Source organism: Mesorhizobium sp. CNPSo 4671 (assembly GCF_057784245.1).
The window spans coordinates 504,761-560,732 of sequence record NZ_JBWLUW010000003.1; the positions used below are offsets into that span (position 1 = coordinate 504,761).

52 protein-coding genes, 2 pseudogenes and 1 riboswitch (2 of these 55 cut by a window edge) are annotated in these 55,972 nt (G+C 63.5%); of the genes and pseudogenes, 30 read left to right on the forward strand and 24 right to left on the reverse strand.

Going from position 1 to position 55,972, the window contains the following annotated elements; all coding sequences use genetic code 11:
• Both AC04SF_RS10620 and AC04SF_RS10625 read left to right on the forward strand, forming a co-directional pair.
• Positions 1 to 17, forward strand: the final stretch of a protein-coding gene (locus tag AC04SF_RS10620) for a DUF302 domain-containing protein (RefSeq protein WP_488477744.1). Its footprint begins 478 nt before the window's first position; 17 of the gene's 495 nt are visible here — the last part of the coding sequence; its start codon lies off the left edge, out of view; the stop codon is at positions 15 to 17.
• Between the two features lie 51 nt (positions 18 to 68).
• A complete protein-coding gene (locus tag AC04SF_RS10625) occupies positions 69 to 278 on the forward strand; it encodes a hypothetical protein (protein WP_488477745.1) in 210 nt (69 codons plus the stop codon).
• A 36-nt stretch (positions 279 to 314) separates the two neighbouring features.
• On the opposite strand, the gene AC04SF_RS10630 is transcribed toward AC04SF_RS10625, so the two are convergent.
• The 6 genes from AC04SF_RS10630 to AC04SF_RS10655 all read right to left on the reverse strand — a co-directional run bounded on the left by AC04SF_RS10630 (position 315) and on the right by AC04SF_RS10655 (position 8,191).
• Entirely contained in the window at positions 315 to 2,996 is a 2,682-nt protein-coding gene (locus AC04SF_RS10630; protein ID WP_488477746.1) for a phosphoenolpyruvate carboxylase, read from the reverse strand.
• A gap of 124 nt (positions 2,997 to 3,120) precedes the next feature.
• Complete coding sequence (sucD, locus tag AC04SF_RS10635; protein WP_096447120.1) at positions 3,121 to 4,020, reverse strand: succinate--CoA ligase subunit alpha; 900 nt, start codon at positions 4,018 to 4,020, stop codon at positions 3,121 to 3,123.
• A 14-nt stretch (positions 4,021 to 4,034) separates the two neighbouring features.
• Entirely contained in the window at positions 4,035 to 5,222 is a 1,188-nt protein-coding gene (locus AC04SF_RS10640) for a malate--CoA ligase subunit beta (protein WP_095204071.1), read from the reverse strand.
• Between the two features lie 18 nt (positions 5,223 to 5,240).
• A complete protein-coding gene (locus tag AC04SF_RS10645; protein ID WP_488477747.1) occupies positions 5,241 to 6,218 on the reverse strand; it encodes an HpcH/HpaI aldolase/citrate lyase family protein in 978 nt (325 codons plus the stop codon).
• A gap of 13 nt (positions 6,219 to 6,231) precedes the next feature.
• Entirely contained in the window at positions 6,232 to 7,422 is a 1,191-nt protein-coding gene (locus tag AC04SF_RS10650; protein ID WP_488477748.1) for an aminotransferase class V-fold PLP-dependent enzyme, read from the reverse strand.
• A gap of 148 nt (positions 7,423 to 7,570) precedes the next feature.
• Complete coding sequence (locus AC04SF_RS10655; RefSeq protein WP_488477749.1) at positions 7,571 to 8,191, reverse strand: LuxR C-terminal-related transcriptional regulator; 621 nt, start codon at positions 8,189 to 8,191, stop codon at positions 7,571 to 7,573.
• A 424-nt stretch (positions 8,192 to 8,615) separates the two neighbouring features.
• Between AC04SF_RS10655 and mgtE the strand changes: the two genes are divergently transcribed.
• The 3 genes from mgtE to AC04SF_RS10670 all read left to right on the forward strand — a co-directional run bounded on the left by mgtE (position 8,616) and on the right by AC04SF_RS10670 (position 11,653).
• The gene (gene mgtE / locus AC04SF_RS10660) at positions 8,616 to 10,028 is read left to right on the forward strand and encodes a magnesium transporter (protein WP_488477750.1); all 1,413 of its coding nucleotides are present in this window, start codon (positions 8,616 to 8,618) and stop codon (positions 10,026 to 10,028) included.
• Between the two features lie 188 nt (positions 10,029 to 10,216).
• Entirely contained in the window at positions 10,217 to 11,023 is an 807-nt protein-coding gene (locus tag AC04SF_RS10665) for a hypothetical protein (protein WP_488477991.1), read from the forward strand.
• 243 nt (positions 11,024 to 11,266) lie between these two features.
• Positions 11,267 to 11,653 (forward strand): MerR family transcriptional regulator, encoded by a 387-nt coding sequence (locus tag AC04SF_RS10670; RefSeq protein ID WP_006203215.1) that lies wholly within the window; start codon positions 11,267 to 11,269, stop codon positions 11,651 to 11,653.
• Between the two features lie 6 nt (positions 11,654 to 11,659).
• Here the strand turns inward: AC04SF_RS10670 and AC04SF_RS10675 are convergent, their stop codons facing one another.
• Together AC04SF_RS10675 and AC04SF_RS10680 are read right to left on the reverse strand one after the other, a co-directional pair.
• Positions 11,660 to 12,136, reverse strand: coding sequence for a methyltransferase family protein (locus tag AC04SF_RS10675; RefSeq protein ID WP_488477751.1), 477 nt, complete (start codon positions 12,134 to 12,136; stop codon positions 11,660 to 11,662).
• A complete protein-coding gene (locus AC04SF_RS10680) occupies positions 12,133 to 13,131 on the reverse strand; it encodes a heparan-alpha-glucosaminide N-acetyltransferase (RefSeq protein ID WP_488477752.1) in 999 nt (332 codons plus the stop codon). Before AC04SF_RS10680 ends, AC04SF_RS10675 begins: the two co-directional genes overlap by 4 nt.
• 226 nt (positions 13,132 to 13,357) lie before the next feature.
• On the opposite strand from AC04SF_RS10680, the gene AC04SF_RS10685 reads away from it, so the two are divergent.
• The gene (locus AC04SF_RS10685; RefSeq protein ID WP_488477753.1) at positions 13,358 to 14,557 is read left to right on the forward strand and encodes an MFS transporter; all 1,200 of its coding nucleotides are present in this window, start codon (positions 13,358 to 13,360) and stop codon (positions 14,555 to 14,557) included.
• A 3-nt stretch (positions 14,558 to 14,560) separates the two neighbouring features.
• On the opposite strand, the gene AC04SF_RS10690 is transcribed toward AC04SF_RS10685, so the two are convergent.
• Positions 14,561 to 15,730 (reverse strand): aromatic ring-hydroxylating oxygenase subunit alpha, encoded by a 1,170-nt coding sequence (locus AC04SF_RS10690; protein WP_488477754.1) that lies wholly within the window; start codon positions 15,728 to 15,730, stop codon positions 14,561 to 14,563.
• A gap of 131 nt (positions 15,731 to 15,861) precedes the next feature.
• Positions 15,862 to 16,059: riboswitch (cobalamin riboswitch) on the forward strand.
• 33 nt (positions 16,060 to 16,092) lie between these two features.
• Here AC04SF_RS10690 and AC04SF_RS10695 point away from each other — a divergent pair.
• The 5 genes and pseudogenes from AC04SF_RS10695 to AC04SF_RS10715 all read left to right on the forward strand — a co-directional run bounded on the left by AC04SF_RS10695 (position 16,093) and on the right by AC04SF_RS10715 (position 18,530).
• Positions 16,093 to 16,272, forward strand: a complete 180-nt coding sequence (locus AC04SF_RS10695) for a CbtB domain-containing protein (RefSeq protein ID WP_488477755.1) — start codon at positions 16,093 to 16,095, stop codon at positions 16,270 to 16,272.
• A gap of 15 nt (positions 16,273 to 16,287) precedes the next feature.
• Entirely contained in the window at positions 16,288 to 17,085 is a 798-nt protein-coding gene (locus tag AC04SF_RS10700) for a CbtA family protein (RefSeq protein ID WP_488477756.1), read from the forward strand.
• Positions 17,078 to 17,573, forward strand: a pseudogene (gene cobU, locus AC04SF_RS10705) (bifunctional adenosylcobinamide kinase/adenosylcobinamide-phosphate guanylyltransferase). Before AC04SF_RS10700 ends, cobU begins: the two are co-directional and overlap by 8 nt.
• 1 nt (position 17,574) lies before the next feature.
• Complete coding sequence (gene cobO, locus AC04SF_RS10710; protein WP_488477757.1) at positions 17,575 to 18,189, forward strand: cob(I)yrinic acid a,c-diamide adenosyltransferase; 615 nt, start codon at positions 17,575 to 17,577, stop codon at positions 18,187 to 18,189.
• Between the two features lie 26 nt (positions 18,190 to 18,215).
• Entirely contained in the window at positions 18,216 to 18,530 is a 315-nt protein-coding gene (locus tag AC04SF_RS10715) for a hypothetical protein (RefSeq protein WP_488477758.1), read from the forward strand.
• 24 nt (positions 18,531 to 18,554) lie between these two features.
• On the opposite strand, the gene cbiB is transcribed toward AC04SF_RS10715, so the two are convergent.
• Positions 18,555 to 19,526 carry an adenosylcobinamide-phosphate synthase CbiB gene (gene cbiB / locus AC04SF_RS10720; RefSeq protein ID WP_488477759.1) on the reverse strand — a complete coding sequence of 324 codons (972 nt, stop codon included), beginning with the start codon at positions 19,524 to 19,526 and terminating at the stop codon, positions 18,555 to 18,557.
• Between cbiB and cobD the strand changes: the two genes are divergently transcribed.
• Together cobD and AC04SF_RS10730 are read left to right on the forward strand one after the other, a co-directional pair.
• The gene (gene cobD / locus AC04SF_RS10725) at positions 19,525 to 20,574 is read left to right on the forward strand and encodes a threonine-phosphate decarboxylase CobD (protein WP_488477760.1); all 1,050 of its coding nucleotides are present in this window, start codon (positions 19,525 to 19,527) and stop codon (positions 20,572 to 20,574) included. The two genes, cbiB and cobD, sit on opposite strands and share 2 nt — an antisense overlap.
• Positions 20,571 to 21,080 carry a tyrosine phosphatase family protein gene (locus AC04SF_RS10730; RefSeq protein ID WP_488477761.1) on the forward strand — a complete coding sequence of 170 codons (510 nt, stop codon included), beginning with the start codon at positions 20,571 to 20,573 and terminating at the stop codon, positions 21,078 to 21,080. Before cobD ends, AC04SF_RS10730 begins: the two co-directional genes overlap by 4 nt.
• Positions 21,081 to 21,106: 26 nt before the next feature.
• On the opposite strand, the pseudogene AC04SF_RS10735 reads toward AC04SF_RS10730, so the two are convergent.
• From AC04SF_RS10735 to AC04SF_RS10750, 4 genes and pseudogenes are all read right to left on the reverse strand, one after another.
• Positions 21,107 to 21,401, reverse strand: a pseudogene (locus tag AC04SF_RS10735) (type II toxin-antitoxin system RelE/ParE family toxin).
• Complete coding sequence (locus tag AC04SF_RS10740) at positions 21,401 to 21,655, reverse strand: type II toxin-antitoxin system ParD family antitoxin (protein WP_488477762.1); 255 nt, start codon at positions 21,653 to 21,655, stop codon at positions 21,401 to 21,403. Before AC04SF_RS10740 ends, AC04SF_RS10735 begins: the two are co-directional and overlap by 1 nt.
• Positions 21,656 to 21,756: 101 nt before the next feature.
• Positions 21,757 to 22,560: a creatininase family protein gene (locus AC04SF_RS10745; protein WP_488477763.1), complete on the reverse strand. Its 804-nt coding sequence runs from the start codon at positions 22,558 to 22,560 to the stop codon at positions 21,757 to 21,759.
• 54 nt (positions 22,561 to 22,614) lie between these two features.
• Positions 22,615 to 22,998, reverse strand: coding sequence for a RidA family protein (locus AC04SF_RS10750; protein WP_488477764.1), 384 nt, complete (start codon positions 22,996 to 22,998; stop codon positions 22,615 to 22,617).
• 265 nt (positions 22,999 to 23,263) lie between these two features.
• Between AC04SF_RS10750 and AC04SF_RS10755 the strand changes: the two genes are divergently transcribed.
• The 7 genes from AC04SF_RS10755 to AC04SF_RS10785 are packed head-to-tail and all read left to right on the forward strand — an operon-like array spanning position 23,264 to position 29,817.
• Positions 23,264 to 24,268, forward strand: coding sequence for an ABC transporter substrate-binding protein (locus AC04SF_RS10755; protein WP_488477765.1), 1,005 nt, complete (start codon positions 23,264 to 23,266; stop codon positions 24,266 to 24,268).
• Between the two features lie 12 nt (positions 24,269 to 24,280).
• Positions 24,281 to 25,105 carry an ABC transporter ATP-binding protein gene (locus AC04SF_RS10760; protein ID WP_488477766.1) on the forward strand — a complete coding sequence of 275 codons (825 nt, stop codon included), beginning with the start codon at positions 24,281 to 24,283 and terminating at the stop codon, positions 25,103 to 25,105.
• Complete coding sequence (locus tag AC04SF_RS10765; RefSeq protein WP_488477767.1) at positions 25,092 to 25,940, forward strand: ABC transporter permease; 849 nt, start codon at positions 25,092 to 25,094, stop codon at positions 25,938 to 25,940. Before AC04SF_RS10760 ends, AC04SF_RS10765 begins: the two co-directional genes overlap by 14 nt.
• Before the next feature lie 4 nt (positions 25,941 to 25,944).
• Entirely contained in the window at positions 25,945 to 27,246 is a 1,302-nt protein-coding gene (locus AC04SF_RS10770; RefSeq protein WP_488477768.1) for a cytosine deaminase, read from the forward strand.
• Positions 27,246 to 28,649, forward strand: coding sequence for an FAD-binding oxidoreductase (locus tag AC04SF_RS10775; protein ID WP_488477984.1), 1,404 nt, complete (start codon positions 27,246 to 27,248; stop codon positions 28,647 to 28,649). Before AC04SF_RS10770 ends, AC04SF_RS10775 begins: the two co-directional genes overlap by 1 nt.
• The gene (locus AC04SF_RS10780; protein ID WP_488477769.1) at positions 28,649 to 29,230 is read left to right on the forward strand and encodes an NAD(P)H-dependent oxidoreductase; all 582 of its coding nucleotides are present in this window, start codon (positions 28,649 to 28,651) and stop codon (positions 29,228 to 29,230) included. The genes AC04SF_RS10775 and AC04SF_RS10780 overlap by 1 nt, the downstream gene beginning before the upstream one ends.
• Entirely contained in the window at positions 29,230 to 29,817 is a 588-nt protein-coding gene (locus AC04SF_RS10785; RefSeq protein WP_488477770.1) for an NAD(P)H-dependent oxidoreductase, read from the forward strand. The genes AC04SF_RS10780 and AC04SF_RS10785 overlap by 1 nt, the downstream gene beginning before the upstream one ends.
• A 209-nt stretch (positions 29,818 to 30,026) precedes the next feature.
• Here AC04SF_RS10785 and AC04SF_RS10790 read toward each other — a convergent pair whose 3' ends face one another.
• The 5 genes from AC04SF_RS10790 to AC04SF_RS10810 form a co-directional block, all read right to left on the reverse strand.
• Positions 30,027 to 32,474, reverse strand: a complete 2,448-nt coding sequence (locus AC04SF_RS10790; protein WP_488477771.1) for a GcvT family protein — start codon at positions 32,472 to 32,474, stop codon at positions 30,027 to 30,029.
• Positions 32,471 to 33,652: a pyridoxal phosphate-dependent aminotransferase gene (locus AC04SF_RS10795; protein WP_488477772.1), complete on the reverse strand. Its 1,182-nt coding sequence runs from the start codon at positions 33,650 to 33,652 to the stop codon at positions 32,471 to 32,473. The genes AC04SF_RS10790 and AC04SF_RS10795 overlap by 4 nt, the downstream gene beginning before the upstream one ends.
• Positions 33,645 to 34,550 (reverse strand): homocysteine S-methyltransferase family protein, encoded by a 906-nt coding sequence (locus AC04SF_RS10800; RefSeq protein WP_488477773.1) that lies wholly within the window; start codon positions 34,548 to 34,550, stop codon positions 33,645 to 33,647. The genes AC04SF_RS10795 and AC04SF_RS10800 overlap by 8 nt, the downstream gene beginning before the upstream one ends.
• Entirely contained in the window at positions 34,547 to 37,000 is a 2,454-nt protein-coding gene (locus AC04SF_RS10805; RefSeq protein WP_488477774.1) for a GcvT family protein, read from the reverse strand. The genes AC04SF_RS10800 and AC04SF_RS10805 overlap by 4 nt, the downstream gene beginning before the upstream one ends.
• Positions 37,001 to 37,096: 96 nt before the next feature.
• On the reverse strand, positions 37,097 to 37,693 hold the full coding sequence (locus tag AC04SF_RS10810) for a helix-turn-helix domain-containing protein (RefSeq protein WP_488477775.1): 597 nt from the start codon (positions 37,691 to 37,693) through the stop codon (positions 37,097 to 37,099).
• A 171-nt stretch (positions 37,694 to 37,864) separates the two neighbouring features.
• Here AC04SF_RS10810 and AC04SF_RS10815 point away from each other — a divergent pair, with 171 nt between their 5' ends.
• Entirely contained in the window at positions 37,865 to 38,569 is a 705-nt protein-coding gene (locus AC04SF_RS10815; protein WP_488477776.1) for a nitroreductase, read from the forward strand.
• A gap of 10 nt (positions 38,570 to 38,579) precedes the next feature.
• On the opposite strand, the gene AC04SF_RS10820 is transcribed toward AC04SF_RS10815, so the two are convergent.
• The 5 genes from AC04SF_RS10820 to AC04SF_RS10840 form a co-directional block, all read right to left on the reverse strand.
• Positions 38,580 to 40,022 carry an MFS transporter gene (locus AC04SF_RS10820; protein WP_488477777.1) on the reverse strand — a complete coding sequence of 481 codons (1,443 nt, stop codon included), beginning with the start codon at positions 40,020 to 40,022 and terminating at the stop codon, positions 38,580 to 38,582.
• 172 nt (positions 40,023 to 40,194) lie between these two features.
• Entirely contained in the window at positions 40,195 to 40,782 is a 588-nt protein-coding gene (locus AC04SF_RS10825; protein ID WP_096447056.1) for a sarcosine oxidase subunit gamma, read from the reverse strand.
• Entirely contained in the window at positions 40,775 to 43,783 is a 3,009-nt protein-coding gene (locus AC04SF_RS10830; RefSeq protein ID WP_488477778.1) for a sarcosine oxidase subunit alpha, read from the reverse strand. The genes AC04SF_RS10825 and AC04SF_RS10830 overlap by 8 nt, the downstream gene beginning before the upstream one ends.
• Entirely contained in the window at positions 43,780 to 44,076 is a 297-nt protein-coding gene (locus tag AC04SF_RS10835; RefSeq protein ID WP_488477779.1) for a sarcosine oxidase subunit delta, read from the reverse strand. The genes AC04SF_RS10830 and AC04SF_RS10835 overlap by 4 nt, the downstream gene beginning before the upstream one ends.
• Before the next feature lie 9 nt (positions 44,077 to 44,085).
• Complete coding sequence (locus AC04SF_RS10840; protein WP_488477780.1) at positions 44,086 to 45,345, reverse strand: sarcosine oxidase subunit beta; 1,260 nt, start codon at positions 45,343 to 45,345, stop codon at positions 44,086 to 44,088.
• A gap of 196 nt (positions 45,346 to 45,541) precedes the next feature.
• On the opposite strand from AC04SF_RS10840, the gene AC04SF_RS10845 reads away from it, so the two are divergent.
• From AC04SF_RS10845 to AC04SF_RS10885, 9 genes are all read left to right on the forward strand, one after another.
• Positions 45,542 to 48,028, forward strand: coding sequence for a mechanosensitive ion channel family protein (locus AC04SF_RS10845; RefSeq protein WP_488477781.1), 2,487 nt, complete (start codon positions 45,542 to 45,544; stop codon positions 48,026 to 48,028).
• A gap of 158 nt (positions 48,029 to 48,186) precedes the next feature.
• A complete protein-coding gene (locus AC04SF_RS10850) occupies positions 48,187 to 48,450 on the forward strand; it encodes a hypothetical protein (protein ID WP_032930670.1) in 264 nt (87 codons plus the stop codon).
• Positions 48,451 to 48,676: 226 nt separating this feature from the next.
• Complete coding sequence (locus AC04SF_RS10855) at positions 48,677 to 50,110, forward strand: UbiA family prenyltransferase (protein ID WP_488477782.1); 1,434 nt, start codon at positions 48,677 to 48,679, stop codon at positions 50,108 to 50,110.
• Between the two features lie 2 nt (positions 50,111 to 50,112).
• Entirely contained in the window at positions 50,113 to 51,462 is a 1,350-nt protein-coding gene (locus AC04SF_RS10860) for an FAD-binding oxidoreductase (protein WP_488477783.1), read from the forward strand.
• 124 nt (positions 51,463 to 51,586) lie between these two features.
• On the forward strand, positions 51,587 to 52,021 hold the full coding sequence (locus tag AC04SF_RS10865; RefSeq protein ID WP_488477784.1) for a DMT family transporter: 435 nt from the start codon (positions 51,587 to 51,589) through the stop codon (positions 52,019 to 52,021).
• A complete protein-coding gene (locus AC04SF_RS10870) occupies positions 52,018 to 53,025 on the forward strand; it encodes an NAD-dependent epimerase/dehydratase family protein (protein ID WP_488477785.1) in 1,008 nt (335 codons plus the stop codon). The genes AC04SF_RS10865 and AC04SF_RS10870 overlap by 4 nt, the downstream gene beginning before the upstream one ends.
• Before the next feature lie 102 nt (positions 53,026 to 53,127).
• Complete coding sequence (locus AC04SF_RS10875; RefSeq protein ID WP_488477985.1) at positions 53,128 to 54,558, forward strand: aspartate aminotransferase family protein; 1,431 nt, start codon at positions 53,128 to 53,130, stop codon at positions 54,556 to 54,558.
• Between the two features lie 25 nt (positions 54,559 to 54,583).
• The gene (locus AC04SF_RS10880) at positions 54,584 to 55,816 is read left to right on the forward strand and encodes a hypothetical protein (RefSeq protein ID WP_488477786.1); all 1,233 of its coding nucleotides are present in this window, start codon (positions 54,584 to 54,586) and stop codon (positions 55,814 to 55,816) included.
• A protein-coding gene (locus tag AC04SF_RS10885) for an FkbM family methyltransferase (RefSeq protein ID WP_488477787.1) crosses the window boundary here: on the forward strand, positions 55,813 to 55,972 show its beginning. Its footprint extends 599 nt past the window's final position; only the first 160 of its 759 coding nucleotides appear in the window; it begins with the start codon at positions 55,813 to 55,815; its stop codon lies off the right edge, out of view. Before AC04SF_RS10880 ends, AC04SF_RS10885 begins: the two co-directional genes overlap by 4 nt.

Here is a 55,972-nt window from a genome sequence, read left to right on the forward strand (position 1 = left end):
GCGAATGCGCGCACTAAGCTCGTGATGACGGAAGGGGCGCGCGGGCGTATGTGAGGGGGACACCCAGCGTGGAGAGGCGCGGAAGTCCAGCCGCCTTCTTCATCCTCGCCAGCGTATCCGCCGCAACCTCACCAAACGACGACGGCGTCGGCACGATGACGACGCAGGTCTCTTTCAGGATTTCGACCTTCTCCTGCGCCGCCTCAACGACGGCCGAGATGACGGCGCCGGCATGGCCCGTGCGCCAGCCCTTTGCCGCCGAAAGCGATGCGCTGTAGGTGCCTTGAACGACCACGGCTTGGCAAAACCCGAGCCTATCCCGTCCACCCAAGGCCGGCCGAGATGCAATTGATCGATACGAGCAGAGCGTCAGTGGCTCGCTTTTGATCCACTGTCCCGGTGTTTGTCCGAACTTCACGCAACAGATCGACCTGCAGCCGGTGAATATCATCCATCTGTCGCCGCAGATTGTCGAAGCGCCGCTTGAACATTGGAAAGCGCGCTGAGAGATCGCCTCCCGTGAGGTCACCAATCAGGCGCCGCGTCAGCTCGTATTCGGCGGCGATGCGGGCGTAGATCCGCCGGGCCGCATCGCTGTCGGACACCAGGCGGGCGTAGAGCTGAGCGATCTCCATGTCGGATTGGTAAAGCGTCTTTTCCGCCTCGTCGACGATCAGGCGGAAGAAGCGCGAGTGCTCGAACATGCGGGCCAGAAGCTCGCGCCCGGCCTCGCCGCGCACCGCGACGAAAGCGCTGAGCGCGCTGCCGATGCCATACCAGCCGGTCAACAGATGACGGTTCTGGCTCCAGGCGAACACCCATGGAATGGCGCGCAGGTCAGCAATACCGCTGGCGCCGAAACGGCGCTCCGGCCGTGAACCCATTTTGAGGAGTGCCAGTTCCGCGACCGGGCTTGCCTGGTTGAAATAGTCGAGGAAGCCAGGCTCAGCCATCAGCCCGGCATAGGATGCCTGCGACATGCCTGCCAGCGCTTCCAGCGCTTCATTGAACTCCGGCGTTTCCTTCGCCTCGACATCACCGGGCGATCCGACACTGTGGGCCAGCACGCCGGCGGCGAGAATCTCGAGTTGGTTGAGCCCGGTGCCGCGATTGGCGAATTTCGACGATACGACCTCGCCCTGCTCGGTCACCCGCATGGTTCCAGCGACAGTGCCTTCGGGCTGCGCCGCGATCGCCCGACCGGTCGGCGCGCCACCACGGCTGACAGAGCCGCCGCGACCGTGGAAGAAACTGATCCTGACCTTGTGCTTGCGCCCGACGACAGCGAGGCGCTTTTGCGCTTTTGCCAGTTCCCAATTGGAAGCGAGGAAGCCGCCGTCCTTGTTGGAATCTGAATAGCCAAGCATGATTTCCTGGCGCGCGCCGAAATCTCGCACCGTCCGCCTCACCAGCGAAACGGCGAGCAAATCATTCAGGATGCCAGGGGCGGCCTGTAGATCAGCGATGGTCTCGAACAATGGCACGATCCGCAGCCTGATCGTGCCGCCGCCGGGCGAGGTTGAAAGTCCGCAATATTGCGCCAGCAGATAGACCGCCAGAAGATCGTCGGCCGAGCGGGTCATGCTGAGGACGAAGGAGCCGACAGCGTCGGCATCCAAGCCGGAAGTATGGTCGCCGATGACGGAGAATGTCGAAAGCAGTTCACCTGCTTCAGGCGAGAGCCGGCCTGCGTCGATCTCCCGCCGCTCGCCCTGGCTGATGGCTGCGCGAATGCGCGCCGACCATTGCGGCGTGCCAGCCGCGACCGGATCGGCGGGATTTGTCAGCGCAAACAACTCGGCTAGCACCCGGTTGACCTCCGTGGAGTTCTGCCGGATATCGAGCGAGACCGTACGGAAGCCGAAGCTTCCGACTTGCCAGAGCAGAGGCTGGACGAAACGCTTGGCTACCGCGCGTCCTCCGATTGCTTCGAGGACACAATACAGGCCGTTCAGATCAGCACGAAACGCCTCTGCCGAGTGGTACGCCGCCGTACCGCCGTTTCGCGTGGCCTCCAGCCGGGCAAGCAAGGCCGAAGCAAACTGGCGAAGCGGTTCGTCAGGATTGCGGGCGGCGATCATGTGCGCCTGTCCGCTTTTATCAAGCGCGGTTTGCAGCACCGGTTTGAAGCTGGCCGGCAGGGCGACGACATTCGAGCTGGCGCTGAGCACCGTAACCAGCCGCTGCACCTGCGTCAGATACCAGCTTATGGCGGTATCGCGGTATTCGGTGATGGCATGGGCGGTGACCGAGGCCGTCACATTGGGATTGCCATCGCGATCGCCACCGATCCACGAGGCATAGCGCATGAAGGAGGGAATTCTGATCGGCTCTCCCGGATAGTGACGCTCGAAGGCGCCTTGAAGCTTGCCATAGAGCTGCGGCGTTGCCTCGAAGATGACTTCGCGAAAGAAATGCAGCCCCCAGGCGATTTCGCGTTCGACAGTCGGGCGCTCAAGCCGCAACTCGCCCGTCATCCACAGAAGCTCGATCTCGCTTTCCAGATCGGCGATCAACAGGTCGCGTTCGCGCGGCGCCCAGCGCGGCTGATCGAGTTCGGTCAGCTTACGATAGATACGGCGGTGGATCTCCAGCACCGTGACGCGTTTGGCCTCCGTCGGGTGCGCGGTCATGGTCGGGCCGACGCAAAGCTCATTGAGCGTCGCCTGGACTTGCTGCGCTGAGTGGCCGCTGGCTGCCATCTGCGCGATCACGCTGGCGAGGGAGCCCGGCACTTCGTCGGCACCCGCGCCTTGTTCGAGTTCGCGACGCGCCCGCATGGCAAACAACTCGTCTGCTATCGCCAGCAACTGGAACCATACGCCGCTCGCCTGAAGCGCCGGGATGCGCTGCTCGGCGGCGAGGGAGACAAGCGACCTGCGTCCGGTCAGGACGGCGGCGATCTCGGGCTCACGCGCGCTTGCGACCTGCAGCAGCAGGCGCAACAAAAGGCTGCGCTCGTCCTCACGAAAGTTGATGCGTCTGCTCTGTTCCAACTGCTTTCCTGATCTGTCCGCATCGATTGCTGCTATAGCCGCGCCGTGGACGTCCTCCAGCGGCTTCAGCGCCGCTGGAACAGACTTCACGTCTTGCGCTATGCGGCCTTCGCCCGGTCGGCCATCACGCCGCCTTCTTCATCCGCGCCAGCGTATCGGCCACCACCTCGCCGAACGACGACGGCGTCGGTACGATGACGACACCGGCCTCCTTCAGGATTTCGACCTTCTCCTGCGCCGACTCGCCGAAGGCCGAGATGATGGCGCCGGCATGGCCCATGCGGCGGCCTTTCGGGGCGGAGAGGCCGGCGATGTAGGCGATGAGGGGCTTGCGCATGTTGTCGCGCGCCCAGATCGCGGCTTCGGCTTCCTGCGGGCCGCCGATCTCGCCGATCATCACCACGGCGTCGGTTTCGTCGTCCTGCTCGAACAGTTTCAGCATGTCCTTGAAGGAGGAGCCGTTGATCGGATCGCCGCCGATGCCGACGCTGGTCGACACGCCGATGCCGAGCGCCTTCATCTGCGAGGCGGCCTCGTAGCCGAGCGTGCCGGAGCGGCCAACAATGCCGACGCGGCCGGGCAGATAGATGCTGCCCGGCATGATGCCCATCAGCGCCTGTCCCGGCGTGATGACGCCGGCGCAGTTCGGGCCGATCAGCCGCATGCGGTCCTCGTAGCGGTAGCGCAGCATGTAGCGTTTGACCTGCATCATGTCCTGCGAGGGGATGCCGTCGGTGATGCAGACACAGAGTTTTATGCCGGCATCCGCCGCTTCCATGATCGAATCGGCGGCAAAGGGCGGCGGCACGAAGACGATGCTCGCCTCGGCGCGGGTCTCGCGCACCGCGCCCTTGACCGTGTTGAAGACGGGCAGGCCGAGATGCTTCTGGCCGCCCTTGCCGGGTGTGACGCCGCCGACCAGCTTGGTGCCGTAGCGTTTCATGTCCTCGGCGTGAAAGCTGCCGATCTTGCCGGTGAAACCCTGGACGATGACCCGGGTGCTGCGGTTCAGCAGAATTGCCATTTTTTCGACCTCCCTCAGGCTGCTTTTTTCTTCTTGGCGGCCGCGCGCCAGGCGGCGACGGCTTTTTCGGCGGCTTCGGCCAGCGTGTCGGCAACGATCACCGCCTCGCCGGAATCGGCCAGGATGCGGCGGCCTTCTTCGGCCTTGGTGCCGGAGAGCCGCACCACCAGCGGTACGTTGACGCCGACTTCGCGTATCGCCTTGATCACGCCTTCGGCGACCCAGTCGCAGCGGTTGATGCCGGCAAAGATGTTGACCAGGATGGTCTCGACATTCTTGTCGCCGAGCACGGCGCGGAAGGATTTCGCCACCCGCTCGGGCGAGGCGCCGCCGCCAATGTCGAGGAAGTTGGCCGGTTCGCCGCCGGCGATCTTGATCATGTCCATGGTCGCCATGGCCAGACCGGCGCCGTTGATGATGCAGCCGATATTTCCGTCTAGGCCGACATAGGAGAGGCCGCGGTCGCTGGCGAAGGTTTCGCGCGGGTCTTCCTGGCTCTTGTCGCGCAGCTCGGAGATTTCCGGCCGGCGGAACAGCGCGTTCTCGTCGAACGACATCTTGGCGTCGAGCGCGATCAGATTGCCGTCGCGGGTCACCACCAGCGGATTGATCTCCAGCATCGACGCGTCATAGTCGCGGAACACCTGGTAGCAGCTGAAGATGGTTTCGGTCGCCTTGCCGATCAGATTGTGGTCGAGGCCGAGGCCGAAGGCGATCTCGCGGGCCTGAAAGCGCTGCATGCCGACGCCGGGATCGACCGATGTGCGCAGGATGGAATTGGGTTCTTTCTCGACAATGTCCTCGATCTCCATGCCACCGGCGGCCGATGCCACGATCATGACGCGCTCTTCCTTGCGGTCGAGCACGAAGCCGACATAGAGCTCCTGCGCGATGTCGACGGCTTCCTCGAGATAGAGGCGCGAAATCAGCTTGCCGCGCGGGCCGGTCTGCTGGGTCACCAGCTTGCGGCCGAGCATGGCTTCGGCGGCGTTGGAGATTTCCTCGTCATTGGCGCAGAGCTTGATGCCGCCGGCCTTGCCTCGGGCGCCGGAGTGCACCTGCGCCTTCAAGACCCATTTGCTGCCGCCGATCTCGCGCGCCCTGTAGGTGGCCTGCTCGGGGCTGTAGGCAAGCCCGCCGCGCGGCACATGCACGCCGTGGCGGGCGAGCAGTTCCTTGGCCTGATATTCGTGGATGTCCATCTTGTCCTCCCGTAACTTTCAATGCGCGGCGACGCGCGGCTCTCGTTGACCAAGCTGGCCGGCGCGTTCGATGGCTTCGTTGACCACCAGAACATTGCGCGCCATGCGCTCCGACGCGGCGTCGATCATCTTGCCGTCGAGGGCGGCCGCGCCCTTGCCCTGCGCCTCGGCCTCCTTCAGCACTTCGAGGATGCGCCTGGCGCGTATCACCTCTTTTTCCGGCGGCGAGAACACGTCGTTGGCGAGCGCGATCTGCGAAGGGTGGATCGCCCATTTGCCTTCGATGCCAAGGGCTGCGGCGCGCCTGGCGCCAGCGATATAGCCCTCGGGATCGGAGAAATCGCCAAACGGCCCGTCAATGGCGCGCAGGCCGTAGGCGCGGCAGGCGACGGTCATTCGCGACAGGGCGAAATGCCACTGGTCGCCGGGATAGTCGGGGTTGAGGCCGCCAATGTTGATGGTACGCGCCTTGCAGCTCGCCGCATAGTCGGCGACGCCGAAATGCATGGCTTCCAGCCGGCCTGGCGTCGCGGCAATCGCCTCGACATTGGCCATGCCGAGAGCCGTCTCGATCAGCGCTTCGAGGCCGACGCGGGTTTTGAAACGCTTGGCCATCTCGATCTGGTTGACCATGGCCTCGACCATGTAGAGATCGGCCGGCACGCCGACCTTCGGCACCAGTATGGTGTCCAGCCGGTCGCCGGCCTGTTCCATCACGTCGACCACGTCGCGGTACATGTAGTGGGTGTCCAGCCCATTGATGCGCACCGACACGGTCTTGCCCTTGGCGCGCCAGTCGATGTCGTTCAGCGCCTGGATGATGTTCTTGCGGGCGCGTTCCTTGTCGGGCGGGGCGACGGCGTCCTCGATGTCGAGGAAGATGAAGTCGGCGGCGCTGTTCGCCGCCTTGTCGATCATCTCCGGGCTGGAGCCGGGAACCGCCAGCTCGCTGCGCTGCAGGCGGAGTTTCTTCAGGTGGTTGATGGTGTGGCTCATCGTCGGGCTCCCCTCAGGCGGCTTCGGCGACCGGCACTGTGGCCGAGGCGCGAAAATGCTGGATGGCGGCGCCGACGCCGGAGCCCGGCGCCAGCCGCACGCCGCAATCGAGCAGCGCCATTTCGGCGGCCGACAGCGAGGACAGCACCATCACCTCGTTCAGCCAGCCGAGATGGCCGATGCGGAAGACCTTGCCCATCACCTTGTTGAGGCCGCCGCCGAGCGAGGTCTGGTAGGTGCGGTAGGCGCGCTTGACGATGTCGCCACTGTCGATCCCTTCCGGTACCAGGATGGCGCTCACCGTGTCGGAGTGCCATTTCGGCGCCTTGGCACAGAGCTTCAGGCCCCAGGCGTCGACCGCCTTGCGCACGCCTTCGGCCAGGCGATGGTGGCGGGCAAAGATGTTGTCCAGCCCTTCCTCGGCGATCAGGTCGAGCGAGGCGCGCAGGCCGCGCAGCAGCTGCGTCGCCGGCGTGTAGGGAAAGTAGCCGGCATCATTGGCGCGGATCATGTCTTCGAAGGAGAAGAAGCAGCGCCTGTGGGTGGCGGTCCTGGAAGCTACAAGCGCCTTCTTGCTGACCGATAGGAAACCAAGGCCGGCGGGCAGCATGAAACCCTTCTGCGAGCCGCTGACGGCGCAGTCGACGCCCCATTCCTCCTGGCGGAAATCGATCGAGCCGATCGACGACACGCCGTCGACGAAGAGCAGGGCAGGGTGGTTGGCATCGTCGAGCGCGGCGCGGCAGCCGGCAACGTCGCTGGTCACACCGGTCGCCGTTTCGTTCTGCGTGCAGAAGACGGCCTTGATGCGGTGCGTCTTGTCCGCCTTCAGCCTCTCGGCATAGAGTTCGAGCGGCACGCCGGTGCCCCATTCGCAGTCGATGACATCGACTTCGAGGCCGAGGCGCTCGGCCATGTCGACCCACAGATGCGAGAACTGGCCGAAGCGCGACATCAGCACGCGGTCGCCGGGGCTGAGCACATTGGTCATCGCCGCTTCCCAGGCACCGGTGCCGGAGGAGGGGTAGATGAAGACGCGGCCGGTCTCGTTCTTGAAAACCGCCTTGATGTCCTCGAACAGCGGCAGAGTGAGATCGGGGAAGGACGCGGCGCGCATGTCCTCCATCGGCAGGTTCATCGCCTGCCGGACCTGTTCGGGAATGTTGGTCGGTCCGGGAATAAAAAGATGGGTGAAACCGGCCATGATGCGAACTCCTCCTGATCCAGCAAAGCGGTGGGGGGAGTTTCGTTTCGACGGCTAAAGCCAACAACACCTTGCCGGGTAACATCTCGCCGCGCGCGGGTGGGGAAAGCCTACCCGGTTGGCCTACCCGACTGGCCCGGGTTTTGGCCTACCCGAAAGGTTGCTTCTGGGTACGCCTTTCGCGCGCATAGAGCGCGACGGCCATCGCCCGGTTGCGGACGTCGAGCTTGTCGTAGAGATTCTTGAGGTGGTACTTCACCGTGTTCTCGGAAATGCCGGTTCGCGTCGCGATCTGCAGATTGGTCCAGCCGTCGGACAGCACCGCCAGCAGCTCGCGCTCGCGCACCGTGAGCTGCGCCAGAGGCGTGTCGTTGACCTTGTTGATGTCGATATAGGGGATGCAGATGCGGCCATGCGCGACCGCCAGGATCGTGTCGAAGATGATCGCCGGATCGTCGAATTGGAAACAGTAGCCCTGAGCGCCGAGCCGCACGCATTGCTTCAGGATGCCGATGTCATGGTCGTTGGAAAAGACGGTGATGCGGACATCGAGCTTGCGGCTCTGGACCTCGGCCAGGACATCCGCGCCGTCCATGTCGGCAAGCTTCCAGCCGATGATTGCGACGTCGAAGCCGCCCTTCGCCGCCAGGTCGAGGAACTGCTTGCCGCTTTGCACGGTGCTCAACAAGTCGAAGCGGCCGTCGCATTCGAGCATTTCGCGCAGCGCCGATATGACGAACGGATTGCGCTCGGCGACGACGATGCGCATGCGCCGGTCGCCAATTGCCTTGCTCGTTTTCCCGGGCTTGCTGTTCAAGGGCCGTTTTTGTCCTGGGCTGGTTGTGCCGCAACTCGGCGGCCAGGCTTCAGGCCTGGACCCGTATCATGACAATTCTGCCCCAACCGCGCTGGGGTGCTCTTTCCCCAGCGACATCGGCTGTCGCGCCGTCTGAAGCCGGGATTGGCTGGTTTTTGATGGGAGAGGCATTGCCGGTCAGGCATCCGCGATACGCTCGCCGGGGTGGCGTGGAACACGCGTTTCGTTTGATATTCCGTGCCTTAGAGCGATAAGTTCTCAAATCGAATCGCGCCTGCACGCGAGATGCGTCGGATTTCCGCGAAACCGATTTCCGCTTTAAGGTCCGATGCTCTAGACCTGAGACACAATTTTTCCGGGATGGCGGGAGGCGCTGGTGGAGGACAGGCAGACGATCTCCGCCAAGGCGGCTGACGACGCCCACGCCGACATCTATGGCGAGGACGGTGCGGTCCTTTCGTCCTTCCTTGCCCAGATCGGGGCTGCGATCGCCGACCGCGATACGTTGGCCCTCAAGCATGAAGTCGACCATCTGCACCAGTCGGAACTTGGCGACCTGATCGAGGCGCTGCATCCCGAACAGCGGCGGGCCCTGGTCGAGCTGCTGGGCGCCGATTTCGACTTTTCCGCGCTGACCGAGGTCGACGAGGCGATCCGCATGGAGATCGTCGACAATCTGCCCAATGCGCAGATCGCGCAGGCGGTGCAGGCACTCGATTCCGACGATGCGGTCTACATTCTCGAAGACCTCGAAAAAGAAGACCAGGACGAGATCCTGTCGCAACTGCCGTTCACCGAACGGATCAGGCTGCGCCGCTCGCTCGACTATCCGGAAGAGACCGCCGGGCGGCGCATGCAGACCGAGTTCGTCGCGGTGCCGCCGTTTTGGACCATCGGCCAGACCATCGACTACATGCGCGAGGACAAGAACCTGCCTGAGCGCTTCAGCCAGATCTTCGTCATCGACCCGACCTTCAAATTGCTGGGCGCGATCGACCTCGACCAGATCCTGCGCACCAAGCGCACGGTCAAGGTCGGGCAGGTCATGCATGAGACGCGGCACGCCATTCCGGCCACCATGGACCAGGAAGAGGCGGCGCGGGAGTTCGAACAGTACGATCTGCTTTCGGCTGCCGTCGTCGACGAGAACGAGCACCTGGTCGGCGTGCTGACCATCGACGATGTCGTCGACGTCATCCAGCAGGAGGCCGAGGAAGATCTGCTGCGCATGGGCGGCGTCGGCGACGAAGAGCTTTCCGACAGCATTTTTTCGACCTCGCGCTCGCGCGTTCCCTGGCTGCTGATCAATCTCTTGACTGCATTCCTGGCGGCGTCGGTGATCAGCCTGTTCGACCGCACGATCGAGCACATCGTGGCGCTTGCGGTGCTGATGCCGATCGTCGCCGGCATGGGCGGCAATGCCGGTTCGCAGACCATGACCGTTACCGTGCGGGCGCTGGCGACCAAGGACATCGACATCTACAATGCCGGCCGCATCATCCGCCGCGAAATGGGCGTCGGCTTCATTAACGGCATCATCTTCGCCATCCTGATCGGCATTGTCGCCGCGGCCTGGTTCCACGATCGCAATCTGGGCGGCATCATCGCGGCGGCGATGATCATCAACATGTTTGTCGCCGCCTTGGCCGGCATCCTGATCCCGCTGCTGCTCGACCGGTTCAAGATCGATCCGGCGGTGGCGTCGGCGGTGTTCGTCACCACGGTCACCGACGTTGTCGGCTTCTTCGCCTTCCTCGGCCTTGCCACCTGGTGGTTCGGCGTCGCGTGAAGGCATAGGCCTCTCTGGGGCACGGAAACTTGTGGTCCGCCCGGCAGTCGGACGATATATGCTTCTGCCTCCACCAAAATACTGCCCAAGATGGACGGTGTGGCCGGCGGTCCGTGAAATGCCGGATAAATGCACCCACCGTATTTGGATTGAATGATCTGCGTGTCGATTGGCAACAAGGAGGCGCGATGATGCGTGCGGTATCCTTCCGACTTATGACGGCATTGATCTTCGGGATCTTCGCTGTCTGCCCGGCGGCGGCGGATTCCGCCTATTCACAAGCTGATATTTTGCAAGGGCTTAAGTCGGTCGCACTGTTCAATGCGGACTACATGGTGTTGCTGCGCCAGCAGGAACTCGCCTGCGCCAAGACTTCCACGGCCAACGATGCGAACTGGGCGCGCGAACGTCAGACGTTTGTTTCCGAGGCGCTGCGCAGCGGCTTCGATCGCGCGACGGTCGAAGCGATCGACGCGCGCCTCGCCGGTGGCGATACTCTAAAAGCCGGCCAGACATGCCCCAGCGCGGGAACGTCACAGCCTTGGACCGACTTTGCCCGGACCGTGTTCACGGACGCGTCAAACGGACTGGCTCTTACGGCGTATACGTTTCCGTTAAAACCGCGGACGCTAGATCAACTGGACCAGATCAAAGCACTTGTTCGCGAAAAAGAGCCGATGCGCATAAGGACGGAGCGATGCTTTCAGGCGATCGCACCCGCGATGTTTGCCCTATCTTGGACAAACGGGATCGCCGAGAACATCACTGTGCTGAAGATGATGGCGGACGCCGGCTTTCCGACTTCCGAAATCGCAGACGTTGCCGAAATCCTGGATTTGAAGTCGTTCCTGGTCGTTCCGACCAAAGCCGAGGCGGCAAGCATGGTTGACAGTTGCAAGGCCGACACCGGCTGGCAAGAGGATTATACCGTGAGGTTTGACCTGCGGCCACTGGAGCACGGCGTTGCGAAGATTCTCTATGAAGTCCCACAATAATGTCTTCTCATGCCGCGGCGGCAGGACCAGTGAGTCCACCTCCAGGCGGATGTTTCCGACTTAGCCTCACGCACGTTGAGCCGATGCGATTGCCCTGGGGTGTGGGTCCCGCTCAATTGACTTTTACGTAAATGCCGTGCGAGGCTCGCGCGGGGGCCATGTCGATTCCGACAGGCAAGGGTTTGGTTCGGGACAGAAGGCGACGCCGCGTGGTGTTGCCCAGGCTTCCGGCATGGAGCGACAATGCGGGAATATTATTCGATCACCGAACTGACCCGCGAATTCGACGTGTCGACGCGGACACTGCGTTTCTACGAGGATGAGGGACTGGTGCAGCCGGTGCGGCGTGGCCGCACACGGCTGTTTCGCCCGTCCGACCGCCATCTCATCCGGCAGATCATGCGGGGAAAACGGCTCGGCTTCTCGATCAACGAGATCCGCGAAATCATCCAGATGTACAAGGAGCCGCCGGGCGAGGTCGGCCAGCTCAAGCTGATGATCAAGCGCATCGAGGAAAAGCGCGAGGATCTACGCCAGAAGCGCCGCGACCTCGAGGAGACGCTGGCCGAGCTCGACCAGGCCGAGGAGTCCTGCGTCGAGCGGCTGGTTGAGCTTGGCGTCAACACGTAACGCTGTTCAAATCCAGCGCCGCACGCGTTTGGCGTAGTCGCGGTATTTCTTGCCGAATTTCGCCGCCAGCACCTTTTCCTCACGCTCGATGGCGACCTTCTGCGTGACGAAGGCGGCGATGAACGCCAGCGGCAGGAACCAGACGATTCCCGAGACAAAGGCGACGCCGATCAGCAGCAGCGTGTTGGCGAGATACATTGGGTTGCGGGTGATGCCGAAAGGACCTGTGGTGACGAGGTGCTCCGGCACTGCATTGGGATTGAGGGTGGTCCTGGCCCGCATCATGGTGCGGATGGCGGTGAACCAGAGTGCCGCGACGCCGAACAGCGCCACCCAGCCGGCGGCGAACAGGAGGTCGCCCAGGAGATCGCCGATCCAGGGCAGGGGATAGAGCAGGCCAAGGATGACGCTGATGGCGATCGCCGCGACGTAGATCACCGGCGGCCACGGTATCACACCAGGCTTCGGCTGGGTTTCGGTCATTGCGTTCCTCCCTCGTCCATCTTGTCCTCGGTCTGGGCCGTGCAACTGGCGGCCAGATCGCCCAGATGCGCTCGGAATTCGGCACTCTGATCGTTGTTCTCGAGCCGATCAAGCGTGGCCTCGCCCTCGATCGTCGTCAGCATGCAACTGCAATAGCTGGTGCAGAAGGTTGCGTTGCGCGTCTGCTCGCAGGAGCGCTGGCAGGTTTTCAGGAAATTGACCTGCGGGGTTTCGACCTGGGCCGGCATGATCTGCGAAAACAGCCAGACGCAACCGATCAGCAGCGGCTGGTGGATCAGGTAGAAGGCGAGGCTGTGGCGCCCGATGAAGACCAGCGGACTGGCCCAGCGGCCGGGCATGAGGCTCGCCAGACGGGCTCGCAGGCCGGAGGCGGAAGCGAGTTTCGCCACGCCGATGCCGACAAGCACCGCGCCGAACCATGGAAACAGCGGTACATAGTCGTTGGATCGCGGATTGATCGCCGAGAGGCCGATCCACCACAGCCAGGGATGGTCCAGGGCTTCGAAGCGCAGGTAGACTGGCGCGGCGATGACAAGCGCGGCAACGACAAGGGTCAGCAGGGCCGGCAGCCGCAGGAAGGCGAGGCCGAGCAGGCTGGCGAGCGCGATCTCGTGCAGGATGCCGAAGAAGATGAAGCCGTCCGGTGTTGCGATGCGGGTGACCACCGAAATGGCGATCGCCGCTCCGGCGACCATGGCGAAACGCTTCCAAAAACCGTTCCAGCGGATTTGCTGGCCGTGGGCGAGGTAGAGGCTGACGCCGACCAGGAACAGGAAGGTCGAGGCGATGCAGCGCGCGTAAATCTTCCACCAGCCGAAGGCGGTGAGGCCGGGATCGGTGTAGCCGAAGAATTCCAGATCCCAGGTGAAATGGTAGCTCGCCATGGCCAAGAGCGCGATGCCGCGCACGATGTCGATGGCGACGATGCGCCTGGATGGCTCCGGAACGGATGCGGTCGGCGTGTGGATGGTCATGGTCTCGCGTTCTGATTCAGCCCCCGCCTGAGGACTATCACGGTTGGACGGGACAGAAGAAGGCCGGGGAGCACGGCGATGCAGGCACCGGACGCAGCGCCGCTTTAGGCCAGCGCCGGGAAGTCTTTGACCGACTTCGCTTTTCACGGCCTATGCGTCGGTTTCCTCTTAATCGTCCGGGAATGACCACGGCAGATTTGGCCGGTGATTCTGGTTTGGGGAAGCAATGTCCACCCATGTGCGCCATCCGATCTGGCTTCCGGCCCTCAAGGCCGCGGATGCGCGCACCTTCGCCTCGCTCTATGCCGTCGAATCCTTCGCTCGCGCCACGGTGTCGAGCGTCATCCCGATCCAGGCCTACGAAATCCTGCACAACGAGCAGATCGTCTCGATCCTCTATACGATCGTGGCGCTGCTCGGCCTGTCGGTGACCTTGTTCATGCCGATGCTGATCCGCCGCTTTGCCCGGCGCTGGGTCTACACGGCGGGCGCCTGCCTGCTCGCCATCGGCTCTCTGTTTTTCGTTACCCACACGCTTGCCGGGCAATTGGCGGGCATGCTGTGTCGGGTGATGGGCGCCAGCGCGCTTTCGATCACGCTCAACCTCTACATCATGGACCACATCCGCAAGACCGACTTCATGCAGGCCGAATCGTTGCGCATGGCGTGGTCGATGCTTGCCTGGACCGGCGGGCCGACGCTCGGCATCTTCCTCTACACGCGCTTCGGTATCTATGCCGCGCACGGTGCGGTGGCGGTGTTCGCGCTGGCGCTCTTGGCGCTGTTCTGGACCTATCGGCTGGGCGACAACCCGTCGATCCGGCCCGGCAAGACACGGCCGGCCAATCCGCTTGCCAATATCGGCCGCTTCATCGCGCAGCCCCGATTGAGGCTTGCCTGGCTAATCGCCTTCGGCCGCTCCTGCTTCTGGACGACCTTCTTCGTTTATGGGCCGTTGTTCATGGTCATCACCGGCGAGGGCAAGCTGGCCGGCGGCCTGCTGGTCTCGGCCGGCAACGCGCTTTTGTTCATGGCGATCTTCTGGGGCAAGGCGGGCAAGCGCTTTGGCGGCCGCAAGACCATGACTTTCGCCTATTTCGCCATGTCGGCGATGCTCCTGGCAGCAGGTACGGTGGGCGAGAGCGTGCCGTTGCTCACCGGCGCTTTCCTGCTGTGCGGCGCCTTCTTCACCATCGCGCTCGATGCGCTGGGCTCGACCGCCTTCATGCGCTCGGTGCGCTCCTATGAGCGGGCGCAGATGGCAGCGGTCTACCGCACCTATCTCGATTTTTCCGAGCTGACGCCGCCGCTGGTCTATTCGGTGGTGCTGGCTTTCTTTGGACTGGGCTCGGTGTTCGTCACGCTCGGGCTGCTGGCGGCGGTTTGCGGGCTTGTCACGTGGCGCTACCTGCCAAAGTCTCTGTGAGGATCAGGCAGAAAGTGCAGCGTGGCGCTCGCGCACCCAGTTGTGGAAGCGGTGCAGGTCGTACTCCTCGGGCATCAGCACGCCGGCGGCGTGGCGCATCGAATGCAGGCCTCTCTGGTTGACCTCGCAGATCGCCGCGTCCTCTTCCAGCACCTGTGTGCCGAAGGCGACGATGTTGTCGATGTCGGTCACGGCCAACGCCTCGGGCGCGAACAGCCATTCGGCGACAAGCTCGGTCTGTTCCGGGCCGAGCGGCACCAGGCGCACGGTCCTGACATAATCGACATGACCGACGACGAACATCGACGGCAGGCTGGTGGCGTAGGTCTGGCCGGCGGCGCGTTCGGCCGGGGTCAGCCCTGAGAGGATCGGCCCATGCGTCTGGCCATCGCGTGACCAGGTCTCGGCGCCGGCGCGCAGGCCGCCGGAAAACTCCGGCGCATCATTGTCGGCGTGGCGTACCCATTCAGGATCGTCGTGACGGCTCATCAGGCCGCGGCCATAGATCGGCACCAGCCGCGATAGGTCCTTGTGAACGCCGGGGCAGTGCAGGCACTCGTTGAAGTTTTCCCAAAAGATCTTCCAGTTGCAGTGCATCACCTTGCGCAGCACATGGCCCGATACAAGCGCTTCCAGCGGCCAGTTGCCGAGATCGCCGGAGGCCGGATCGAAGGATGCCTGTGCGGAGCCCGCCGCGTCCTCCTGCAGATTGATGAAGACGAAGCCGCGCCACACCGAGAGCGCGACGCGGTAGAGCGGATGGTCGGCCTTGTCGAATCCATCCGGCAGCGATTTGGACGGCACGCGCACGAGATCGCCGCGTAGCGAATAGGACCAGGCGTGGTAGGGGCACGTGATCAGCCGCGCCTTCAGCCGGCCCTCGCTCTCCTGGCAAAGCTGCGAGCCACGATGGCGGCAGGTGTTGTGGAAGGCACGCAAAGCGCCGGTGTCGTCGCGCAGCACGATGATGTCCTGCGTGCCGATGCGGAATCGGCGGAAGGCCAGCGGCTTTGCCAGATCGGCCTCGCGGCAGGCGAGCAGCCAGTTTCTGTACCAGATGGCGTCGAGGTCGAGCTGGTACGCCGCTTCATCCCAATAGGCCGACGAGGGCAGGGTCGATTCGGCCCGGGTCAGGCCATTGTAAGGGGCGCGCTCGCTGGCAGTGGGCTGCATGGCTGGCTTCCTGTGAAGCGGTCAGCCGACACCCGGCCAGGAGAATTGTCAATTGTCGCGCCTGGAAACAGCATGGCGCAATCGCGCTGTTTGCCGGCGGAATTTGGTTTGCCGCGTGTCGCGATTTTCCCTATAGTCATGCAGTCGTCGGTTCCGTTTTGGAGCCAAGAGGGAATGCGGTGCGGGCGAAATTCTTGCCCAATGCCGTGGCTGCCCCCGCAACTGTGTGCGGTAGTCCTCTCCATATGCCACTGAAGATTCGTCTTCGGGAAGGTGGGGAAGGGCGCTGATCCGTGAGCCAGGAGACCTGCCGACGACGGCAAAACTGACAGGCCCTCGGGTGGAGGGTGAAAGGACAAGATATGAATACCGCTTCCGTCTCCCTCGGCGCCTCCGTCTCCTCGCAGTCGCGCTTCGTGCAGCTGGCGCTTGCCGCGCTGCTCGGCACGTTCATCATCGGCTTTGTCGGCTTCTCGCATATCGATGCGGTCCACAATGCGGCTCACGACTATCGCCATTCGATGGGTTTTCCCTGCCACTGACGAAGGCCTGACATCATGAATTTGTTTCGCAACGTCGTGTTCATCGCGGCGATCGCAGGGCTCGTGGGGGGCATTGCGCTCGCCTGCATGCAAGCCTACGCGACCGACCCACTGATCCTGAAGGCGGAAGTCTATGAAAAGGCCGGCGGCGGCCATCACCACGACCACGCCGCTGTTACCACAAACGACAACGCCATGAGCTCGGCCGTTCCGGCTGACAATGCCATGAGCAGCGCGGCCCCGGCTCCTGCGGAAGCGGCCGCCCCGGTCGAGGACGAAGGCTGGGCTCCGGCCGACGGTTTCGAGCGCTTCGCCTTCAATGTCCTTGCCAACATCGTCAGCGGTATCGGTTTTGCGCTGATCCTGGTCGCTGTCTCCGAATTCATGGGCGGTATCGGCAACTGGCGGCAGGGTGTCTTCTGGGGCCTAGCTGGCTTCGCTATATTCACTTTGGCACCTGGGCTCGGCCTACCGCCGAAACTGCCGGCAATGCCTGACGCCGATCTCTTGCAGCGCCAAATCTGGTGGACTTTGACAGTGGTGGCGACTGCCGTCGGCCTTGGGCTCATCGCGTTCCGCAAGTCACTGCCTCTTGCCCTTCTTGGCATTGCTCTTATCGTGGCGCCGCATATCGTTGGCGCGCCGCAACCCGATAGCTTCGTGACGCCAATCCCCGAAGGCTTGCATCACCAGTTCATCGTGGCCTCAACGCTCACCCGTCTAGTGTTCTGGCTGGTGCTCGGCGCTGTCGTCGGCGTGGTGCGCGGACGCTTCACCGGCACCGCGACCAGCCTGCGCGACAGCTTTGCCTGATCGCAACAAGCTGACCTTCATCATCGGCGGTGCGCGCTCCGGCAAGAGCGCGCACGTCGCCCGCGCCATGGTCCTATATCGCCACGGCGCAAGCCTATGACGACGAGATGTGCGAACGCATCGCATTGCACCGCTCGCGGCGCGGCGAGGGCTGGATAACAGTCGACGCACCGCTCGACCTCACCGGCGCGCTTGAGGCCTTGCCCGATAACCAGCCGGTGCTTGTCGACTGCCTGACGCTGTGGCTGACCAATCACATGCTGGCCGATCACGACGTCGGCGCCGAGTGCCGGCGGCTGGCGGATTTGCTGTCGCGGCCGCGCGGGCCCTGGTTCGTGGTATCCAACGAAGTCGGGCAAGGCATTGTGCCCGACAATGCCCTGGCGCGCCGGTTTCGCGATGACGCCGGACGGCTCAACCAGCAGGTCGCCGCGATCGCCGACACGGTGCTGCTGATGGTGGCGGGGCTGCCGCTCAAGGTGAAGTGACATGACCGACATCGACAATAAGGACGAAGAACGCCATCGCGCCAAAATGGCCAAACGCAAGGCGGTGCAGGACGCCGAGGTTGCGGCCAAGACGATCGAAAAGGGACTGCTGATCGTCAACACTGGGCCAGGCAAGGGCAAGACCACGGCCGCCTTCGGCCTGGCGCTGCGGATGCTTGGCTACGGCAAGCGCGTCGGCGTCGTCCAGTTCATCAAGGGCAAATGGCACACGGGCGAGAAGGATGCGTTTTCCGCCTTCGGCGACCGCGTCGTCTGGCATGCGATGGGCGAGGGTTTTACCTGGGAGACGCAGGATCTGAAGCGCGATATCGCGGCGGCGGAAGCTGCCTGGGCCAAGGCACTGGAGTTGATCGCCGATCCTTCGATCAGCCTTGTCGTGCTTGATGAGCTCAACATCGCGCTGCGTTACGATTATCTCGATCTCGATAAGGTGGTTGCGGCGCTGAAAGCGCGGCGCGAAGGCCTGCATGTCGTCGTCACTGGCCGCAACGCGAAGCCGGCGCTGGTCGAGGCCGCTGATCTTGTCACCGAAATGGGCGTGACCAAGCACCACTTTTCGGCAGGCGTGAAAGCGCAGCTGGGGATCGAGTTCTAGTCGCTTGGCAAGCGGGAGCGTTGTCTTTGGAACAAGCGGTAATCGTCTATCTTCTTCTCAATGACGGTCAATTTGGAACGTCGGAAGAACGCGCATCCATTCTTGCGCTGGAGAATCGGCTGGAGCAAGCCGTTAGGAATGCTTCGGTCGGCGAGTTTGATGGCGATGAGTTTGGCGAGGGCAAGTGCATCCTCTACATGTACGGGCCAGACGCTGAACGACTTTTTGTTGTGATCGAACCATTGTTGAAATCGTCTCCCGAAGCTGCCGGCGGGTACGCGATCAAGAGATTTGGCGACGCAGCTGATCCAAGTGCGAAGGAAGTCCGAGTCACCTGGTAAGTCGGATTTTCGACCACTTGGACGTCATGCGAGGATGACTATCACCGAGACCACCGCGAGCAGCACGATCAGCAGATAATCGGCGACGCGGTAGAGTTTGAGTGCCTGCCTGATGTCGTCGCTGTCGACGTCCCGGCGGCCGCCTTCACCCATGAAGACATCGTCCACCACTATGCCGCCATAGCTGCGTGGCCCGGCAAGCGCCAGACCAAGCGCACCGGCCATGGCCGCTTCCGGCCAGCCGGCATTGGGCGAGCGGTGTTTTTTCGCATCGCGCCGCACCGCCTGCCATGCACTGCCGGGATCGGCGCCCTTGACCAGGAAGGCCGCCAGCACGAGCAGCAGCGCCGTCAGCCGCGACGCCGGCAGGTTGATCCAGTCGTCGAAGCGCGCCGCCGCCCAGCCGAACGCCTCGTGGCGCGGGGTGCGGTGGCCAATCATCGAATCGGCGGTGTTGGCGGCCTTGTAGGCGGCGCCGCCGGCCAACCCGCCAACACCGGTCCAGAAGGCCGGGGCGACAATGCCATCGGAAAAGTTCTCAGCCAGGCTTTCGATCGCCGCACGGCAGACGGCGGCCCTGTCGAGCGCTTCGGGATCGCGGCCGACAATGCGCGAGACGGCAACACGGCCCATGGCGAGGCCGGCGCTGTCGAGCGCATCGGCCACGGCCTCGACGTGCTCGTAGAGGCTCTTCTGCGACAGGAGCGATGTCGCCAGAAGGGCGGCGATGAAAAACCCGAGGGGGACGAACCAGAGCAGGACAAGCTGCACGCCGAGGCCGATCACCGCCGGCACCAGCACGATGACCAGCAGCGCCTGGACACCGCGTTGGCGACGCAGCGCGTCGGGATCAGTGGCGCGGTTGAGCCTGCGATCGAGAAAGGATATCAGCCTGCCGAACCACGTTACGGGATGGCCGATGGCGCGGAACAGCCAGTCCGGATAACCCAGGACACGTTCGATGGCCAATGACAGGAAAGCGATCAGGACTGACATGAAGCTTCTTGATGGAGCGGTGGACCATGGTGGAAGTCTTGGCCGGGCGAGGACGCTGTTCCCCAACGCGCCGCAGCCTTTCGTCGACCTTTCGACCGGTATCAACCCGCACTCCTACCCGCTTTTCGACCTGCCCGCCACCTCGCTGTCGCGATTGCCGGAGGAAGGACGAGGGCGTGAGCTGACGGAAATCGCTGCCGGAACCTATGGCGTACCGTCGCCGGCCAATGTCGTCGCTGCACCCGGCACGCAGATCCTGCTGCCGCGTGTGGCCTCGCTGGTCAGACCCGGCAAGGCTTTGGTGCTTGGGCCGACCTATGCCGAACACGCACGTGCAGCGGCGATCGCCGGGCATCAGGTGACCGAAGTCAGCGATTTTGCGGCACTGGCGGACGCCGACCTTGCCATCATCGTCAATCCCAACAATCCGGATGGTCGCGTCATCGAGCGCGAGCGGTTGCTGGGGCTGGCCGCCGCCGGGCTGCGCGCAAAAGGCGGGCTGCTGGTCGTCGACGAGGCCTTCATGGATGTCGGCCCGCGCCAGCACAGCCTCGCCGGTGACGTCGGTCGGGGCGGCATCGTCGTGCTGCGCTCGTTCGGCAAGTTTTTTGGGCTGGCCGGCCTGCGGCTTGGGTTCGCGCTGTCCGACGCCTCGACGGTGGAACGGCTGGAGACGCAGTTCGGCCCATGGGCCGTCGCCGGCCCGGCGCTGGAATACGGCATTCGCGCGCTTGCCGATATTGGCTGGCAGGATGCAATGCGGGCATCCCTTGCTGAGGCAGCGGCGCGGCTCGACGGACTGTTCGGCCGCTTCGGCGTGGCTGTCGCGGGCGGCACCACGCTGTTCCGCTACCTCAGCCTGCCGGATGCCGCCAGCCTGTTTTCAGCGCTGGGTGAGCGCGGCGTCCTGCTTCGGCATTTCGCCGACCGGCCGCATGCCCTGCGCGCCGGCCTGCCGGGGAGTGAGCTGGAATGGCAGCGGCTCGAATCGGCCCTTGCCGAATGGGCGACGCGGCGCGAGGATCGACAAAAGGGTTCAGAACCATGATCCATGTCTGCTCGCTGGCGAAGATCGAGGAAACCGTGGCCAGGACCGGTGCCGACCGCATGCTGTCGCTGCTCTCCGTCGGAACCGATGTGACGCGTCCGGCGTCGATCGCTCCGGAAAATCACTTGCACCTGGTCATGCACGACATCGCGGTGGCGCAAGACGGCATGACCATGCCGGGCGAGGAGCATGTCCGCAACCTGCTCGATTTCGCGCACCGCTGGGACCGGGCGAAGCCCATGGTGGTGCATTGCTATGCCGGCATCAGCCGCTCGACCGCTTCGGCCTACATCATCGTCGCCGCACTCGCGCCAAAACGCGACGAGGCCGAACTGGCCCAGACGTTGCGGGCGCTGTCGCCGTCGGCGACACCCAATCCGCGGCTCATTGCCGTGGCCGACACGCTGCTTGAGCGCAACGGCCGCATGGTCGAGGCGATCCAGTCGATCGGGCGCGGCGCAGATGCTTTTGAGGGCACGCCGTTCGCGCTGAGGATCGACAGCTAGCTGCGCCCATATATCGTTGTTGAATATTATCGAGTGCCTTCATGCGCCCAATCTTCGTGCGCGTGGCGTACCCGGACAATGAACACGTCGCCGTCGGCTTCGATCCGGTAGACGACAAGATGGGCCTTTAAGGGATGGATACGCATTGGGGCGACAATTCAAGCCGCTCCCGCGCCATTCGGGGACTGGCGGCGATCAGGTCGAAGATCGCGAACAACTCGTCATGATACTGTCTGGCCTGCACAGCGCCGAACAGGCGTACCCCTTGCTCGGCATACCGACGATGTCCTCTTCCGCGGCTAAAGAAAGGCGAAATCCCATTATCCGTTGCCGGGTGACTTTCCAGCGCGTTTGACCGCCTCAGTAAAAAGCGCGTGCCTGGATCGATTGCCGACGCCGCTCTTCAAGCCGTCATCGACAAAGCGCTGCATGGCGGCAATGTTGTCGTTTCGCTGCTGATCCCGACGGATCAAATCGCGCACATAGTCGCTCGTGTTGGCGTAGCGACCCGTTTCCGTTTGCGCCTCAACCCAATCCTTCATCGGATCGGGCAATGATACGTTCATTGTTGCCATATCGGCCTCAATATCCCATCCAGTATGATCTATTTTGGCAAAGTTTGTCAAAATCTCATGCGGGAGTCTTTTTTTGCGAAGGCGCGATTGTGGCTAGGCGGCTACTTCAGCCACTCGGATAGCTTCGCCTTGCGCACATCCCTGAGCAGGCTGATGAAGCCGTCGGCCTGATATTCCGCTGTCAGCCTACCTTTTTCCGCCGTCGCGATGCTGGCGTCGCCGACCACGCCGTTGGGGTTGAGGTCGCTGGCGATCCAGGCGAAGGCGTGGGTGCCGGTGTGGCGCAGCAGCGAAAATTCCTTCTCGGCCTTGGCGACGTTGGAAACGAAATTGTCGGCCTTGCCCATGTCGACGAGATCCGGCCGGAAATGCAGCATCAGGGATGTTTCGACATCGCCGCCATGGATGCCGTGGCGGTCCTCGAGCTCTGTGTACATGCCGGCCGGGCGGCCAAAGCGCTGCCAGCTCGTCTTCACGGCCAGCATCTTTTCGCGCACGCGCAATTCGCGTGTGATGATGCCCATGATTTCCTCATTGCCGCCATGCGAGTTGACGACGATGAGTTTGCGCACGCCGGCGCGCGCGATGGATACGCCAAGCTCGGTCCAGGCCCCGACCAGCGTTGTTGCCGGCAGAGTGAGCGTGCCCGGCGCATGAAGGTGTTCGTTCGATTTGCCGACCGCCTGAACCGGCAGGATGCGGATGTCGAGATCGTCGGGCAGGCGCGAAATGACCGTGTCGAGCATGCCGTTCATGATCGAGGTGTCGGTCGAGACAGGCAGATGCGGTCCATGCTGCTCGATCGCCGCCACCGGCAGCACGGCGATCGTCGCCTCCGGATCGATCGAGACGTATTCTGTGGTCCGGTAGTCGCCCCACCAGACGCGTCTTCTTGCAGCGGTCATATCATGCCTCTTCGATGATCCGTGAGACCTAGCGCGGGAAGGGCCTGCTGTCGATTACCCGGCCGCGATGGCTTCGGCCTCGACCTTGAACTCTGGTCGGGCGAATCCGCTGACGATCATCAGCGTCGAGGCGGGTGCCGGGCTCGAAAACAGCCGGTCGCGGACATCCATATAGGGCCGCAGATGCGCGCGGTCGGTGACGTAGGCGTTGATGCGAACGATATCCCCGAGTTGCAACCCGGCCTCTGCGAGGATCGCCTCGATGTTGCGGAAGCAGAGCTCGGCCTGTGCGCCGGCGTCCTCGGGAATCTGGTTGTCCGCCGTGATCGCCACCTGGCCGGAACACAGTACAAGCCGCTTGCCCGCCGGCACTTCGACGCCATGGCTGTAGCGGGCAAATGGCGGCTTGATCGACTTCGGGGTGAGGAATCTGAACATGGCAATCTCCTGAAAGTCGTCAGCCTAAGGCCGTATTCACTGCAGCTTCAAGATGGCCGTGCATGGCGCTGGTGCGATTGTGGACAGGCGTTCAAAAAATAGGCACGATGCCTCCGGTGCAGCACGACCTTTCCGGCTTTCGCAGATGGCTGTGGTGCAGGCGGGCGGGTCCCGGCGCGAGACGCCGGTGGCATGTGTCTTGCTTCTTGAATCTTTGGTGTCGAGCCTGGCGCGTGGCGCCGGAGCAAACAGAGGGTGGTTGTCGATGTACGCAAAACAGAAGATCTCGGTGGCGGTGGTGGCCTTGCTGGCGGCCAGCACGCTGGGGGCCGCGGCGAATGAAAAAGTGACTTTCGGCACCAATTGGCTGGCCGAACCGGAACATGGCGGCTACTACCAGGCCGTGGCGGACGGCACCTATGCCGCCTGCGGCCTCGACGTCACCATCATGCAGGGCGGCCCGCAGGTCAGCGGCCGGCCGATGCTTTTGGCCGGCAAGATCGATTTCTACATGGGCGGCAATCTGCTGTCGGCCTTCGATGCCGTCCAGCAAGGCATTCCGATGCGCGTGGTGGCCGCCGATTTCCAGAAGGACCCGCAGGTCATCATGTCCCACCCCGGCGAGGGGCTGGACAAATGGGAGGATCTGAAGAACGCCGACCAGTATATCCTGGGTGACGAAGGCGTGCAGACCTTCTTCCAGTGGATGGTCACCGCACTTGCCTTCGACGCTGCCAAGCGCGCGCCCTACACCTACAACACCGCTCCGTTCCTCGCCAACAAGAAGTCGATCCAGCAGGGCTACGTCACCTCCGAGCCGTTCGCGGTCAAGAGGGAAGGCGGCTTCGTGCCGAACCAGTTCCTGCTCGCCGACTATGGCTGGGATACGTACTCGACGACGATCGAAGTGATGCAGGACACGATCGACAAGAAGCCGGAGGTGGTCCAGTGCTTCGTCGATGGCTCGGCCAAGGGCTGGTACAAGTACCTATACGGCGACAACAAGGCCGCCAACGACATGATCAAGAAAGACAATCCTGACATGAGCGACGAGCAGATCGCTTTCTCCATCGATCAGATGAAGAAGTTCGGCCTTGCCGATTCGGGCGATACCGAGAAGCTCGGCATCGGCGCCATGACCGACGCGCGCATCAAGAGTTTCTACGACAAGATGGTCAAGGCCAAGGTCACGCCGGAAGGCATTGACATTTCGAAGGCCTACACGCTGGCCTTCGTCAACAAGGGCGTCGGGCTCGACCTGAAGAAATAGGCCGGCCTGGGCATGATAGGGGAAAAAGTGGCGCGAGCGCCGGCATCGGACGTCGCTCCGACCTTGCTGGCGCTCCGCGGCGTCGGCAAGGTGTTTTCCAACGGCGTGACGGCGCTGAACGCTGTCGACCTGACGATCCGGGAAGGCGATTTTCTCAGCCTGCTCGGGCCGTCGGGCTGCGGCAAGTCGACGGCGCTGCGGCTGATCGCCGGCCTGTCGACGCCGACTTCCGGCGTGCTCGACTGGCGCGGCGGCGGCTCGCTCGACCGCGCCAACATCGGCTTCGTCTTCCAGGAGCCGACGCTGTTGCCCTGGGCCAGCGTCTTCGACAATGTCTGGCTGCCGCTCAGGCTGAAAGGCATTTCCCGTGCCAAGGCCGCACCGGCGATAACGGAGATGCTCGCGCGGGTGCACCTGACCGGTTTCGAGGACGCCGTGCCGCGCGAATTATCGGGCGGCATGAAGATGCGTGTTTCGATCGCGCGGGCCATGGTGACCAAGCCGCGCGTGCTGTTGATGGACGAACCGTTCGCGGCCCTCGACGAGATCACCCGCTTCAAGCTCAACAACGACCTGCTGGAGCTTTGGCAGGACGAACGCTTCACCGTCGTCTTCGTCACCCACAGCGTGTTCGAGAGCGTGTTCCTTTCCAACCGCGTCGTCGTCATGGCGGCGCGGCCGGGCAGGGTGTTCGACGAACTCGCTATCGAGGCCTCCTATCCGCGCGACGAGGTGTTTCGCACCTCGCCCGACTATGCAGCCCTTTGCCGTCAGGCTTCCGACGTGCTGGTCAATGCCATCAATTCAACAGCGGGCTCGCATCATGACGGTCATTGACGGCACGTTGACGCTCGATCCCGAGGAAGCGCGCCGTGTGCGCCAAGAGCGGTTCGAGCGTATCGGCCGCTGGGTGCTGCCGCTGGCGATCATGATCCTGGCGATCTGGCTGTGGGACCGCATCTGCGTGTGGAACGAGATCCCGCAATACATCCTGCCGCGCCCCGGCGTGGTGCTGCAGACGCTCTACAACGATGCCGGCCTTTTGTTCTCCTCGCTGCTGGTCACCTTGCGCATCACCTTCCTCAGCCTGGCTTTGGCCGTCATCGGCGGCGTCGGCCTGTCAGTGCTGTTCACGCAGTCGAAATGGGTGGAGATGTCGTTCTTCCCGTTCGCCATCGTGCTGCAGGTGACGCCGATCGTCGCGATCTTTCCGCTGATCAACATCTACGTGAACAACCAGACGACCAAGCTTCTGCTCTGCGCCTGGATCGTCGCCTTCTTCCCGATCCTGTCCAACACCACGCTCGGCCTCAACTCCGTCGACCGCAATCTGCGCGACCTGTTCAAGCTCAACGGCGCCACCCGCTGGCAGCAATTGCGCTATCTGCGGTTGCCGGCGGCGATGCCGTATTTCCTCGGCGGCTTGAAGATCGCCGGCGGCCTGTCGCTGATCGGCGCCGTGGTGGCCGAGTTCGTCGCCGGCACCACCGGCCAGGCGTCGGGGCTCGCCTCGCGCATCATCGAGGCCGGTTACCGGCTCAACGCGCCAAGGCTGTTCGCGGCGCTGTTCCTGATTTCGCTGACCGGCATCCTGATCTTCCTCGTGCTGTCGCTGATTTCGCATCTCATTCTGCGTCGCTGGCACGAAAGCGCGCTGAAGCAGGAGCGGTAGTGCCTTGATCCCGGACTCAGCCTTATACCAGCTCGCCAACGCTCGCGTTCATCGATCGCTGACGTCGGGCCTTACTGCTGCTTACGACAATGACGGTTTCACGCTGGCCGACATTGCTATTGCCGACGGCAAGATCTCCAGCATTTCGGCGCATAGCAAATCGAAGGCGCCGACGGGCGCTGTCGATCTTGCCGGCCGGATCATCCTGCCGTGTTTCGTCGACTGCCATACCCATATCGACAAGGGCCATATCTGGCCGCGAAAGCCCAATCCCGACGGCACCTTCATGGGCGCGCTCAATGCCGCCGGCGCCGACCGCGTCGCGCGCTGGAGCGCCGAAGATCTGGCCAAACGCATGGATTTCTCGCTGCGCTCGGCCTACGCGCATGGCACCAGGGCGCTGCGTACCCATCTCGACAGTGTCGCGCCGCAAGAGGAAATCTCCTGGCCGGTGTTCGAGACGATGCGCGAAGCCTGGCGCGGCCGCATCGAATTGCAGGGCGCCTGCCTGCTCGGCATCGAGGGCGTGCGCGACAAGAAATGGTTCGACAGGCTGGCGAGACGAGTCGCCGCCGCCAAGGGCGTGCTCGGCGTCGTCACCTATATGGTACCGGATCTGGAAGAGCTGCTCGACCACGTCTTCGCGCAGGCGATCAAGCATGGGCTCGACCTTGATTTCCATGCCGATGAGACCGACGACATTGCCGCGATCTCGCTGAAGAAGATCGCGGAGGCCGCGCTCTGGAGCGGCTTCGAGGGCAACATCCTCGTCGGCCATTGCTGCTCGCTGGCGCGGCAGCCCGACCTCGAAGTGCTTGACACGCTGGACAAGGTCGCGAAGGCCGGGCTGGCTGTGGTGTCGCTGCCGATGTGCAATCTCTATCTGCAGGACCGGCGCGGGGACCAGACCACGCCGCGCTGGCGCGGCGTGACGCTGCTGCACGAGATGAAGGCGAGGGGCATTCCGGTTGCGGTGGCTTCCGACAACACGCGTGATCCGTTCTATGCCTATGGCGATCTCGACATGCTGGAGGTCTACCGCATGGCGACGCGCATCCTGCATTTCGATCATCCGGTCGCTGACTGGCCGCAAGCGGTCACCGCCACGCCGGCCAAGGTGATGCGGCTCGATGGTTTTGGCACGCTTGCCGCCGGCGGTGGTGCCGATTTCATCCTGTTCAAAGGTCGAAGCTGGACGGAATTGCTGTCGCGGCCCGAATCGGATCGCATCGTCGTGCGCGGCGGCCGCGCGATCGACCGGCAATTGCCCGACTATGCCGAACTCGACGAACTGATGGTGGAATGATGGATGTTTCGGCGCTCAAACGCGATCTCGAGGGGATAAAGCTCGACGACAATCCGGCCATCGTCCAGCAGAAGAGCCGCGACTTCTACTGGTACAGCCCGGTGCTGAAACAGCAGCTCGACCATGTCACTGGCGACCTGATCGTGACGCCGAAGACCGAAGCCGAGCTGATCCGTGTGCTCGCCGCCTGTCACCGGCACGGCGTGCCAGTGACGCCGCGCGGCAGCGGCACCGGTAATTACGGTCAGGCGATGCCGTTGTCGGGCGGCGTGGTGCTCAACCTCGCCGAAATGAACGAGATCAAATCGATCGCACCTGGGCGCGTGGTGACCGGGCCGGGCGCGGTGCTGGCCGATATCGACAAGGCGACACGCGCGCATTCCGGGCAGGAACTGCGGCTGTCGCCGTCGACCTACAACACCGCCTCGATCGGCGGTTTCATCGCCGGCGGTTCGGGTGGCGTCGGCTCGATCAATTTCGGCGGGTTGCGCGATTTCGGCAATGTGCTGCGCTTGCGCGTGGTGACCATGGAGGCCGAGCCGAAGGCGCTGGAACTCATCGGTGAGGATCTGCACAAGGTAACCCACGCCTACGGCACAAACGGCATCATCACGGAAGTCGAGATGCCGCTGACCGCAGCCTATGAGTGGATCGATGTCATCGTCGGCTTCGATGCCTTCATGGATGCGGCGCGCTACGGCAATGCGCTGGCCTGCCAGGACGGCATCCTGACCAAGCTGATCACGCCGATCGCCGCGCCCGTGCCGCAGCTCTATTTCAAGCGGCACCAGAAGTTTTTCAGGGAAGGGCAAAGCATCTGCGTCGTCATGGTGGCGCAGCATGGGCTGGACGCGTTCCTTGCCTTCACCCGGCGCGCCGGCGGTGAGGTGATCTTCAATGCCGCCACAGCGATGCCCGAGGAGAAAAAAGGCCTGCCGCCGGCCTATGAGCTGGCCTGGAACCATACGACGCTGAGGGCACTGCGCGTCGATCCCGATATTACCTATCTGCAATCGCTTTATCCGTTTCCCAACCAGCTGGCGCTGGTCGAGAAGATGGATGCGATGTTCCCAGGCGAAGTGTTCTCGCATCTCGAATTCGTGCGGCTGGACGGCAACATCACCTGTTTCGGCCTGCCACTGGTCAAATTCACCACCGAGGCGCGGCTCGATGAGATCGTGCGCCTGCATGAGGACAATGGCTGCCCGATCTTCAACCCACACCGCTACACGCTGGAAGAGGGTGGCATGAAGCAGACCGACGCCGTGCAACTTGCCTTCAAGCGCGAGACGGATCCGCAGGGGCTGCTCAACCCCGGCAAGATGATCGCCTGGGAAAATCCGGACTATGACTACCGTTCCGGGCGAACCTTCCTGTTCAAGGGGCTGCAAAAGGCAGGCTGATGAACATCCTCGTCCTCTACGCCCATCCGGTCGAGACCAGCTTCAATGCCGGCCTGCACCGGTTGATCGTCGAGCGGCTGACGGCGGCGGGCCATGATGTCGATGACTGCGACCTCTACGCCGAGGATTTCGACCCGCGGCTGATGCGCCAGGAGAGGCTGGATTATCACAGCCCGCGCGGCTCCGAGGATCCCGCGGCCCCCTATGTCGAGCGCCTGCTGCGTGCCGAGGCGCTGGTGCTTTCCTATCCGGTCTGGAACTACGGTTTCCCGGCAATCCTGAAAGGTTTCTTCGATCGTGTCTTCCTGCCCGGCGTGTCGTTCAGGCTGGTTGACGGCAAGGTGCAGCCCTCGCTGCACAACATCAGGAAGGTTGCGGCCGTCACCACCTATGGCGGCAGCCGGTTCCGCGCCATGGTGATGGGTGATCCGCCACGCAGGCTGATCAAGCGCATGCTGCGCGCCACCGTAAAGCCGGGCGCGCCGGTGACTTATCTCGCGCACTACGCGATGAACCTGTCGACCGACCAAACGCGAAAATCCTTCATGTCGAAGGTCGCTGCGAGCATGGATGCGTTCTGATGCGGGTCCTCGTGGTCTATTGCCATCCTGTGCCCGAAAGCTTCTGTGCGTCGATCCGCGACACCGCCATCGAGGTGCTGAAGGCGAAGGGCTGGCAGGTCCGGCTGCTCGACCTCTATGCCGAGAAATTCGACCCGGTGATGGGCTGCGACGAGCGGCGCACTTACAACAATCAGGCGCCGCAGGACCCGGCGCTGAAGCCGCATTTCGAACTGCTCGGCTGGGCTGAAGCGATCCTGTTCGTCTATCCGACGTGGTGGTACGGGCTGCCGGCGATGCTGAAGGGCTGGCTCGACCGGGTGTGGGCGACGGATGTCGCCTTCAAGCTGCCGGTGGGCAAGGGGCGGATCAAATCTTTGATGACGCATGTCACCAAGGTCGGCGTCATTACCACCTGCGGCGCGCCGACCTGGTGGAGCGTTGTCGTCGGCCAGCCCGGGCGCAAGACCCTGCTGCGCGGCATGCGGGCGCTGTGCGCGAGACGCTGCAAGACGTTCTTCCTGGCGCATTATCTGATGGACGCCTCGACGCCAAAGACGCGGGCGGCGTTTCTGGCGAAGGTGAGGGCGAAGCTGGAAAGGTTTTAGGGGATGCGCGACTCTCCCTTCTCCCCTTGTGGGAGAAGGTGGCCTCGCGAAGCGAGGTCGGATGAGGGGTGCGTGAAGGATCTCTGCTTTGCAGAAATAAGTGCTTCAGACCCTTCGATCTTTTCACACCGCGCTTCGTCACGCACCCCTCATCCGTCTCGGCGCTACGCGCCGATCCACCTTCTCCCACAAGGGGAGAAGGGAAGAGATCACATCTTCGTCCGTTCCGCCTTCGGATCATACATCGGCTTCAACGACGCTTCCGCCGCAAACCGCTCGCCGGCGATTTCGATCTCGTAGGAGGAGGCGAGCACCTCCGCCTCGCTCTGGCCCTGGCAGGGCACATAGCCCAGCCCGATGGCGCCGCCGAGATGGTGGCCGTAATTGCCTGAGGTGATCGGGCCGACGATCCTGCCGTCACGCAGGATCGCCTCGTTATGGAAGAGCAGGGGCTGTGGGTCTTTCAGGCGGAACTGGACAAGCCGGCGTGACAGGCCGGCTTCCTTCTTCTTCAGGACGGCATCGCGACCGATGAAGTCGCCCTTGGCGGTTTTGACAGCAAAACCAAGGCCGGCTTCCAGCACATTGTCCTCGTCGGTGATGTCGTGGCCGAAATGCCGAAAAGCCTTTTCGATGCGGCAGGAATCGAGCGTGTGCAGGCCGCAGAGTTTGAGGCCGACATCAGCGCCGGCCGCGTCGATCGCTTCGAAGACATGAGCCGCCTGGTCGGTGGAGACATAGAGCTCCCAGCCGAGTTCGCCGACATAGGTAACGCGGTGGGCGCGGGCCAGCCCCATGCCGATCTCGATCTCCTGGAAGGTGCCGAACGGGTTGTTCTCGTTGGAAAAATCGTTGGGGCTGACTTTCTGGATGAGCTTTCGTGCATCCGGTCCCATCAGGCAGAGCACGCTTTCGGCAGCTGTCACGTCGGTGACGACGACGAACTCGTCGCCGACATGCCGGCGCAGCCAGGCGAGGTCGCGCTGCAGCGTGGCACCCGGCACGACGAGGAAGTAGGCCGTATCCGAGAGCCTGGACACGGTGAGGTCGCTCTCGATGCCGCCGCGCTGGTTCAGCATTTGCGTGTAGACGATCTTGCCCGGCGCCACGTCCATGTCGTTGGCGCAGAGTCTTTGCAGGAAGGCACAGGCGTCGCGGCCCTCGACGCGGATCTTGCCGAACGAGGTCATGTCGAACAGGCCGACCCTGTTGCGGACCGCCAAATGTTCTTCGTGCTGATTGTCGAACCAGTTCTGCCGCTTCCAGGAATAGCGGTATTCGCGCTCCTGTCCCTCGCGGGCGAACCAGTTGGCGCGCTCCCAGCCGGCGACCTCGCCAAACACGGCGCCGCGCGCCTTCAGATGTTCATGCAGCGGAGAGCGACGAACATTTCGCGAGGTCGCCATCTGGCGATAAGGGAAATGGTCGGCATAGAGCAGGCCGAGCGTTTCGGAGACGCGCTCCTTGAGATAGCGGCGGTTCTTCTGAAACGGCTGGGCGCGGCGGATGTCGACTTCCCACAGGTCGAACGGCGCTTCGCCATCGTTGATCCATTGCGCCAGCGCCATGCCGGCGCCGCCGGAAGAGACGATGCCGATCGAATTGTAGCCGGTCGCCATCCAATAGCCGGACAATTCCGGCGCCTCGCCGAGATAGTAGCGGTCGTCGGGCGTAAAACTCTCGGGGCCGTTGAAGAAGGTGTGGATGCCGGCGGTGGCCAGCATCGGCATGCGGTTGACGCCCATTTCGAGAATCGGTTCGAAATGGTCCATGTCCTCCGGCAATTGGTCGAAGCAGAAATCCTCACGGATGCCGTCCATGCCCCAGGGCTTGGCCACCGGCTCGAAGGCGCCGAGCATCATCTTGCCGGCGTCTTCCTTGTAGTAGGCGCATTCGTCGGGGACGCGCAGCACTGGCAGGCGGCTGAGGCCGGGGATCGGCTCGGTGACGAGGTAAAAATGCTCGCAGGCGTGCAGCGGGATGGTGACGCCGTTCTGGGCGCCCAATTCACGCGCCCACATGCCGGCGCAGTTGACGACGATGTCGGCTTCGATGGTGCCTTGGTCCTCGCCCTGTGCCCAGGACACGCCGGTGACGCGCCCGGCTTTGGTGTGAACCTTGGTGACCTTCACATTCTCGACGATGGTGGCGCCGCGCTGGCGGGCACCCTTGGCCAGCGCCATGGCGATGTTGGCCGGATCGCATTGGCCGTCGAGCGGCAGATGCACGGCGCCGACGACGTCGGAGACGTTCAGGTGCGGATACATCGCTTTGACTTCATTGGGTGAAATCTCGCGCACATCGACATCGAAGGCGCGCGCGAGCGACGCCTGCCGGTAGATCTCGTGCTTGCGCTCCTCGGTCAGCGCGACGGTGATCGAACCGACCTGGCGCATGCCGGTGCCGACCTCGGTCTCGGCTTCCAGCTTGACGTAGAGGTCGGCCGAATATTTCGCCAGCCGCGTCATGTTCTGCGAGCCGCGCAACTGGCCGATCAGGCCGGCGGCGTGCCATGTCGTGCCGGATGTCAATTGCTTGCGTTCCAGGAGCACGATGTCGGTCCAGCCGAGCTTGGCCAGATGATAGGCGACCGAACAGCCGGAGACACCGCCGCCGATGATCACGGCCCGGGCTTTGGTCGGAATGGTCTTGGTCATGCGGCCTCGCGGCGATAGCTGGAAGCAAAACGGCGCAGCCGGAGTGCGGCTTCTCTGAGAATCGGCTCCGGCTGGCAGAGGCTGATGCGGATGTGGCCGGCGGCGGCTTCGCCGAAGCTGGAGCCGGGCATCACGCCGACATTCTCCTTGTCGAGGAAGGCAAAGGCGAATTTCTCGTCGTCGGGTTCGACCTCGGATATATCGAGCATCACATACATGCCGCCTTCGGAGCCGCGCACGGCGACATCGTTCATGCCGCGCACGGCATCGAGGAAGACGGTGCGGCGCGCCGCGTAGCGCTCTGCGATGTCCTTCACGCCATAATGGTTCTCCAGCGCCTCGGCACAGGCGACCGAGATGAAGGCCGGCAGGCCGTAGGTGGTCACCAGGTTGAGATTGACGAGCAGCGTGATCATCGCTTCAGGCCCGGTCAGCCAGCCCATGCGCCAGCCGGTCATGCCATGGCTCTTGGACATGGAATTGATGACCAGCGTGCGCTCGGCCATGCCGGGCAGCGAGCGCGGCGAGACGTGCTCGCCGCCGCCCAGCGTCCAGTAGACCTCGTCCGACAGCAGCCAGAGGTCGTGCTCGCGGCAGATTTCGGCCAGCTGTTCCAGCCGCTCACGCGAATAGACCGCACCGGTCGGGTTGTTCGGCGTGTTGATCAGGATGGCGCGTGTGTTGGGCTTGAGTGCCGCGCGGATCATTTCCGCGCGAGGTTGAAACCCGTCCTCGGCTGGCGTCTCGACGACGGTGAAATCGGCACCGGCGGCGCTGAACGTGTTGGGGTAGGTGGCGTAGTAGGGAGCAACGACGATGGCGTGGTCGCCCTGGTCGAGCACGGCCTGCACGGCGGCGTAGAGGGCCGCCTGGCCGCCTGGCGTGGCGATCACCTGATCCGGCGTCGTCTCGACGCCGGTGCAGGCGCTGGAGGCTGCCGCCATCGCCTGGCGCAGGCGCGGCAGGCCGGGAAGCGGCGTATAATGGTGATTGCTGCCGCGAACCGCGGTCACGCAGGCCTCGATCGTCTGCGAAGGCGTGTCGAAATCATGGTCGCCGACCGACAGCATGATGATGTCCTCCCCGGCCGCCTTGCGGGCCCAGGCGGCGGAATGGACTTCCCAGCCATCCTTGCCCGAAGGCACGATGCCGGAGATGCGCGACGATGGTCTAGGCATGCAAAACCCCCGAAATTTCGTAACCGTCCTGCTGCAGTCGATCGCGCAGCGCGGCAATGTGCGGCGGTCCGACTTCGCAGCAGCCGCCGACGATGTCGGCACCTGCCTCCACCCAGCCGATCGCCTGCTCGGCATAAGCGTCCGGGCCGAGGTCGTGGCGGGCATGCAGCACATCGACGGTACCGCCGTGCTTGAGCGCCTCTGTGGAGGTGAAGCCATTGGCATAGGCGCCGACAGGGCCGCCGAGATCGATCAGTTCGGGCAAGGCGGCGGCGATCGCTTCCGGCCGGCAGCAGTTGAGCAGCCGCGCCGCTATCGGCAGGCCATCGAGCGCGCTGGCCGCGGCGGCTATTGTTTCGCCGCTGCGCAGCCGCGGCGCGCCGTGATCGGCGAGCGTCCAGGACACCCAGACCGGCTTGCCGCTTTCCGATGCCGCGGTGACGGCCGCGCGCGCCTCATCGGCCGAGGCCATGGTCTCGCATAGGAAGAGATCGACGCCGTCCGTCTGCTCGGCGACGATGCGGCGGTAGATGTCGAGCGTCTCCTGGTAGGAGATGGTCAGCGCCGGGGCGTAGCTGCCGAAAAGCGGCGACAGGCAGCCGGCGATCGCTGCGTCGCCGGCTTCGTCGCGAGCTTGCCTGGCCAATTCGATGCCGCGCTTCTGCAGCGGCTTGAACAGGTCCTCGGCGCCCTCGCGCGCCAGGCGTTCGGGTGTCGCCGAATAGGTGTTGATGGTGATGACGCGGGCGCCGGCGCGGATGAATTCAGCGTGGAGGTCGCGCACCAGATCGGGTTCGTCGATCAAGACCCTGGCCGACCACAACGGCGTCGGCTCGGATTTGCTGCGGCGGACCAGTTCCTGGCCCATGCCGCCATCAGTGAGGACGACATTCTTCATGCGCGCAGCCTTTCGTTCCTGGGATCCCAGAGCGGCTCGTCTTTCTGCACGACCGCCTGGAAGCGATTGCCGAAGATTTCGACCTCGACGGAGGTGCCGGGCTCGGTCAAATCCACGCGCAGCATGCCGAGCGCGATGGACTTGTCGATGCGATGGCCCCAGCCGCCCGATGTCGTTTCACCAACGATCTGGCCGCCATGCCACAGCGTCGACATGTAGGGCGCGTCGCAATCGCCGGGGTTTTCCACGACCAGCGTGACGAAGCGCTTCTTCACGCCTTGCTGCTTTTCGTTCTGCAGCGCGGCCTTGCCACGGAAGTCGGGCTTTTCCCATTTGACGAAGCGTTCGAGCCCGCCCTGCAGGATCGAATAGTCGGTCGAGAGATCCCCCTTCCAAGTGCGGTAGCCCTTCTCCAGCCTGAGCGAATCCAGCGCATACATGCCGAACGGTTTCAGGCCGTGGTGTTGTCCTGCCGCGCAGACGGCATCGAAGATGGCGGCCGTGTCGTCGGCCCTGGTGTGGATTTCCCAGCCCAGTTCCCCGGCGAAGGAGACACGCACGAGCTTCGCCCAGCGGCCGGCGATCTTCGTTTCCTGATGCGTGAGCCACGGCAGAGTGAGGTCGGCATCGCAGGCACCGGCGAGGATTTTTCGCGAGTTGGGACCTGCGAGGATCTGGGTGGAGAATTCTTCGGTCCGGTCGATCAGCTTGAACGGGGCGCCCTTGGGCATGCGTGATTGAAGCCACTCGAAATCGTGCCATTGCGCGACAGCGGCAGTGATCAGCGTCATTACATTTTCGTCGTGGCGCACGACCGACATTTCGGTGACGATACGGCCCTTGTCGTCGGCGAAATATACGAGGCCGATGCGGCCGGGCTTCGGCACCAGCCCGGTGACCTGCAGGCTCAGCCATTCGGCGGCACCGGGACCTTCCAGGTTGAACCGCGAGAAGCCGGGCAGGTCGAGGATGCCGGCGGCGTCGCGCACCGCCAGGCATTCTTCGCGCACGCGATGCTGCCAGGGCCCGTCGCGGCGGAAGGTCAGCGTGGCTTCCTCGGAAATGTCGTCGCCGTCCTTCGCGTACCAGGTGGCGCGCTCCCAGCCATTGTAGGCGTCGAAGCGGGCGCCGAACGCCTTGATGCGATCGTGGATCGGCGACAGTTTGCGGTCGCGGCCCTCCGGCCAGGCATGGCGCGGGAACTGGATGGCGTATTCATTGCCGTAGATTTCCATGCCCTTGGCGACGCAATAATCCGGCGCCGAGGCAAAGGACGTAAAGCGGCGCGGATCGCAGGACCACATGTCCCATTCGGTCTGGCCTTGCGTGACCCATTCGGCCAGCACCTTGCCGGCGCCGCCGCCCTGGGCGATGCCGAAGGTGAAGACGCAGGCTTCGAAGGCGTTGGGGACGCCGGGCATCGGGCCGATCAGCGGATTGCCGTCCGGCGCATAGGGGATCGGGCCGTTGATGACCTTGGACAGGCCGGCCGTGCCCAGGATCGGCACGCGGGCGACGGCGTCGGCCAGATAATGTTCCAGCCGGTCGAGATCGTCGGGGAAGAGCTGGAAGGAAAAATCCTCCGGCATCGGATCGCCGGGGGTGGCCCAATGCGCGCGGCAATTGCGCTCATAAGGGCCGAGGTTCATGCCGGTCTTTTCTTGGCGCAGATAGTAGGACGTATCGACATCGCGCAGCAGCGGCAGTTTCTTGCCCTGTTCCTTCGACCAGGCCGCGAGTTCGGGGATTTCCTCGAACAGGATGTATTGGTGGCTCATCACCATCATCGGCACTTCGCGGCCGAACATCTTGCCGACTTCGGCGGCGCGATAGCCGGCGGCATTGACGACGATCTCGCAGCGGATCTCGCCCTGCGGCGTGGCCACCACCCATTCGTCCTTTTCGCGGCGCACGCCAGTGACGGGGGAGAAGCGGATGATCTTGGCGCCCATGTCGCGCGCGCCCTTTGCCAGGGCCTGCGTCAGCTGTGCCGGGTCGATGTCGCCGTCGCTCGGGTCATAGAGCGCGCCTTTCAGGTCGTGCGTCTCGATGAAGGGATAGCGGCGCTTGATCTCGTCGACGCCGACCACGTCGATATCCATGCCCTGATAGCGGCCCATGCCCTTGGCGCGCTGGAATTCCTGCATGCGCTCCTTCGTGTGGGCGAGCCGCAGCGAGCCGGTGACGTGGTAGTTCATGGGATAGTCGACCGCGTCGGCGAGCCCCCGATAGAGCTCGGTCGAATAGCGCTGCATGTTCATCAGCGACCAGGACGAGGAGAAGGTCGGCACATTGCCGGCGGCATGCCAGGTCGAGCCTGATGTCAGCTCGTTCTTTTCCAAGAGCACGCAGTCGGTCCAGCCCGCCTTGGCGAGATGATAGAGCGACGAGGTGCCGACGACGCCACCTCCGATGATCACCACGCGCGCCGTGCTCGGCAAACCCGCCATCTTCTTCTCCCAGAAATGAAGCGCGTTGCGCTTCCTTTTTGTTGTGATGCATGTCGTTATCCCAAAACCGCTGCACACTTTTGGGCGACATGCATGTCAATAGACGGGTGGCGAAACCACCCAGATGACAACCGCCGGCTCTGTGCCTGGATTGCGCCAGCGATAGGGCTTGCCTTCGAAGCGGAAGGAATCGCCTTCGCCAAGCCGGTGCCAGACACCCGCTATCTCGATCTCGAAAACACCCGAGGCGAGATAGCCGGCTTCCTCGGTCGGCCGCAGCTGCTGGGTCTTCATCTCCGCGCCCGGTGCGAAGATCGAGCGCACCATCTCGAAGCTACCACCGAGATCGGGCGACAGGAGTTCTTCCACCAGGCCGGATTCGCTGGTGCCAAGCGTGCGGCGCCTGCCAGCGCGAACAACCACGCCGCGCTCGCTCTCGACCGGCACGTCATGGCTGAAGAACAGGCTGATCGGCACGCCGAACAGCTCGGCGAAGGCCCTGAGATCGCTGAGCGACGGCGTCGACAGGCCGCGTTCGACCTGGCTGACCCAGCCGACCGAACGGCCAAGTTTCAGCGCGATTTCAGCGAGCGTCAGCCCGCGCGCCCGGCGCAGCGCGCGTATATCGCTGGCCAGCACGCGTTCGTCAGGTCCCTGCAATGTTCGCGGTGTAGTGGAAGGCAAAACGCTCATTTCATGAAAAATTCCATCCGAATTTCATGAGAGGTTAAGCTCATGAAAAAATCAAGTAGATTTTCACCGATGCTCAAGATTTGCTTGCAGGATTTTGACGGTTCATGCAAAGGCTCGGCCGCGAGCGGCGAGTGGGGACGTCCGATCGAGACAAAGGCTAAGGGACGGCCCATGTTGGAAAAGAAGGCTCGAATCGTGGATGAGGCCGAGATCGTCGACGAGGCGATCCTGTCGCGCCGTTCGGTGCGCGCGTTTTTGCCCGACATGATCGACGACGACACCATCCGCGACATTCTGGCGGTTGCGGCACGCGCTCCGTCCGGCACCAACATGCAGCCATGGCGGGTCTACGTCACCAAGGGCGAGACCAAGCAACAGATATCGGATGCTATCCTGAATTCCGGTATCCGCGCTGAAAAGGCCGACTGGGACGAGTATCGCTATTATCCTACGCAGTTCTTCGAACCTTATTTGACGCGGCGGCGCGCCAACGGTTTCGGCCTCTATGGTGCGCTCGGCATTGGTCGACGCGAGGTCGACAAGATGCGTGCCCAGCACGACCGCAACTTCGTCTTCTTCGACGCGCCGGTCGGCATGATCTTCACCATCGATCGCCGCCTCAACCAGGGCTCGTGGATCGATTACGGCATGTTCCTGCAGAACATCATGGTCGCGGCGCGGGGCAGGGGCCTGCACACCTGTCCGCAGGCCGCCTTCGCGCCCTATCACCGGCAGATCCGGCCGGTGCTCAACATTCCCGACGAGGAGATCGTCGTCTGCGGCATGGCGCTGGGCTATGAGGACACGTCCAAGCCCGAAAACGCCTTCCGCACCGACCGCGTGCCGCTCGAAGAGTGGGTAACGTTCAGCGAATAGGCGACCTGCACTATTCCGTATTCATCTGCATGCCGTGCCCGCTGACGTGGGCGCCGTCCTGCGGCGTCAGCTTTAGATAGGCAAGCAGCGCGCAGAGCGTGATGACGCCCTCGATCGCGAACAGGATCCGGAAATCGTTGGTTACGGCAGGACCGCCGCCGGCCAGGAACGACAGCATGGCCGCTGCCAGGCCGACGCTGACCGCGACCGCGAGCTGCCAAAGGATGTAATAGAGGGCGCTAAAGCGGGCGAGCTGTTCGGGGGCGATGTCGGAATAGGCGAGGTTTCCGGTCGAGGCCCATTGGATGGAACGGAAAACGCCGAAAACAAAGATATAGCCAAGGACGATCCAGACCGGCGTCGTCGCCTGCATCAAAGCGAAGCCGGCGACCAGCGCGGCAACAACAGGCGTGTTGAAGACTAGCACCCGGCGGAAGCCGAACTGGTTGAGGACGCGCGGCATGAAGAAACGCATGATCACCGAGCCGAGCGCGGCAACGAAGGTGAGCGATCCCGCCTGCACCGCGCTCATGCCGAAGCCGAGCTGGAACATCAGCGGCAGCAGGAAGGCGACGGAGCTCAGCCCGATCGTGTCCAGCCCGCCGCCGGTGAGGAACGAGATACGGAAGGTGCGGATCCGCAGGAGCTTGAGGTCGAGCAAGGGATTGGGCACGCGCAGGCAGTAAAGCGAGGCAATCGACAGGATGATGACCGCCAGCGCCAGTTCGCCGGCAATCATGCCGGCGGTGGCATCTTTGGCAGCAAGCGAGTCCATGCCGAAGACAAGAAGGATCATGCCGCTACCGACCAGCAGGAAGCCCGGAAAATCGAAGCGCGTGCGCACGGGTTTGGTCACTGTCGGGAACAGTGAGGCGGCAAGGATTGCCGCCGCCAGCGCGAATGGGACATTGATGAAGAAGATCCAGCGCCAGGAAATGTAGGTGGTCAGCGCACCGCCGACGAGCGGCCCGACCAGCGGCCCGGTCTGGCTGGCCACCGAAATATACATGTTGATCTTCAGCGTCCGGTTGCGCGGGAAGCTCGACAGGATGACGACCTGGCCGAGCGTGCCCATCAGCGCCCCGCCAAATCCCTGCAGCGCGCGGGCACCGACCAGCGTCCAGATGTTATCAGACAGTCCGCACAGAGCTGACGAGCCGGCGAACACCAGCAAGGCAAAGCAGTAGACGTTGCGCAGGCCGAAGCGGTCGGCAGCCCAGCCGCCGAGCGGCATCGAGATGATCAGGCTGGCGACATAGACGGTGATCAGCAGGCCAAGCTGGCTCGGCGGGCGGGCGAGGCTTTCGCCGATGCCGGGCAGCGCCGTCACCACGACATTCTGGTCGAGGCTGGTCATGAACACACCGCAAGCGACCGTCAACGGCAGCAGGAGCAGGGCTCTGGCCGACACATCGGCGCGATCCGTGGCGCCGGCGGATAGTTCTGCGGTCATGGGGATGTTCGAACCAAACGAATGTGCCGAGTCTGAGACGGGATTTTTATCCCTTGGGCCGATCTCGCGGCCACGTGTTTCCACCTTGACCGCTGGCGGCGCGATTCTCTAGCGGCAGAACCGGTCGGCATTGAGGCCAGAAGCAGCGGGGGCCGCAATCTGGCCGCAACGCTTATTGTACTTCGTAGCCGACTTCCTCGCTGGCATGGCAAAGCGCCTTCCAGAATGAGCGCGCGAAGGAGCGGAAGACGTAGATGTCGAACTGGTCGGCGCCGGTGCGCTGGATCTGGGCGAAGACGTCATGATGGGTGGTCGAGCGGCCGGCGCCGACCGGGAAGGCCGTGAGCGCAAAGTCGATGGCGAAGAATTTCGCCAGCACCCACTCCGCTTTCGGTCCGGCGATGCGGATGGCGGTGCGGCCATGCGACAGGTCCGTCACGGTACCAATGGCCGGCGTCACCGCCTTGGCAAAGGAAGCCGCCAACCCTTCGGCTTCGTCGGCCACGGTGAATTTTCCCGGCGCAAAGCCGAACACCGACTTCACGCCGTCGCTCAAGCCGCCGCCGGCGCCGTCGGGAAGGGCCAGCCCGGTGACGGTGCGGATGGCCGCGATCAGCTTCTTCTCTTCGCCCGGCCAGGCGGCGAGCTGCACGATCGAGCCCGGCCTCGTTTCGGTCAGCAGGATCTCGACGCCATGCTCGAAATTGCCATGCGAGCCGACATGAAACTCCGGCTCAAGCGGGGATTGGCGCTCAACCATGCATGCGGGTCCCTTCCGGATCGTAGAAATGGTTGGAGACGATCTCGACCGGTCCGAACCTATTGCGCAAGGGATCGGAGACATGGGCACGGGTGCCGTGCCTGGCCTTGCCGCCCTCGACCAGTGCCAGTGCGATGTGCTTGCCGAGCGCCGGCGAATAGCAGCAGGCGGTGACGTGACCGATCGAGCCGTGCGGATTGGCTTCGTCCAACGCCTCGACAATGTGCGCGCCGCCATTGAGCGGCCGATTGTCGAGCGCGATCAGGCCGACCAGTTCCAGCCGGTCGGACGCGATCAGGCCTTCGCGGTCCATCATCGCCGAGCCGATGAACGGCTTCTTCTTCGACAGCATCCAGTCGAGATGCAGGTCGCGTGCCGTGGTGCGGCCGTCGATCTCGGCGCCCGTGACATGGCCTTTTTCGATGCGCATCGTGCCCAGCGCCTCGAGCCCATAGGTGACCAGTCCGAACGGCTTGCCGGCTTCGATCAGTGCTTCCCAGACATGGGTGCCATGGCCGGCGCCGGAATAGACCTCGAAGGCCATTTCGCCGGAGAAGGACAGCCGGCAGATCATCACCCGCACGCCTGCTATCTGGCCATGGACGATGCCCATGAAGGGCAGTGTCGCGTTGTCGATCGCGGTGCCGGTAACGCAGGCGGCCAGAATCTGCCTGGCCTTCGGCCCGCCGATTGCGGCGCCCGCCCATTCGTCGGTCACCGAAGTGACGTGAACTTTCAACTCCGGCCAGATGACGTCGAGGAAATATTCCAGATGCTGCATCACCTTGCCGGCATTGGCGGTAGTGGTGGTCATCAGGAAATCCTGTTCGCCGAGCCGCCAGGTGGTGCCGTCGTCGAAGGCGAAGCCGTCCTCGCGCAGCATCAGCCCGTAACGCGCCTTGCCGACGGCGAGCGTCGAAAACATGTTGGTGTAGACGCGGTCGAGGAAGGCTGCTGCGTCGGGGCCCTGCACGGCGATCTTGCCGAGCGTCGAGACATCGACGATCCCGGCGCTTTCGCGCGTCGCCTTGGCTTCGCGCACATAGGCCTGCTCGATCGTTTCGCCTGACAGCCCGTAGATCATCGGCCGGTACCAGAGGCCGGCGGAATACATGGTCGCGCCATTGGCGAGATGCCAGTCATGCATCGGCGTCAGCCGTTCCGGCCTGAGGTCGCCAAAACGCTCGGCCGCCAGCGAGCCGATCGACACCGGCGCGAAGGGCGGCCGGAAGCGCGTCGTGCCGACTTCCGGGATCGGCTTGCCCAGCGTCTCGGCCATGATGGCAAGGCCGGGAACGTTGGAGCTCTTGCCCTGGTCGGTCGCCATGCCGAGCGTGGTGTAGCGCTTCAAATGCTCGACCGAGACAAAGCCCTCGCGATGCGCCAGGCGGACATCCTCAGCCGTCACGTCATGCTGGAAATCGACAAAGCTCTTGCCCTTGGCCCTGATCTCGAAGACCGGCGCCGTATCGGGGTCACCGGGTAGAGCTTCGACCGTCGGCAATGCCGCCGGGGTGCTCGTTCCACCAGCCGCTGCCAGGCCGGCGGCGCGGCCTTCGGCGATCGCCTCGGCGGTAGAAAAACTGCCGGTGAAGGCGCCGGCACCAATCCATTGTTGTGTTGGCCAGTGCTGCGTCGGCTTCGGCGGCAGGAAAGCCTGCCGTGCGGCATTCCATTCCGCTTTGGCGCCGGCCTGGCTGGCCAGATGGATGGTCGGCGACCAGCCGCCCGATATCAGCAGGCAGTCGGCATGGATGCTTCGTTCATCGCCGGTGAGCGCCCCGGTGACCATGTCGAAACGCTGCACCTTGATGCCGGACAGCGCCTTGCCGCCCTCGGTGGCGACGACAGCGTGGCCGGCAAAGATCTCGGCCTCGGCTTCCGTCGCCAGCTTGCGCATCTCGGCTGAAAGCTCGGAGCGGACGTCGGCGATGGCGACGATCGCCGCACCCGCCTTCTTCAAGGCGACGGCCGCGCGATAGGCGCTGTCATTGTTGGTGAACAGCGCGATCCGCTCGCCCGGCAGCACGCCGAACTCGTTGGCGTAGCGCTCGGCGGCATGCGCCAGCATCACGCCCGGCCTGTCATTGCCGGGGAAAACCAGCGGCCGCTCAAATGCGCCGGTGGCCAGAACCACGGATTTGGCGCGGATTGCCCAGTAGCGATGGCGCGGCTCGCCCTTGGCGGGCTGTTCCTTGTGGTCGCTGACCCGTTCGAGCGCGGCAAGCGTGTTGTTGTCGTAATAGCCCCACACCGTGGTGCGCGGCAAAAGCCGGACATTGTCGCGGCCTTCAAGCTGGGTGACGGTGCGGCGGGTCCAATCGGCGGCCGGTGCGCCATCGATGGTTTCACCGGACCAGTTGGTCGAGCCGCCGAAACGCGGTTCGAGATCGGCCAGCATGACGCGGGCGCCCTGATCGGCGGCCGCCTTGGCGGCCATCAGACCGGCGGGGCCGGAGCCGACCACCAGCACGTCGCAAAAGGCGTTCATGCGTTCGTAGCGGGCCGTGTCCTTCGCCGATCCGGCGCTGCCGAGGCCGGCCGCGCGGCGGATAAAATGCTCGCAGAACATCCAGAAACGCGTGCCCTTCAGCGGACCGATAACCGGCCCCATGAAGGTCTTGTAGTAGAAGCCGGCCGACAGGATCTTGCCGCCGAGCTGGTTGACGGCGTTGATGTCCCAGGCCAGCGACGGAAAGCGGTTCTGGCTGATGGCGACCAGCCCGTCATGGATCTCGACCATGGTCGCCGCAATGTTGGGCTCGCGCACCTCGCCCTTCAGCACTGTCACCAGCGCATTGGGTTCCTCCACGCCCGCGGTCAGCAGGCCGCGCGGGCGGTGGTATTTGAACGAGCGGCCGAAAAGCGTGACGCCCTTGGCCAGCAGTGCGGAGGCCAGCGTGTCGCCGGCATGGCCGGTATAGGCGACGCCGTCGAAGGTGAAGCGGATGGTCTTCAGCCGGTCGATGCGGCCGCCAGTATCGGTGCGGCGCGGGCTCATGCCTTGTCCTCCGCCTTGCGGCGCGCGGCCAAGGTATGATCGCCGCGTACGAAGGCGACGCTCGAAATTTCATGCGTCAGCGTGTTGCGCACGACGCGCAGATGCGCGCGGCAACCGCCGGAATGCTGCCAGATCTCATTGTGGTCGCCGGCCGGGTTCAGCCGGTCATAGACATAGGCGTTCCACGCCTCGAAATTCTGCGAAGCGGGATCGGGACGTTCGCGGTTGCCGTCACCCTGATAGGTAAACTCGATGACGTCGCGCGGGCCGCAATAGGGGCAAGTAATGAGCATCGAATATTCCTAATGCAGCCTGGGATTCGCGCCCTGGCCCTTGTCGTCGATGACGAGGCCGCGGTGGAAGCGGTCGAGGGTGAACGGCGCGTTGAAGTCGTGCGGCTCATCCTTGGCGATGGTCCAGGCAAAGGTCCAGCCAGAGGCCGGCGTCGCCTTGAAGCCGCCATAGCACCAGCCGCAATTGAGATACATGCCGGGCAAGGGGCCGGTGGTGATGATCGGCGAGCCGTCCATCGACATGTCGCAGACGCCGCCCCAGGAGCGCAGCATGCGTACACGCGCAAGGCCCGGAAACAGCGCCAGCATCTCGCTCATCACCTCGTCGACAATGGGCAGGTTGCCGCGCTGGGCGTAGCTGTTGTAGCCGTCGATGTCGCCGCCATAGACAAGGCCGCCCTTGTCGGACTGCGACATATAGAAATGGCCCATGCCGAAGGTCACGACCGTGTCGATGAAGGGCTTCAGGGATTCGGTCACGAAGGCCTGCAGCACGTGGCTCTCGATCGGCATCGTCTCGATGCCGGCCAGCCGCATGACGCGTCCGGTACTGCCGGCCACCGCGACCGCCACTTTCTTGGCCCTGATGTCGCCGCGCGATGTGGTGACGCCGGTGACGCGGTCGCCGTCGCGCAGGAAGCCGGTGACCTCGCAATTCTCGATGATGTCGACGCCGCGACGGTCGGCGCCGCGCGCATAGCCCCAGGCGACCGCATCGTGGCGGGCGGTGCCGGCGCGCCGCTGCATCAGGCCGCCGACCACCGGAAAGCGTGCGTCGCTGGAAATATCGAGCGCCGGGATCAGGCGCTTGATCTGCGCCGGCGCCATCAGCTCGGCGTCGACGCCAAGATGGCGCATGGCGTTGCCGCGCCTTGCATAGTCGTCGAACTGGGCCGGCGTGTGCGCCAGGTTCAGGCAGCCGCGTTGCGAGAACATGACGTTGTAATTGAGTTCGTGCGACAGGCCCTCCCACAGCTTCATCGAATGTTCATAGAAGCGGGTGTTGGCGGGCAGCAAATAGTTTGAGCGCACGGCCGTGGTGTTGCGCCCGACATTGCCGGAGCCGAGCCAGCCCTTTTCCAGCACCGCGACATTGGTGATGCCGTGTTCCTTGGCGAGATAGTAGGCGGTCGCCAGCCCGTGGCCGCCGCCACCGATGATGATGACGTCATAGGAAGCCTTCGGGTCGGGCTTGCGCCAGGCCGGCTTCCAATCCTTGTTTCCCTTGAGCGCGTTCGCGAGCAGCGAAAAGGCCGAGTACTCTGCCATCATTGTCATCCGGTTCGGGCGATGCGGCAGACTATAGAGCAGGCCGCACCCGCAAAGCCAATATTGCGCCATGGCCTTTCGACTGGCCGACGCTCCGGTCCGCGATCGGATGCGACGGCTTGCCCCATGATATGGCCGTCTTTATCAAGGACAGGCTTTTTGAATGTCTTTGCCGCCGGTGAGTCGTCAACAAATCATGCTTTTTCGATTGCTCCGCCTCATCCTGGTCCTCGCGCTGGTTATTTCGGCGCCGCCTTCGTTCGAGGCGATGGCGCAGGCGCTTGGCCAGGGCTCCGCCGGCTTGATCACCGACCAGCAGAAAGTCATCCAGGGCCTGACGGCCAAGACCGACGATCTCGAGAAGAAAATACAGCAGGACGGTGAGGATGATGCCTCGCTGGTGGATATCCGTCTGCAACTGGAGGATCTGTCGCGGGCGGCACTGACCAGCGCGCTGGCGTTCCGTTCGCGGCTGACCGACATCAACAACCGCATCGAGGTGCTCGGTCCACCGCCGGCGGCGGGCCAGCCCCAGGAGCCCGACATCGTGACCGGCGAACGCCAGGCACTGGCGTCGGAAAAGGCCGAGATCAACGCGGTCGTCGCCGCCGCGCAGAACCTGTCGATTCGCATCAACGGATTGATCGACAAGATCGGCAACATGCGCAGCGCGCTGTTCCGCAATCTTTTGACCAAGCGCTACGTGCTGTCCGATGCGCTGAGCCCGCAGGTCTTCTCCGACGCCCAGGAGGAATACGCCAACTTCTACAAGGCGGTTTCGTCCTGGCTGAGCTTCGCTTTCAAGTTCAAGTTCCAGGCCATCCTTGCCGCAACCTTCGTGGCGCTCGGGCTGGCACTGGTGCTGCTGGTCGGCGGCAGGCGCCTGTTCGGGCGCGTATTCGAGGCCGACCCCTCCAACGAAGATCCGTCTTATCTCAGCCGCTTGTCGGTGGCCTTCTGGTCTACCTTGCTGCCAACGCTGGCAGTCGGTTCGTTCCTCGGCTCGACCATCTTCTTTTTCAATTATTACAATGTGCTGCGTGGTGACATTGGCCTGTTCCTCAATGCGCTGGCGACCGCCATCGGGGTGATATTCTGCGTCAACCGGCTGACCAATGCGGCGCTTGAGCCGCGGCTGCCGAACTGGCGCCTCATCCCGGTCGAAACCGGGCCGGCGCGCTGGCTGGTGCGCCTATCCACCGCCATGGCGGTCGTCATCAGCGTCAACACCTTCCTGTCTGTTGTCAACGACAAGATGGGATCGCCGCTGTCGCTGACCATCGCGCGCAGTTTCGTCGCCACCATTGTCGTCGGCATCATCCTGATCCTGATGGCGATGCTGCGGCCCTTCAAGGCGCGAGATGGAAGCTGGCGGCCGTGGCCCGCATGGCTGCGCTATCTGGCGCTGGCGCTTGGCCTGTTCACCATCATCGCCGCGTTGCTTGGCTATATTGGCCTTGCCCTGTTCGTCTCTCTGCAGGTCGTGGTCACCGGCACGGCGCTGATCACCGCCTATATCGGCTTCCTGTCGGCGCAGGCGATCGGCGAGGAAGGGGCGTTCGCCAACACCACCGTCGGGCGCTGGCTGTCGACCAATTCCAGCTACGAGGACACGGCACTCGACCAACTCGGCCTCGTCGTCAGTGTCGCGATCAACCTGTTGATCGTGCTGGTTTTCCTGCCGCTGATCCTGTTGATGTGGGGGTTCCAGCCCGGCGATATCCAGGCCTGGGCCTACAAGCTGGCAACCGGGATCGCCATCGGCTCGGTGACGATTTCGGTCACCGGCATCCTTTCGGGCATCGTCGTTTTCATCATCGGCTATTTCCTGACGCGCTGGTTCCAAGGCTGGCTCGACGGCTCGGTGATGGCGCGCGGCAAGGTCGATACCGGTGTGCGCAACTCGATCCGGCTGGCGGTCGGCTATGCCGGCGTGGCGCTGGCGGGGCTGGTCGGCATCTCGGCGGCGGGTATCGATCTCTCCAGCCTGGCACTGGTCGCCGGCGCGCTTTCCCTCGGCATCGGCTTTGGTTTGCAGAATGTCGTCTCGAATTTCGTCTCCGGCCTGATCCTTTTGGCCGAGCGGCCATTCAAGGTCGGTGACTGGATCGTCGCCGGCGACGTCAGCGGCACGGTCAAGAAGATCAGCGTGCGCGCCACCGAGATCGAGACGTTCCAGCGGCAGTCGGTGATCCTGCCCAATTCGAACCTGATCAACAACGCCGTCGGCAACTGGACTCATCGCAACAAGCTCGGCCGCATCGACATAAAGGTCGGCGTCGCCTATGGCAGCGACGTCAAGCAGGTTCACGCCATCCTGCTGGAGATCGCTCGCGGCCACCCGATGGTGCTGAAGAACCCCGAACCCTTCGTGCTGTTTTCCAATTTTGGACCCGCGGCGCTCGAATTCGAGATCCGGGTGTTCCTGGCCGACGTGATGAACGGCAACATCGTGCAGAACGATGTCCGCTTTGCCGTGCTGGAGAAATTCAGCGACCAGCATATCGAAATCCCCTCGACGCCGCGCGCCGTTATCGAGACCAAACATGCGAAGGCCTGGCCGACCGACGACGACAAGATCGAGGCCGACTTTGCAGAACAGGAGCAGGCCAAGGCCGACGCCGCGGCCGAGGCGAAACGGGCCGCCAAGCCCCGCAAGTCCAGGAAGCCCGATCCGGACTAGATCGGGAATCCGTAGGCCTCAAGCCCATCCAAAGCCGATTGCGGCATGAATGCGGCATTCAGTTGCGGTTCAGCTTCCATCTCATATAAGCTCCCATGCAAAGGGCGAAAATGCCTTGCGAAATGCAACAGAGGCGGTGGGAACACCGATATTGCAAAATGTGGAAGTCTCTCGTCGCTGCCGTCGCCTTGCTCGCCGTGAGCGGCTCGGCTCATGCTGCCAGCGCGGTCAACAAGGACGCCGAGACCCGCACGCTGGTCGTGACGGAGGGCGGCAGCAAGACCGACCTTGCGCTGGCCGGCGGTGAAACCGTCGAGTTCTGCCAGAACGGCTGCTTCGTCACCTTGCCGAACGGCGACCTCGAAGCTCTGACCGGTTCGGAAACCGTCGAAATCTCGGGTGGTGTCGCCCGCATCAAGTAATCCAGGCGGCATGATTGGAAAGGCCGGGCATTTGCTCGGCCTTTTATCGTTTCCGGTAGCAGTTGTTTAACAATGACGCCGGAAATACTGGTGCGGCAGCCGCTTGCAACCAGGCGTTTTAACGTTCGCTACGCCATCCCCCGCTATACCAGCCTCAAGACGCCGAAACGCGGCGCGCAACCAGAATCCGGTTTCCCGGATCATACGCTGGCAGGGCAGGACGGACATGGATGCGCGGTCGGACAGGAACGCAATACCGCTTGCGGTCGACCTCGACGGCACGCTGATCGCGACCGACCTTTTGTGGGAAGGCTTGTTCCTCCTCCTCAAGAAGAACCCGCTCTATCTCTTCCTGGTGCCGTTCTGGGCGGCCGGCAGGCCGGCGCGGCTGAAGCAGGCGATCGCGCAGCGAATCGACATAGATCCGGCGACGCTGCCCTATCGCGCGCCGCTGCTCGACCGGCTTCGTACTGAACATGCCGAAGGCCGCAAGATCGTGCTGGCGACCGGCACGCCGCGCAAATTCGCCGAGGCCATAGCCGGCCATCTCGGCATCTTCGACCGGGTGCTGGCCACCGATGGTCTCGATAATCTCACCTCAGGCAAGAAGCGCGCCTCGCTGATATCGGCCTATGGCGATGGCGGTTTCGACTATGCCGGCAACAGCCGTCATGATCTCCAGGTCTTCGACGCCGCGCGCAATGCAATCGTCGTCGCGCCCGACCGTCATGCCGCGCGCTGGCAGGCAGCGCATGGCGCCGAAACCATGCCGGCGCCGAAGCCGACCTTGCGGACCATCGTCAAGATGCTGCGCGTGCATCAGTGGCTGAAAAATTCGCTGATCGCCGTGCCCATGGTGCTGTCGCACGAGTACTTCAACACCAACATGATCTGGCAATGCCTGCTGGCGTTCATCTCGTTCAGCGCGGTGGCGTCGGCGATCTATATCCTCAACGACTTCTTCGACCTCGCGCTCGACCGCAAGCACATCACCAAGCGCAACAGGCCGTTCGCCAGCGGCGCGCTGTCGATCCCCTTCGGCCTCGGTGCGATGGTCGTGCTGCTCGCGATCGGCATCGGCGCCGGCCTGTTTTTGCCAATCGAATTCCTCGGTGTGCTCGGCGGCTACATGGTCGTCACCACGGCCTATTCGCTGTCGTTCAAGCGCATGCTTCTGGTCGATGTGCTGACGCTTGCCGGCCTCTACTCGATCCGCGTGATCGCGGGTGCTGCTGCGACCGGCGTCGACGTCTCGTTCTGGCTGCTCGCCTTTTCGATCTTCTTCTTCCTGTCGCTGGCGCTGGTGAAGCGCTTCGTCGAACTGCGTACCACCGCCATTCCACCCGGCGAACGCATTGCCGGCCGTGGCTATCGTACCGAGGACCAGGAGATCGTCGCCCAGGCCGGCATGGCCTCGGCGTTTTCCTCGGCGCTGGTTCTGGCGCTCTACATGGACAGTGTCGCGGTGCGCGAACTCTATCCGCATCCGTGGCTGATCTGGCCGCTGCCACCGATCGTGCTTTACCTCACCATGCGTGTCTGGATCCTGGCGCGCCGCGACGAGATGCATGACGATCCGGTCGTCTTCATCATCCGCGACTGGCGCAGCCAGATCGTGGTGCTGATCGGCGCGGTGCTGCTGGTCATCGGAGGCTGGTAGGCATGGCCGAACGCTTTTGGAGCTTCGGCCTTGCCACGCCGCCGGCGCCGCGTGCGATCCACGCCGCCGATGCCATCGCGCTGCTGAAGGGCGGCGAGGCGAAGGAGGGATCGCTGCTGGCCTATGGCAATGGCCGTTCCTATGGCGATTCCTGCCAGAACCGGGCTGGCGCGGTCGTCGACATGCGGACGCTGAACCGCATCCGCGCCTTCAACGCGGAGACCGGTGTTCTCGAAGCGGATGCCGGCGCGCTGTTGTCCGACATCATCGCCCATGCTGCACCCTACGGCTTCTTTCCGGCGGTGGTTCCGGGCACGCAATTTGTCACGCTTGGCGGCGCCATCGCCAATGACGTGCATGGCAAGAACCATCACCGGCGTGGCACGTTCGGCTGCCATGTCGAAAGCTTCACGCTGCTGCGGTCCGATGGGAAGACCTATCGCTGTTCGGCCACCGACAATCCGCGCCTATTCAGGGCGACCATCGGCGGCATGGGCCTGACCGGCCTGATCCTGTCGGCTTCGATCCAGCTGATGCGGGTTCCTTCACTCGACATCGTCGGGAAGACGGCGGCGTTTCGCGATCTCGGTGAATTCTTCGATCTGGCCGAGGCGGCCGATCAGGCCAATGAATATGCGGTCGCCTGGATCGACCAGCTTGCCGGCGGCCGCAACAGCGGGCGCGGGCTGCTGTTCACCGGCAACCACGCCGAGCACGGCTCGCATGCGGCCTCGAGTGCCGGCGGCAATCTGGCGGTGCCGTTCCAGCCGCCGTTCAATGTGCTCAACCGGCCGTTCCTGACCGCCTTCAATGCCGTCTACCGGTGGAAGAAAGGCCGGGCTACCGCGCCGCACCAAAGTGGCTACCAGGCCTTTTTCTTCCCGCTCGATGGCGTGCGCGACTGGAACCGGCTTTATGGCCCTAAAGGGTTGTTCCAGCACCAGAGTGTGGTGCCGGAAGAGGCTGCGCGCACCGTCGTGCCCGAATTGCTTGCCGCTGCCCGGCGGGCCGGGCAGGGCTCCTTTCTCACTGTGCTGAAACGCTTCGGCTCGATCCGCTCGCCGGCGCTGCTGTCGTTCCCGCGCCCGGGCTACACGCTGACGCTGGATTTCCCCAACAAGGGAGCGGCGACGCTTACCCTGCTTGGCGAGCTCGACCGTATCACCATCGCGGCCGGCGGAGCGGTCAATCCCTACAAGGACGCGCGCATGGGCGCTGCTACCTTCGCCGCCTCCTTCACGGACTGGCCGAGGCTGGAAGCGTTGCGCGACCCTGCCTTCATGTCCGATTTCTGGGCGCGCACGGCTGGCGGCATCGACCTGCGGCGGCGCGGCGCCGAGGCCGCGGAATAGATAAAATTGGAATGAATTGTGGTTAGCGAATGATTAATCGCAAGGTTTACTCAAAACAGTCTTGTGAGTTCACGAAATCTTTTCAGCTTTGTATTACTCGATGGCACGGGGTGGGTGAGCAGGCATGAAATATATCGTCTTCATTCTCTTTACGGTCATGACCAATGCCGCTGCGCAGCTGATGCTGAAGCAAGGCATGATGTCGCTTGGGCCGATCTCGTTCGAGGGCGTCAATCCGCTGATCAAGCTGCTGCAGATCGTCTTCAGCCCCTGGGTGTTCCTTGGCCTGTGCATCTTCGTGATCTCCATGGCCTCGCACCTGTATGTGCTGTCCAAGGTCGAGCTTTCCTTCGCCTATCCCTTCCTCAGCCTCGCCTATGTCGCTGTCGCCATCTTCGCCTATTTCGTATTCCGCGAAGACCTCAATGGCTGGCGCATCGCCGGCATCGCCTTCATCTGCGTCGGCACCGTGCTGATCGCGCAAAGCGGTCGCGGGCATGAGGATCAGACCGCTTCCATCACGCCCGACAAGATCCAGGCAAGCGAGACCGTTCGATGAGACATGTGATTTTCGGCGGTGACGGCTTCGTCGGCCGTCACCTTGCGCCCAAGCTCGTGGCCGATGGGGAAGAGGTTGTCATCGCCGACATCGCTAGGAGCGACCTTGCGCACTACCGCAATGTCCGGTTCGTCCAATGCGACGTCACCGATCCGGCGTCGGTCGCCAATGTCGGGCTCAAGGCCGACGACATGGTTTACAATCTGTCGGCCAAGATGCTTTCGCCGATCCAGGTGCGCGCCAAGCGGCACGACTTCTTCTTCCCGGTCAATTTCCACGGCACCGAGCACATCATGCAGGCCATGGACAAGGCTGGTGCGCGAAAACTCGTCCACTACACGACCGACATGATCTACGGCCACACGGTGACCCAGCCGATGACCGAGGAGCATCCGGTCGCGCCGCTTGGCGAATATGGCTGGTCGAAGCAAAAGACCGAGGAACTCGCCATCGAATGGCGCAAGCGCGGCATGTCGATCTCGCTGTTTCGCCCGCGCCTGATCATCGGACCAGGTAGGCTCGGAATTCTCGAAAAACTGTTCAAGCTGATCGACTGGAACCTGCCGGTGCCGATGATCGGTTCGGGCAGGAACCCCTATCAGTTCATCTCCGTGTTCGATTGCGCGGAAGCTGCCCGCGCGGCCTGGAAGGCCGGCGTGCCCAACGAGGCCTACAATCTCGGCTCTTTGAACCCGCCACCGGTGAAGAAATTGCTCGGCGACCTGATCCGGCACGCCGGTTCTAAATCGATCCTGATCCCGACACCGGGCTGGGCGGTCAAGCGCACGCTCGACCTGCTCGATCTGATGAACATGCCGATCATGGACCCGGAGCAATATCTGATCGCCGACGAGGAGTGCGTTCTCGACGTGTCCAAGGCCGCGCGCCAGCTCGGCTGGGTGCCGCACTATCGCGACGAGGACATGCTGATCGCCGCCTACAGCGAGTACCGCGCCAAGAAGGCCGGTCCCGCTGTCGCCGCCAAACATGTGCCCGCCGAATAGCGGGCCCGCCAAACAGTTTGTGGCGCACGACGCTGGTCGTAGCGCGGACAGGAGATTGAAATGACCGTCATGGCCAAGCCCGAACAGACCAATGCGCGCACCATGGTGAGCGCGCCGGCGCTGTCGCCCGCCACCATCGCCAAGCCCGATCTGATCAGCGTCGAGCAGGCCAAGGCGATGGATGTCGCCCGCATGACCGACCTGTTCAAGGCGCATCTCAATCCCGGCCAACTGCATTTCATGAAGCTGCTTGGCTTCCACAAGATCAAGATCGAGCGTGCCGAGGGCATGTTCTACATCGACCAGAACGGCCGCAAGATCCTCGATTTCTTCGGCGGCTTCGGCTCGCTGGCCTTCGGCCACAACCACCCACGCATCCTGGAAGCGCGCAGAAAATTCCAGGAGGAGAAGCGCCAGGAAATCGCCATCGCCTTCATGTCGCAATATGCGGCGGCGCTGGCGCACAACATCGCCAAATGCTCGCCCGGCGATCTCGACATGGTGTTTTTGGGCTCGTCCGGCTCGGAAGCGATGGAAGCGGCGGTGAAGCTCGCCGAGCGCGCCGCCGGACCGAAGCGGCCGAAAATCGTCTATGCCGAGAATTCCTTCCACGGCAAGACGAAGGGCGTGCTGGGGATCACCGACGGCCAGCTCTATCGCGCCGACTTCAAGATGGCGGACAATACGGTGCGCATTCCCTTCGGCGACATCGAGGCCGTCGAGCGGCTGTTCCGCAGCGATCCCGAGGTCGGCGTCATCGTGCTCGAAACCATCCAGGGCGGCGGCGGCATCATCCAGGCAGCAGCCGAATATTGGCAGAAGCTGCGCGCGCTGTGCGACCAGTATGGCGTGCTGTGGGTCGCCGACGAAGTGCAGTGCGGCTACGGCCGCTCGGGCCGCTTCTATGCTTTCGAGCATTATGGCGTGGTTCCCGACGTTACGGCGCTGGCCAAGTCGCTTGGTGGCGGCAAGGCGGCGGTTGGCGCGATGATCGCCCGGCGCGAGGTCTACATGAAGGCCTATGGCACGCCGAAGACAGCGATGATCCATGCCATGGCGACCTTCGGCGGCATGGGCGAGGCCTGCGTCACCTCCATCGAGGCACTCAACGTGCTCTATGACGAGGGGCTGATCGACAACGCCGCCGTCACCGGCGATTATCTGCTGCAACGGTTGCAGGCGCTCAAGGACAAATACCCCAAGATCATCAAGGATGTGCGCGGCAAGGGCTTCATGGTCGGCCTGGAGTTCCACGACTTCTCGCAGACCTTGCCGATGGTGCTGCGTCCGATAGTCAGTGTGCTCGACGACAAGCTGAAGGGTTCGCTGTCCGGTTTCGTCGGCGCGCTGCTCCTGCGCGACTACGACGTGCTCGTCGCCTTCACCGAATACAACCGCAACGTCATCCGACTCGAGCCGCCGCTGATCTGCCAGCGCGAGCATGTCGACCGCTTCGTCGATGCCTTCGACAGCCTGCTGTCACGCGGCATCGTTTCGATCGTGAGGGACTTCGTCAAAAGCCAAGTCCGCTAAAAGAAAGTTCGCTGAGCACAAAAAGATGCTGACCAAGCCTCCCCTTGCGAAAAACCCGCTCGACCGGCTCACCGAGGCCGGTCTGGCGTGGGGCGAGGGGACCTATGCGCGGCTGGCGGCACCGATCGGCGCGGCGGCGTTCGCGCTCTACATCCTTCTGACGGCGTTGACAGCCTGGGTGATGCCAGACGCCAATTGGGACATGCTGCCCTATCTCGCAATATCCGAGGAAGGCAGCTATCCCGATGCGCAGGCGCTGCATGATTATGCCTACAGCACCGTCAAGGCGGGCGTGTCGGCCGGCGACTACAAGGCGCTGACCGACGATGGCGGCGGCTTCCGCAGCCACATGGCGGAGAATGCCGCCGATTTCCATTCGCTGCTCGGCATGTACAGGATCAAATTCCTCTACGCCGAGATCCTGTCGACCTTGAGTGCGGTGATGTCGCCGGTCGAGGCGATGCGGCTGGTGCAGGTGTTTTCGGTGCTCATGTTCGGCACGATTGTGCTGCTCTGGCTGCGCGCCGAAAAGGCCCTGGCCTTGGCACCGGTGGTCGGGGCGGTGCTGATCATGGCTGATTTCGGCGACGCGGCGCGGGCTGCGACGCCTGACCTACTCACCTCGGCGCTGCTGCTCGGCGGGCTTTTTGCCTATACCAGAGGCCGCGAGGTGGCGACGGCGATCCTGCTCTTTCTCGCCTTCATGGTGCGGCCGGACAATATTGTTTTCCTTGCGATATTCGCGGTGCTGCTGGTCGCCTTCCGGCAGAGGGCCTGGGGCGCGCTGGCCGGCTTTGCTGCGTCCTTCGTCGCCTATTTCGCCATTTCGCACTGGGCTCAGCATCCCGGCTGGTGGCCGCATCTGTGGTTCTCCAGCATCGAACAGCACTACAATATGGATGGGTTCGAGCCGGCCTTCTCGGTCACCGCCTATCTCAGGGCGTTTGCGACATCGCTGCTGCGCGCGGTCAATTTGAACGGCTGGGTCGGCGTCTCGGTGCTGGCGTTGGCTAGCTGGTTCGCCGCCGGCCGCGCCGGCTTCCGCCTCGACCGCCGTGCCGGCATCCTGTTCGCGGCGCTGGTGCTCGGCGCGTTGGCGAAGTTCACGGTCTTTCCGATCCACGATACGCGCATCTATTTCCCGCATTTGATCCCGCCATTCCTGCTGCTGGCAACGCCGTTCATGGCGCTGTGGGCGGCCTCGGTTCGTGGCCAAAACCGCGCGGCCTTGCACGTCATTCCCGGAGACAAGCCATGAGTTCGCTATCCAGCCTGGCGCGCATCGCCTTGTCGCTCGGTCTCCCCTCAGGCCTGCTCGACCGTGGGCCGTCGCTGCGCGGTACGAAATTCCTCGTCAAGGCGGCGCTGAAAGCGCGCTTCGGTGGGTCGGGGCAGCCGTTCCAGATGGTCAATG

What these genes read in the sequence shown, in the direction of transcription:
- sucD (WP_096447120.1), bottom strand. Translation starts at nt 4,020, where the DNA reads ATGGCAATTCTGCTGAACCGCAGCACCCGGGTCATCGTCCAGGGTTTC.
- AC04SF_RS10640 (WP_095204071.1), bottom strand. Translation starts at nt 5,222, where the DNA reads ATGGACATCCACGAATATCAGGCCAAGGAACTGCTCGCCCGCCACGGC.
- AC04SF_RS10645 (WP_488477747.1), bottom strand. Translation starts at nt 6,218, where the DNA reads ATGAGCCACACCATCAACCACCTGAAGAAACTCCGCCTGCAGCGCAGC.
- AC04SF_RS10650 (WP_488477748.1), bottom strand. Translation starts at nt 7,422, where the DNA reads ATGGCCGGTTTCACCCATCTTTTTATTCCCGGACCGACCAACATTCCC.
- AC04SF_RS10655 (WP_488477749.1), bottom strand. Translation starts at nt 8,191, where the DNA reads ATGCGCATCGTCGTCGCCGAGCGCAATCCGTTCGTCATATCGGCGCTG.
- AC04SF_RS10665 (WP_488477991.1), top strand. Translation starts at nt 10,217, where the DNA reads ATGATGCGTGCGGTATCCTTCCGACTTATGACGGCATTGATCTTCGGG.
- AC04SF_RS10670 (WP_006203215.1), top strand. Translation starts at nt 11,267, where the DNA reads ATGCGGGAATATTATTCGATCACCGAACTGACCCGCGAATTCGACGTG.
- AC04SF_RS10675 (WP_488477751.1), bottom strand. Translation starts at nt 12,136, where the DNA reads ATGACCGAAACCCAGCCGAAGCCTGGTGTGATACCGTGGCCGCCGGTG.
- AC04SF_RS10680 (WP_488477752.1), bottom strand. Translation starts at nt 13,131, where the DNA reads ATGACCATCCACACGCCGACCGCATCCGTTCCGGAGCCATCCAGGCGC.
- AC04SF_RS10685 (WP_488477753.1), top strand. Translation starts at nt 13,358, where the DNA reads ATGTCCACCCATGTGCGCCATCCGATCTGGCTTCCGGCCCTCAAGGCC.
- AC04SF_RS10690 (WP_488477754.1), bottom strand. Translation starts at nt 15,730, where the DNA reads ATGCAGCCCACTGCCAGCGAGCGCGCCCCTTACAATGGCCTGACCCGG.
- AC04SF_RS10695 (WP_488477755.1), top strand. Translation starts at nt 16,093, where the DNA reads ATGAATACCGCTTCCGTCTCCCTCGGCGCCTCCGTCTCCTCGCAGTCG.
- AC04SF_RS10700 (WP_488477756.1), top strand. Translation starts at nt 16,288, where the DNA reads ATGAATTTGTTTCGCAACGTCGTGTTCATCGCGGCGATCGCAGGGCTC.
- cobO (WP_488477757.1), top strand. Translation starts at nt 17,575, where the DNA reads ATGACCGACATCGACAATAAGGACGAAGAACGCCATCGCGCCAAAATG.
- cobD (WP_488477760.1), top strand. Translation starts at nt 19,525, where the DNA reads ATGAAGCTTCTTGATGGAGCGGTGGACCATGGTGGAAGTCTTGGCCGG.
- cbiB (WP_488477759.1), bottom strand. Translation starts at nt 19,526, where the DNA reads ATGTCAGTCCTGATCGCTTTCCTGTCATTGGCCATCGAACGTGTCCTG.
- AC04SF_RS10730 (WP_488477761.1), top strand. Translation starts at nt 20,571, where the DNA reads ATGATCCATGTCTGCTCGCTGGCGAAGATCGAGGAAACCGTGGCCAGG.
- AC04SF_RS10740 (WP_488477762.1), bottom strand. Translation starts at nt 21,655, where the DNA reads ATGGCAACAATGAACGTATCATTGCCCGATCCGATGAAGGATTGGGTT.
- AC04SF_RS10745 (WP_488477763.1), bottom strand. Translation starts at nt 22,560, where the DNA reads ATGACCGCTGCAAGAAGACGCGTCTGGTGGGGCGACTACCGGACCACA.
- AC04SF_RS10750 (WP_488477764.1), bottom strand. Translation starts at nt 22,998, where the DNA reads ATGTTCAGATTCCTCACCCCGAAGTCGATCAAGCCGCCATTTGCCCGC.
- AC04SF_RS10755 (WP_488477765.1), top strand. Translation starts at nt 23,264, where the DNA reads ATGTACGCAAAACAGAAGATCTCGGTGGCGGTGGTGGCCTTGCTGGCG.
- AC04SF_RS10760 (WP_488477766.1), top strand. Translation starts at nt 24,281, where the DNA reads ATGATAGGGGAAAAAGTGGCGCGAGCGCCGGCATCGGACGTCGCTCCG.
- AC04SF_RS10765 (WP_488477767.1), top strand. Translation starts at nt 25,092, where the DNA reads ATGACGGTCATTGACGGCACGTTGACGCTCGATCCCGAGGAAGCGCGC.
- AC04SF_RS10775 (WP_488477984.1), top strand. Translation starts at nt 27,246, where the DNA reads ATGGATGTTTCGGCGCTCAAACGCGATCTCGAGGGGATAAAGCTCGAC.
- AC04SF_RS10780 (WP_488477769.1), top strand. Translation starts at nt 28,649, where the DNA reads ATGAACATCCTCGTCCTCTACGCCCATCCGGTCGAGACCAGCTTCAAT.
- AC04SF_RS10785 (WP_488477770.1), top strand. Translation starts at nt 29,230, where the DNA reads ATGCGGGTCCTCGTGGTCTATTGCCATCCTGTGCCCGAAAGCTTCTGT.
- AC04SF_RS10790 (WP_488477771.1), bottom strand. Translation starts at nt 32,474, where the DNA reads ATGACCAAGACCATTCCGACCAAAGCCCGGGCCGTGATCATCGGCGGC.
- AC04SF_RS10795 (WP_488477772.1), bottom strand. Translation starts at nt 33,652, where the DNA reads ATGCCTAGACCATCGTCGCGCATCTCCGGCATCGTGCCTTCGGGCAAG.
- AC04SF_RS10800 (WP_488477773.1), bottom strand. Translation starts at nt 34,550, where the DNA reads ATGAAGAATGTCGTCCTCACTGATGGCGGCATGGGCCAGGAACTGGTC.
- AC04SF_RS10805 (WP_488477774.1), bottom strand. Translation starts at nt 37,000, where the DNA reads ATGGCGGGTTTGCCGAGCACGGCGCGCGTGGTGATCATCGGAGGTGGC.
- AC04SF_RS10810 (WP_488477775.1), bottom strand. Translation starts at nt 37,693, where the DNA reads ATGAGCGTTTTGCCTTCCACTACACCGCGAACATTGCAGGGACCTGAC.
- AC04SF_RS10815 (WP_488477776.1), top strand. Translation starts at nt 37,865, where the DNA reads ATGTTGGAAAAGAAGGCTCGAATCGTGGATGAGGCCGAGATCGTCGAC.
- AC04SF_RS10820 (WP_488477777.1), bottom strand. Translation starts at nt 40,022, where the DNA reads ATGACCGCAGAACTATCCGCCGGCGCCACGGATCGCGCCGATGTGTCG.
- AC04SF_RS10825 (WP_096447056.1), bottom strand. Translation starts at nt 40,782, where the DNA reads ATGGTTGAGCGCCAATCCCCGCTTGAGCCGGAGTTTCATGTCGGCTCG.
- AC04SF_RS10830 (WP_488477778.1), bottom strand. Translation starts at nt 43,783, where the DNA reads ATGAGCCCGCGCCGCACCGATACTGGCGGCCGCATCGACCGGCTGAAG.
- AC04SF_RS10835 (WP_488477779.1), bottom strand. Translation starts at nt 44,076, where the DNA reads ATGCTCATTACTTGCCCCTATTGCGGCCCGCGCGACGTCATCGAGTTT.
- AC04SF_RS10840 (WP_488477780.1), bottom strand. Translation starts at nt 45,345, where the DNA reads ATGGCAGAGTACTCGGCCTTTTCGCTGCTCGCGAACGCGCTCAAGGGA.
- AC04SF_RS10845 (WP_488477781.1), top strand. Translation starts at nt 45,542, where the DNA reads ATGCTTTTTCGATTGCTCCGCCTCATCCTGGTCCTCGCGCTGGTTATT.
- AC04SF_RS10850 (WP_032930670.1), top strand. Translation starts at nt 48,187, where the DNA reads ATGTGGAAGTCTCTCGTCGCTGCCGTCGCCTTGCTCGCCGTGAGCGGC.
- AC04SF_RS10855 (WP_488477782.1), top strand. Translation starts at nt 48,677, where the DNA reads ATGGATGCGCGGTCGGACAGGAACGCAATACCGCTTGCGGTCGACCTC.
- AC04SF_RS10860 (WP_488477783.1), top strand. Translation starts at nt 50,113, where the DNA reads ATGGCCGAACGCTTTTGGAGCTTCGGCCTTGCCACGCCGCCGGCGCCG.
- AC04SF_RS10865 (WP_488477784.1), top strand. Translation starts at nt 51,587, where the DNA reads ATGAAATATATCGTCTTCATTCTCTTTACGGTCATGACCAATGCCGCT.
- AC04SF_RS10870 (WP_488477785.1), top strand. Translation starts at nt 52,018, where the DNA reads ATGAGACATGTGATTTTCGGCGGTGACGGCTTCGTCGGCCGTCACCTT.
- AC04SF_RS10875 (WP_488477985.1), top strand. Translation starts at nt 53,128, where the DNA reads ATGGTGAGCGCGCCGGCGCTGTCGCCCGCCACCATCGCCAAGCCCGAT.
- AC04SF_RS10880 (WP_488477786.1), top strand. Translation starts at nt 54,584, where the DNA reads ATGCTGACCAAGCCTCCCCTTGCGAAAAACCCGCTCGACCGGCTCACC.